General features: G+C 44.1%; 47 protein-coding genes and 3 tRNA genes (2 of these 50 running past the window's edge). 35 read left to right on the top strand and 15 right to left on the bottom strand.

Annotation, left to right across the window (positions count from 1 at the left end; all coding sequences use genetic code 11):
- From A3CY_RS0109140 to A3CY_RS0109125, 4 genes are all read right to left on the bottom strand, one after another.
- Positions 1–2,572, bottom strand: partial view of a zinc-dependent metalloprotease gene (locus tag A3CY_RS0109140; RefSeq protein ID WP_040371594.1) — the 5' portion only. 26 nt of this gene lie to the left of the window's left edge; 2,572 of the gene's 2,598 nt are visible here — the first part of the coding sequence; the start codon lies at positions 2,570–2,572; its stop codon lies off the left edge, out of view.
- Positions 2,573–2,603: 31 nt separating this feature from the next.
- Positions 2,604–5,210 carry a zinc-dependent metalloprotease gene (locus A3CY_RS0109135; protein WP_040371543.1) on the bottom strand — a complete coding sequence of 869 codons (2,607 nt, stop codon included), beginning with the start codon at positions 5,208–5,210 and terminating at the stop codon, positions 2,604–2,606.
- Between the two features lie 67 nt (positions 5,211–5,277).
- A complete protein-coding gene (locus tag A3CY_RS0109130) occupies positions 5,278–6,447 on the bottom strand; it encodes a FecR family protein (protein WP_018337605.1) in 1,170 nt (389 codons plus the stop codon).
- Positions 6,448–6,520: 73 nt separating this feature from the next.
- Positions 6,521–7,078 (bottom strand): RNA polymerase sigma factor, encoded by a 558-nt coding sequence (locus A3CY_RS0109125; RefSeq protein ID WP_018337604.1) that lies wholly within the window; start codon positions 7,076–7,078, stop codon positions 6,521–6,523.
- A gap of 198 nt (positions 7,079–7,276) precedes the next feature.
- Here A3CY_RS0109125 and A3CY_RS0109120 point away from each other — a divergent pair, with 198 nt between their 5' ends.
- The gene (locus tag A3CY_RS0109120) at positions 7,277–8,632 is read left to right on the top strand and encodes an MATE family efflux transporter (protein WP_018337603.1); all 1,356 of its coding nucleotides are present in this window, start codon (positions 7,277–7,279) and stop codon (positions 8,630–8,632) included.
- On the opposite strand, the gene A3CY_RS0109115 is transcribed toward A3CY_RS0109120, so the two are convergent.
- Both A3CY_RS0109115 and A3CY_RS0109110 read right to left on the bottom strand, forming a co-directional pair.
- Complete coding sequence (locus tag A3CY_RS0109115) at positions 8,629–9,243, bottom strand: HAD family hydrolase (RefSeq protein ID WP_018337602.1); 615 nt, start codon at positions 9,241–9,243, stop codon at positions 8,629–8,631. The genes A3CY_RS0109120 and A3CY_RS0109115 overlap by 4 nt on opposite strands.
- Positions 9,244–9,268: 25 nt before the next feature.
- A complete protein-coding gene (locus A3CY_RS0109110) occupies positions 9,269–11,677 on the bottom strand; it encodes a TonB-dependent receptor (RefSeq protein WP_018337601.1) in 2,409 nt (802 codons plus the stop codon).
- Positions 11,678–11,865: 188 nt separating this feature from the next.
- Here A3CY_RS0109110 and A3CY_RS0109105 point away from each other — a divergent pair.
- The 15 genes from A3CY_RS0109105 to A3CY_RS0109030 all read left to right on the top strand — a co-directional run bounded on the left by A3CY_RS0109105 (position 11,866) and on the right by A3CY_RS0109030 (position 27,002).
- A tRNA-Leu gene (locus A3CY_RS0109105) sits at positions 11,866–11,950 on the top strand.
- Between the two features lie 216 nt (positions 11,951–12,166).
- Entirely contained in the window at positions 12,167–12,700 is a 534-nt protein-coding gene (locus A3CY_RS0109100) for an RNA polymerase sigma-70 factor (RefSeq protein WP_018337600.1), read from the top strand.
- 93 nt (positions 12,701–12,793) lie between these two features.
- On the top strand, positions 12,794–13,963 hold the full coding sequence (locus A3CY_RS22005) for a FecR family protein (RefSeq protein WP_018337599.1): 1,170 nt from the start codon (positions 12,794–12,796) through the stop codon (positions 13,961–13,963).
- A gap of 94 nt (positions 13,964–14,057) precedes the next feature.
- A complete protein-coding gene (locus A3CY_RS0109090; protein ID WP_155828250.1) occupies positions 14,058–17,567 on the top strand; it encodes a SusC/RagA family TonB-linked outer membrane protein in 3,510 nt (1,169 codons plus the stop codon).
- A 5-nt stretch (positions 17,568–17,572) separates the two neighbouring features.
- Positions 17,573–19,291, top strand: coding sequence for a RagB/SusD family nutrient uptake outer membrane protein (locus A3CY_RS0109085; RefSeq protein ID WP_051082713.1), 1,719 nt, complete (start codon positions 17,573–17,575; stop codon positions 19,289–19,291).
- 2 nt (positions 19,292–19,293) lie between these two features.
- Positions 19,294–19,944, top strand: a complete 651-nt coding sequence (locus A3CY_RS0109080) for a transcriptional regulator (RefSeq protein ID WP_081619450.1) — start codon at positions 19,294–19,296, stop codon at positions 19,942–19,944.
- A gap of 22 nt (positions 19,945–19,966) precedes the next feature.
- Complete coding sequence (locus A3CY_RS0109075; RefSeq protein WP_040371542.1) at positions 19,967–20,404, top strand: hypothetical protein; 438 nt, start codon at positions 19,967–19,969, stop codon at positions 20,402–20,404.
- Positions 20,405–20,725: 321 nt separating this feature from the next.
- Positions 20,726–21,637: a helix-turn-helix domain-containing protein gene (locus A3CY_RS0109070; RefSeq protein WP_018337594.1), complete on the top strand. Its 912-nt coding sequence runs from the start codon at positions 20,726–20,728 to the stop codon at positions 21,635–21,637.
- Positions 21,638–21,710: 73 nt separating this feature from the next.
- Positions 21,711–21,836 carry a hypothetical protein gene (locus A3CY_RS23420; RefSeq protein WP_018337593.1) on the top strand — a complete coding sequence of 42 codons (126 nt, stop codon included), beginning with the start codon at positions 21,711–21,713 and terminating at the stop codon, positions 21,834–21,836.
- Complete coding sequence (locus A3CY_RS0109060; protein ID WP_018337592.1) at positions 21,833–22,864, top strand: glycoside hydrolase family 130 protein; 1,032 nt, start codon at positions 21,833–21,835, stop codon at positions 22,862–22,864. The genes A3CY_RS23420 and A3CY_RS0109060 overlap by 4 nt, the downstream gene beginning before the upstream one ends.
- On the top strand, positions 22,861–24,036 hold the full coding sequence (locus A3CY_RS20660) for a glycosyltransferase (protein ID WP_018337591.1): 1,176 nt from the start codon (positions 22,861–22,863) through the stop codon (positions 24,034–24,036). The genes A3CY_RS0109060 and A3CY_RS20660 overlap by 4 nt, the downstream gene beginning before the upstream one ends.
- Positions 24,037–24,280: 244 nt before the next feature.
- On the top strand, positions 24,281–25,021 hold the full coding sequence (locus A3CY_RS0109050; protein ID WP_205619916.1) for a hypothetical protein: 741 nt from the start codon (positions 24,281–24,283) through the stop codon (positions 25,019–25,021).
- A 412-nt stretch (positions 25,022–25,433) separates the two neighbouring features.
- Entirely contained in the window at positions 25,434–25,685 is a 252-nt protein-coding gene (locus A3CY_RS0109045; RefSeq protein WP_230585995.1) for an Imm32 family immunity protein, read from the top strand.
- Positions 25,686–25,866: 181 nt separating this feature from the next.
- Entirely contained in the window at positions 25,867–26,532 is a 666-nt protein-coding gene (locus A3CY_RS0109035) for a hypothetical protein (protein ID WP_005815578.1), read from the top strand.
- A gap of 101 nt (positions 26,533–26,633) precedes the next feature.
- The gene (locus tag A3CY_RS0109030) at positions 26,634–27,002 is read left to right on the top strand and encodes a hypothetical protein (protein ID WP_005815575.1); all 369 of its coding nucleotides are present in this window, start codon (positions 26,634–26,636) and stop codon (positions 27,000–27,002) included.
- Between the two features lie 45 nt (positions 27,003–27,047).
- On the opposite strand, the gene A3CY_RS0109025 is transcribed toward A3CY_RS0109030, so the two are convergent.
- The 6 genes from A3CY_RS0109025 to A3CY_RS0109000 form a co-directional block, all read right to left on the bottom strand.
- Complete coding sequence (locus A3CY_RS0109025; RefSeq protein WP_018337587.1) at positions 27,048–28,598, bottom strand: mobilization protein; 1,551 nt, start codon at positions 28,596–28,598, stop codon at positions 27,048–27,050.
- Between the two features lie 365 nt (positions 28,599–28,963).
- On the bottom strand, positions 28,964–29,662 hold the full coding sequence (locus tag A3CY_RS0109020) for a hypothetical protein (protein WP_018337586.1): 699 nt from the start codon (positions 29,660–29,662) through the stop codon (positions 28,964–28,966).
- Between the two features lie 32 nt (positions 29,663–29,694).
- Positions 29,695–30,042, bottom strand: coding sequence for a hypothetical protein (locus tag A3CY_RS0109015; RefSeq protein WP_018337585.1), 348 nt, complete (start codon positions 30,040–30,042; stop codon positions 29,695–29,697).
- Positions 30,043–30,056: 14 nt separating this feature from the next.
- Positions 30,057–30,443, bottom strand: a complete 387-nt coding sequence (locus A3CY_RS0109010; RefSeq protein ID WP_005815568.1) for a helix-turn-helix domain-containing protein — start codon at positions 30,441–30,443, stop codon at positions 30,057–30,059.
- Positions 30,444–30,462: 19 nt separating this feature from the next.
- Positions 30,463–31,569, bottom strand: coding sequence for a site-specific integrase (locus A3CY_RS0109005; protein WP_018337584.1), 1,107 nt, complete (start codon positions 31,567–31,569; stop codon positions 30,463–30,465).
- Between the two features lie 39 nt (positions 31,570–31,608).
- Positions 31,609–32,430: a helix-turn-helix domain-containing protein gene (locus tag A3CY_RS0109000; RefSeq protein ID WP_018337583.1), complete on the bottom strand. Its 822-nt coding sequence runs from the start codon at positions 32,428–32,430 to the stop codon at positions 31,609–31,611.
- A gap of 231 nt (positions 32,431–32,661) precedes the next feature.
- Between A3CY_RS0109000 and A3CY_RS20655 the strand changes: the two genes are divergently transcribed.
- From A3CY_RS20655 to clpB, 4 genes are all read left to right on the top strand, one after another.
- Entirely contained in the window at positions 32,662–33,714 is a 1,053-nt protein-coding gene (locus A3CY_RS20655) for an AGE family epimerase/isomerase (RefSeq protein WP_205619915.1), read from the top strand.
- A gap of 230 nt (positions 33,715–33,944) precedes the next feature.
- Positions 33,945–35,012, top strand: a complete 1,068-nt coding sequence (locus tag A3CY_RS0108990; RefSeq protein WP_026207475.1) for an NAD(P)H-dependent flavin oxidoreductase — start codon at positions 33,945–33,947, stop codon at positions 35,010–35,012.
- 73 nt (positions 35,013–35,085) lie between these two features.
- Positions 35,086–36,159: an S-methyl-5-thioribose-1-phosphate isomerase gene (mtnA, locus tag A3CY_RS0108985; RefSeq protein ID WP_026207474.1), complete on the top strand. Its 1,074-nt coding sequence runs from the start codon at positions 35,086–35,088 to the stop codon at positions 36,157–36,159.
- Positions 36,160–36,369: 210 nt separating this feature from the next.
- Positions 36,370–38,961, top strand: a complete 2,592-nt coding sequence (clpB, locus tag A3CY_RS0108980; protein WP_018337579.1) for an ATP-dependent chaperone ClpB — start codon at positions 36,370–36,372, stop codon at positions 38,959–38,961.
- A gap of 491 nt (positions 38,962–39,452) precedes the next feature.
- Here the strand turns inward: clpB and A3CY_RS0108975 are convergent.
- Positions 39,453–39,537 (bottom strand) — tRNA-Leu (locus A3CY_RS0108975).
- A gap of 4 nt (positions 39,538–39,541) precedes the next feature.
- Positions 39,542–39,617: transfer RNA gene (locus A3CY_RS0108970), tRNA-Gly, on the bottom strand.
- Between the two features lie 246 nt (positions 39,618–39,863).
- Between A3CY_RS0108970 and A3CY_RS0108965 the strand changes: the two genes are divergently transcribed.
- The 10 genes from A3CY_RS0108965 (at position 39,864) to A3CY_RS0108920 (ending at position 51,082) form a co-directional block, all read left to right on the top strand.
- Entirely contained in the window at positions 39,864–40,730 is an 867-nt protein-coding gene (locus tag A3CY_RS0108965) for a cell division protein FtsX (RefSeq protein ID WP_018337578.1), read from the top strand.
- Between the two features lie 10 nt (positions 40,731–40,740).
- On the top strand, positions 40,741–41,001 hold the full coding sequence (locus tag A3CY_RS0108960) for a DUF3098 domain-containing protein (protein ID WP_018337577.1): 261 nt from the start codon (positions 40,741–40,743) through the stop codon (positions 40,999–41,001).
- Positions 41,002–41,069: 68 nt separating this feature from the next.
- Positions 41,070–41,858: an undecaprenyl-diphosphate phosphatase gene (locus tag A3CY_RS0108955; RefSeq protein WP_018337576.1), complete on the top strand. Its 789-nt coding sequence runs from the start codon at positions 41,070–41,072 to the stop codon at positions 41,856–41,858.
- The gene (gene truB, locus A3CY_RS0108950) at positions 41,858–42,574 is read left to right on the top strand and encodes a tRNA pseudouridine(55) synthase TruB (RefSeq protein ID WP_018337575.1); all 717 of its coding nucleotides are present in this window, start codon (positions 41,858–41,860) and stop codon (positions 42,572–42,574) included. The genes A3CY_RS0108955 and truB overlap by 1 nt, the downstream gene beginning before the upstream one ends.
- 37 nt (positions 42,575–42,611) lie before the next feature.
- Positions 42,612–43,661 carry a tRNA preQ1(34) S-adenosylmethionine ribosyltransferase-isomerase QueA gene (queA, locus tag A3CY_RS0108945; protein ID WP_018337574.1) on the top strand — a complete coding sequence of 350 codons (1,050 nt, stop codon included), beginning with the start codon at positions 42,612–42,614 and terminating at the stop codon, positions 43,659–43,661.
- A 73-nt stretch (positions 43,662–43,734) separates the two neighbouring features.
- Positions 43,735–47,037: a transcription-repair coupling factor gene (mfd, locus tag A3CY_RS0108940; RefSeq protein WP_018337573.1), complete on the top strand. Its 3,303-nt coding sequence runs from the start codon at positions 43,735–43,737 to the stop codon at positions 47,035–47,037.
- Positions 47,038–47,066: 29 nt separating this feature from the next.
- Positions 47,067–47,804, top strand: a complete 738-nt coding sequence (locus A3CY_RS0108935; protein WP_018337572.1) for a type III pantothenate kinase — start codon at positions 47,067–47,069, stop codon at positions 47,802–47,804.
- A 119-nt stretch (positions 47,805–47,923) separates the two neighbouring features.
- The gene (locus A3CY_RS0108930) at positions 47,924–49,252 is read left to right on the top strand and encodes a tetratricopeptide repeat protein (protein ID WP_148375368.1); all 1,329 of its coding nucleotides are present in this window, start codon (positions 47,924–47,926) and stop codon (positions 49,250–49,252) included.
- Between the two features lie 3 nt (positions 49,253–49,255).
- A complete protein-coding gene (gene lptC, locus A3CY_RS0108925) occupies positions 49,256–49,834 on the top strand; it encodes an LPS export ABC transporter periplasmic protein LptC (protein WP_018337570.1) in 579 nt (192 codons plus the stop codon).
- Complete coding sequence (locus tag A3CY_RS0108920; protein ID WP_018337569.1) at positions 49,835–51,082, top strand: hemolysin family protein; 1,248 nt, start codon at positions 49,835–49,837, stop codon at positions 51,080–51,082.
- Positions 51,083–51,093: 11 nt separating this feature from the next.
- Here A3CY_RS0108920 and A3CY_RS0108915 read toward each other — a convergent pair whose 3' ends face one another.
- Complete coding sequence (locus A3CY_RS0108915) at positions 51,094–52,170, bottom strand: mannose-1-phosphate guanylyltransferase (protein WP_018337568.1); 1,077 nt, start codon at positions 52,168–52,170, stop codon at positions 51,094–51,096.
- A gap of 136 nt (positions 52,171–52,306) precedes the next feature.
- Between A3CY_RS0108915 and A3CY_RS0108910 the strand changes: the two genes are divergently transcribed.
- The 5 genes in view from A3CY_RS0108910 to A3CY_RS0108890 are tightly spaced (at most 23 nt apart) and all read left to right on the top strand, a layout consistent with a single transcriptional unit that may run on beyond the window.
- A complete protein-coding gene (locus A3CY_RS0108910) occupies positions 52,307–53,044 on the top strand; it encodes an MlaE family ABC transporter permease (RefSeq protein ID WP_026207472.1) in 738 nt (245 codons plus the stop codon).
- Positions 53,044–53,808 (top strand): ABC transporter ATP-binding protein, encoded by a 765-nt coding sequence (locus tag A3CY_RS0108905; RefSeq protein WP_018337566.1) that lies wholly within the window; start codon positions 53,044–53,046, stop codon positions 53,806–53,808. Before A3CY_RS0108910 ends, A3CY_RS0108905 begins: the two co-directional genes overlap by 1 nt.
- A gap of 20 nt (positions 53,809–53,828) precedes the next feature.
- Positions 53,829–54,743: a DUF4296 domain-containing protein gene (locus tag A3CY_RS0108900; RefSeq protein ID WP_169503602.1), complete on the top strand. Its 915-nt coding sequence runs from the start codon at positions 53,829–53,831 to the stop codon at positions 54,741–54,743.
- Positions 54,744–54,758: 15 nt separating this feature from the next.
- Positions 54,759–55,085: a hypothetical protein gene (locus A3CY_RS0108895; RefSeq protein ID WP_018337564.1), complete on the top strand. Its 327-nt coding sequence runs from the start codon at positions 54,759–54,761 to the stop codon at positions 55,083–55,085.
- A gap of 23 nt (positions 55,086–55,108) precedes the next feature.
- Positions 55,109–57,671 carry the 5' portion of a S41 family peptidase gene (locus A3CY_RS0108890; protein ID WP_018337563.1) on the top strand. It continues 680 nt past the right edge of the window, so 2,563 of the gene's 3,243 nt are visible here — the first part of the coding sequence; its start codon is at positions 55,109–55,111; its stop codon lies off the right edge, out of view.

The raw sequence follows: 57,671 nt of genomic DNA, 5'->3' as shown, positions 1-57,671 counted from the left end.
TCGTCTGTAACATTAAAGCATAGTGTGAGCGTGTGTTTTCGTCTCCCGTGTTCTTGGCTTGCTCGAGCAGTGTTTGGCATTTCTCGAGGAAGAAGTAGAATGTGGGAGCCATACTTGAAAAGTGACCGTCTACCATGCGTTGGAAGCCGACACTGGCAACGGGTTGTTGTCCTTCCGGTTGTCCGAAGGGTGATCTATAACCGAACTTTTGGTACATCTGTATAGCCAGCCATTCCTCGACGGACGGTTGATTTGCAATTCCCCATCCTGATACGCGGTCAGCCTGTTGCCCTGTTTCTACGTTGGATTTCGCGATCATGCTGTTCACGAATTCCCGTTGTGCCACGATTTCTGCCTCGGTCAAATTGCGTCTTTTGATCGTTGATTTCCAAACGTAATCATAGATGTCTTGCAGATACTCTTTTTCCGTGTAAGGATCGTCTGATTTGTCCGCGCAAAGTGCCAGCCGTTTGGTCCCGTTGATTAAGTTCGCCATGGTGTAGACTTGCATGTGGTTGGCAATTGAGCCTACGATGGAGATGTTTTTGAAATAGGTTTCATTGTCTAACCATGCCATGTCTTCTTGGGCTTTTAACAAGAATTGTACGGCTTCTTTCTGTTTCGCTTTAGGAACCGATTGGTAAGATGGGCGTGGGTCGCCTACATATCTTTCGTTCAGGTAAATTCCCCCGATTAGTACGTCTACATGGCGCAGGTAAAGTTGCAATTGATTTAATGTCGTGTAGTAGAAATAATCCCTGAACGAGTAGTCTTTGTCGTCTTTGTCCAGCCAATTGTCGATATTCGCAACGACGTATTTCAAGTTTTTAATACCATAAGTGGCTGATTTGATGGGGTCATCTCCTAAATCTTCCTCCATGGCGCTGGGGTCATAATGCATGTAAATTTGTTGCTTCCCGTAACGGTAGATAGGATCCCCTGCTTTTTCACTGATCCAACGGTCTAAGACGGGTATTTCTTCTTCGGCCGTTTTTGCCTCGAGGATAGGGGAGTAAATCCAGTTGATAGCGTAGTAGTCATATTGCCCAAGGATAGGAGGCGTGAGTTTTACTCCTTTTTCCAGGTCTCCAGGTTGTGCCACGTAGTTGAAGCGGGCATAGTCCATGATGGAGGGAGTCGTTCCGTATTTTTGAGTGAAAGATGCGGAGCGCAAAGAGTCCGTGGGGAAGGCGTTCGAGGCTGCCATGTTGTGCATTAACCCTAAGGTGTGTCCCACTTCATGGCGGCTTACATAGCGGATAGCATCGCTTAAGATGTCTTCCGGCAAGTTCAGGGTACGTACTCGCGGGTCAACGGCTGCCGTTTGTACCATCCGCCAATTGTATAGTAGGCTAACGAGGTTGTGGTTCATGTACACGGAAGCGTTCAGGATTTCCCCGCTTCTTGGGTCAACCCAAGAGGGACCCATGGCGTTCTCTACCATATTAGGCGCGTAAATGACGCAAGAGTATTTGATGTTATTCGGGTCAAATTCTGGGTCATCAGTCGGGAACGGACGTACTTGTACGGCATTCTTGAACCCGATTTTCTCGAAAGCTAAATTCCAGTCCTCGATACCTTGGGTGATGCTCTGTTTCCACATTTCCGGAAATTCGGGATCAATGTAGTAAACTATCGGTTTGATGGGTTCCACGAGTTTTCCGCTCTTGAATGCTGCCGTGTCTTTTGGCTCCAGTCTCCAACGGTTGGCATAATAAATGACTTTTACTCCATGGTCGTCATTCGCGTATTTCATTTTTCCCGTGTAGAAGACGCCTATGCGGGGATCGCTGAAACGGGGACGCATGGGTTTTTCCGGTAGCAATACTAGAGAACGGGTTACTTCCGCGGTGAAAGGTTTGTCTGTTTGGTATTCAAACATGCCTAAAGCTCGCATGGTGATGGTAAACGAAAGGTGGCTGTTGATGGAGATGTTGTCATCAAATGCTTTGATGTCCCCCACGAAGGAACGTTCCTTTTTGAATTTTGTGATACGCAACATCCAACCGTAATAGGTACTTGCGCTATACGGGTCGAAGGGGTCAATTTCGTATCGGTCGCTCACGAAGAAGTCCGTCACGTCAAATACAACGGCTGTTTTGTCGTTGTTCCAACACTTGATGTCGAAGTTTTCGATGATAGCTCCCACGTTTGATTCGTCTATCGCATTTTGAATGTTTTGGTCTTCCGCGTTTGTTATCGAGTAGTTGAATACATAGCGTAATTGTACAGTGGAATCCCCTTTGGTAAAGTAGATATGCAACGGGTCGTGAGGTTTTTGACCGACAAGTCCTTCGTCATTGCTCGCCGTTTCCTTGATTGTTGAACCGAGTAGCATTTCTCGTTCAAAGAGGGCGAGGGGAAATTCAAAATATATTTTCCCATCTTTTTTGTGCAGGGTGATCATCCCTTTCTCGGTCTGGCAATCCGGGGTAGCGAATAGTTTATCGTATTCCGTTTTTGCTTTTGTTTCGGTCTTTTCCTTTTGGTCCTTCTTTTTCTTTGTGCCTGCTTGTAAACCTATGGCAGGAATTAGAAAACAAAGAAAGAAAAGTATGGTTATTTTATTCATTTTCATTTTTGATTTAATGTTCCACATCTGTTTATTTCAGAGCCTTTTCTATTTGACGGAGCAGTAATCTGTAATGGTTGCGGGTCTCGATATTTGGATGATTATAATTCTTTTGAAGTAAATCTTTCGTTTTCATCAATATCCCGTAATAAACATGATATTGCTCAGGTGCATTGTTGAAATTGACGTTAAACAAGAAGCCGAAGCCGCTTACTTCTTCCGGTGATTGCAGGCGTTCAAAAGCATATTGAGTGTTATATCCGAAGTCCTCGATGCTTTTTTGTTGCACGTAATCGGGCATTTGAATGGAGTTGTCAGTAATACCTATCATGATGGAATTTTTTGATTGGGTACTTGTCCCCTTGTTTACAACGGCGTCCACGAATGCGATTTGTAATTTCCTGTCAGAAACCGACAATGATTTATTCTTGAGCGTGTTCTCCCAAACGTAATTATACACGTCATTCAAATATTCCTTGGTCGTGTAAGCTTCTTCCGGGGTAGATTTGGTGACGCATAATGGAATTCTGCCACTTCCCGAGTTAATGATCTGGCTTACGAGAGAGGATTGAATGTCGTATGCCGGGCTTCCGATAAGCGGGAAGTTCTTGAGCAATTCTTTGTTTTCGACCCATTCTATTTCTTTGGCTTGTGTCATCAAGAATTTTAGTGCTTGTTTTTGTTTTTCTTTCGGCACAGACTGGTAACTCGGGCGAGGGTCTCCCACGTATTTTTCATTCAGGTAAATACCCCCGATATTGAAGAACACGTGGTTCAAATAACGACCGTATTGCTGCAAAATTTCATTGTATAGCATCCCGCGGTGCGTGTAGTCCTTGTCGTTGGCATCAAACCATGTGTTCAGGTTTGAAAGAATGTATTTCAAGTTTTTGATACCGTATTCAGATGCTTTTACGGCGTCGTCACCCAGGGCTTCGGATAGGGATGTCGGATCCAGAATAAGTGAAAGTTGTTGTTTCCCGTAACGGTAGATGGGATCTCCTGCCTTTTCACTGATCCAGCGGGTTAAAATTTCAGACTCTTCTTCGGCCGTTTTTGTTTCCGGTAAATAGGAATAGTTCCATTTTACCAGATAGTAGTCGTATGCTCCTAAAATAGGAGGAGTTAATTTTACACCTTTTTCTTTGTCACCGGGTTGTGCTACATAGTTAAAACGAGCGTAGTCCATGATGGAAGGCGTGGTCCCGTTAGCTTGAGTGAATTCAGGATCTCTCAATTTTTCAACGGGATAGGCGTCTGAGGCTGCCATATTGTGCATGAATCCCAAACAGTGTCCCACTTCATGACGGGCTACATAACGGATAGCGTCACCCATGATGCTTTCCGGTAAAATTTTTACGCGCACATCCGGGTCTGCGGCTGCCGTGTGAATGAATCTCCAGCTGTAAAGTAGGTTGATCAAATTATGGTAAATATATACTGAAGCATTGATAATTTCTCCCGAACGCGGATCTGTCCAAGAGGGACCCATGGCATTTGCCATGGGGGTAGGTGCGTAACGGACGCAGGAATATTTGATATTGTCAGGATCAAATTCCGGGTCGTCTGTTGGGAAAGGACGGGTTTGAACTGCATTTTTGAACCCGATTTTTTCGAAAGCTAAATTCCAATCCTCGATACCCATGCTGATGTATTTTTTCCACATTTCGGGGAAATTGTTGTCAATATAGAACACGATGGGTTTTTTAGGCTCCACGAGTTTGCCAGCCTTGAAGGTCGCTTCATCTGATGGTTCCAGTTTCCATCTGTTAGAGAAATAAACCACTTTTGCCCGATTGTCTTTGTTCGTGTATTTGATTTTTCCTGTCGGGAAAATACCGATACGCGGGTCTGCGATACGGGGACGTGCCGGAGTTCCCGGCAACAAGATAATACTGCGTGTTGCTAAGATGGTTAGTGGTTTTTCGTATTCTATGTAAGATCTGCCGTATATGATGGTACATTTGTAAGAAAGTACGCTCCGTATGGCGACATTATCTTTAAAAGCTTTGATACCTTCCAAGAAAGATTTATCAGATTGGAAGGTACTTTGACGGTTCAAGTATCCCCCGTAGGTATTAGCCCCGTAAGGGTCGATTACGTCTAATTGCTTATTGTCTCCTGCAAAGAATTCAGTTGTTTCGAATACAACAGCGCTACTGTCCGCGTTGTAAGCCAAAACCTTGTAATTCCCTAGTATCGAACCGATGTTTGATTTAGCTAACGCGCGTTCAATGTTGTCGTTGCCTTCTTTTGTCGTGATGGAGAGCCCGTCAATTAGACGCAATTGGATCGTGCTGTCTGTTTTGGTAAATTGCACGTGAATGGGATTCATCGGTTTTTGACCAACTAAACCGTCTCCATTGTCACTTGTTTCCGTGATTGTGGAAGCGATAAGCATATCCTTGTTTAGTAGATTGAGGGGAAATTCAAAATATAATTTTCCGTCTACTTTGTGAAGGGTAATAAGTCCTTCTGCTTTTATATGGCTTTTTTTGTCGAAGAGTTTGTCATAGGCATTTTCCTTTTTAGCGGAAGTTTTTTCTTCGTCTTTTTTCTTTTTTCTTTCAGCTGCGGTAATATCCGAGAAAAGAGTAACGGATAAAATACAAATGAGTACATACAATTTGTGTTTCATAGTAAATGTTATTTGTTTTACATACATGCGTCTGGTACGCACACCTTTTATTGATTTGTTTATATTGTTACATCCTCATGATGACCACTGTCCGGTCTTGCACCTTGAATTTAATATCTGCGGTTAATTCCAAAATATTGAATGCTTTCGTGATATCGGTGTATTTAGGTATAAAACCGGTAAAGTGGTAATCTTTAATAGATTGGTTCGTGTAAAATAGATTCACGTCATACCATCGGGCGAGTTTCGTCATGACGACTTCCAGTTGTTCGTTGGAAAAATAAAAATTATCATTTTTCCATGAAATGGCATTGTTGGCGTTTATCTTCTTGATACGGATATTATCCCCATCTATTTCAAGCGACTCGTCCGGTTCCAGTTTGTAATTCTTGTTTGCTTTTTTCACTTCCACGCTGCCTTCCAGCAACACGACCCGCGAAACGTCGTCATCCTTGTAGTTGGACACGTTGAAACTTGTACCGAGCACCTGCACCGCGAAATCTTTTCCTTCCACGATAAACGGGTGTTGCTCGTCACGGCTTACTTCGAAATAAGCCTCTCCTTCCAGGTATACCCGGCGTTCGGCCTGGCGGAAGGTCACGGGATACCTGAGTTTGGATTCGGAATTTAGGTGTACTTTTGTCCCGTCTGCCAGTTTCACGCTATATTCTCCCCCTCTGCCGATAACGAGCGTGTGGATACTTTCTGCTTGTGCGATCGTGTCCGCTTGTGTTGCGGCTTGGTAATATAGAGTGGACGAGTCGTTTCGGTATTTTGTCCCGGAATTGTCTTTTAATTCAAGCTGGCAATTCTTGTGTAGTTGTATTTCCTGCCGGTTGGACACGATGAGAGTTGCTCTGCCTTCCCCCGGTTGAATCGTGTTCATGGCGACAACTGTATTCTTTTTTTCGGATTCTCTTGTTATTTCATACTTGTAAATAAAGAATGCCCCGAGCAAAAGAAGGATGGCGGCGGCATATTTGAAATAACGGATTATAAAGTGTCTTCGGGAAGAGGTAACGACCTGTTTCCATGCCTTGTTCGTGTCGATGGTTTGCTTCAGTCGATATTGCTCGAGAATGTATTTTTCATCGTACATACGATGGTATAATTCTTGGTTTTTATCCGATTGCTTCAACCAATTGTCGAGAAAGAGTTTTTCTTCTTCTGTGATTTCCTGCCTTATATCTTTTAAGATGAGGTCAGAAATTTTCTGTATGTCAGATTCTTTTCTCATGGTGATATTGTCTTTTATCTTTAAGACAAAAGAATCAATACCGCGGGTGACAAAGGGGATTATTTTTTATATTTCAAATAATGTGGAAAATGAAAGCTGCCACGGGGAATAAATCCTTTAGATTTTCTTTCAGGAACTTGCGCGCTCTCAGGCGTTGAGTTTTAACCGTGTTTTCGGATATGTGCAGGGTTTCGGCAACTTTGCAAACCTCCATGCCGTCAATATAACTTAATTTGAATACTTTCCGGCATTCCTCCGGGAGCTGGTCGATTGCCCGGAAGATTTCATCCATAATCTCGCTTTCGATGCGTTGGAGTAGGTAACTATTTTCTTCATAGACCTCTTGTTCGAAGTCTTTCATTTTTTCGGTAATGTATGCCTGGTGTTTCAGGTGATTGATACAGGCGTTATGTACCGAACTGTAAAGATAGGCTTTGAGCGATGTCACCCGGTTTATTTTTGCGTTTTTTTGCAATAACGTGATAAACACATTCTGAACGATGTCCTCCGCTTCGTCAATATTATTCAAAATGCGGTTGGCAAAAAGACATAAGGGAGGATAAAATGTGGTAAACAATTGTTTGCCGTATTCATCCGTTGAGAATAAGTGTATGTTAATCTCTTCTTCCATATTTTTGTCTTTTAGTCAAATTATTAACGTATTACCCCTAAATGTAAGACAAATAATATAACACTGCGGGTGACATAGGTTACGATTTTTTTCAAAATTACTTGCTAGAGCCTCAAATGGCGCCCGTGAACAATCATTCAAGGCAAAGTTAGAATATTTTGGGATATATCTCTATTTTTGTGCTCTCAAACGGACAGTATGAACAATTGGATTTCGAGATATAAACAGCATTACACCGATACGATCAGGATCGGGGTCCCCATCGTGTTGGGGCAATTGGGTGTGGTGGTTGTCGGTTTGGTGGATAATATCATGGTGGGGCATTTCAATACGTCCGATTTGGCGGCTTCTTCATTCGTGAACAGCGTGTTTAATATCCCGATTCTTTTCGGGTTGGGGTTTTCTTACGGGTTAACCCCGTTGATCGGGCAGTTTTTCGGGCGGGGGGACAAATTCCGGGTGGGAGGTTTGCTAAGGAATAGTTTGTTGGCGAACCTGTTGATCGGTATCGTGTTGTCCGTGGCTATGGGTATTCTATATTTGAACGTGCATAAAATGGGGCAACCGGAAGAATTGTTGCCGCTGATACGTCCCTATTTCCTGTTGCAATTGAGTTCGCTGGTGTTCGTGATGATGTTCAATAGTTTCAAGCAATTTGCCGACGGTATCACGGACACGAAAACTTCCATGTGGATAATGCTTTCCGCCAACGTGTTGAATATTATCGGGAATGCGGTTCTGATATACGGGGCTTTCGGGCTTCCGGCACTCGGGGTGACGGGTGCGGGAATTTCCACGTTGGTTTCCCGGATATTTATGTTCGTTGCTTTCGCCTTTCTTTTTTTTCGGCGCTTGTCGTACCGTCGTTATCGGGTCGGGTACCGTCGGACGGCTTATAATTCCGTCGATTTGAAAGTGTTGAACCGGATGGGCGTCATGGTAGGGTTGCAAATGGGTATGGAAACCGCTTTGTTCAGCATCAGCGGGGTAATGATCGGGTGGTTGGGAACCATTCCCCTTGCTGCACACCAAGTAGTGGCTTCTATTTCTACGTTGGGATATATGGTGTATTATGGCGTGGGGGCTGCCGTTTCTATACGGGTGAGCAATTTTTACGGGCGGGGAGATATCGTGGGTGTCAGGCAAGCGACCACGGCAGGCGTTCACCTGTTGGCATTGCTGGCGATAAGTGTTTCCATTTTCTTTTTACTGGTAAGGGAACGTATTGGCTTGGTTTATACTTCTTCCGGGGAAGTCGTGGACTTGGTTGCCGTGCTGATGGTGATTCTTGTCTTCTACCAATTCGGCGATAGTTTGCAGATCATTTTTGCCAATGCCCTGCGAGGCGTGTCGGACGTAACTTCCATGGCGGTCATTTCCTTTATCGGGTATTTCGTGATTGCCTTGCCCGTTTCCTATATCTGTGGTTTTGTCTTAAATTGGGGCATTGAAGGCGTTTGGGTAGGTTACCCTCTCGGGCTGACCCTGACCGGAGCCATGCTATGCTGGCGTTTCTATTACTTCCTGCGAAAACAAAAAAAGTTTGGGGTTTAAAGTTGGAATGAAACTTTAATCCCCAATCTTTCCTTTACCTCCTTATTCCCTTTTTGCTTATCCGAGAAGTGTACCGTATTAATCCCGAGTGCTTGTGCCGCCTTGATATTCGCCTCAAGATCGTCAATAAACAACGATTCTTTCGGCTTCAGCTGATAGCGTTGAAGTATTAGATCGTAAATTTCCCGATCCGGTTTCACCATATGCTCGATTGCCGAAATAACCTGTCCGTCGAAATACTTGAAAACTTCCCGCGTTTTAAGATAATCGTAAAAATCGAGAGACATATTGGATAAACAGTATAATTTATACCCTTTGGCCGACAGTTCCTTAATCAACGCTTCCGTTTCGGGAATGGGCTTCAGGGAGAGTTTCACGTGTTCCACGAATGCGTCACATTCTTCGGCGGGTATTCCCGTGAGGAGAGCCACTTTGTTCACGAGTTCTTCCCGCTCGAGCATCCCTTTGTCGAAAGCCGTCCAGTAATCTTTGAAAAATCCATTGCTTTTGATATACATGATTAGCGTGGGATCTCCTTCAAATGAGTTGATTACTCGTTCCCCGTTCCACTCGACAACAACTCCTCCCAGGTCAAAAATAATATTTTTCATAATCGGCGTCTATTTATGTTTTGCTTTAAAAATCAATTATTATACCGACAGAGGGAAGTAGCGTCCCCGTGTCGTTTTTAATATACCGCATTAGGTAATGCCCCGGACGATCGGGGTCTACCCGGTAATTTCCGTTCGCATCCTCTTCCGGGACAAGGCGATCGGGGCTTTTTGTTTTATGGTTGTATATATTTTGTATGTCGGCATACAGGATCAGCGACCATTTCTTGAAATAAAAACTCCGGTCAACCCGAATATCCAGTTGGTGGAACGAGGATGCCCGTTCACTGTTGAAACGGGAATAGTCGAGATAAGGTTGCTTTTTAGCTTCCCAAGCGACAATCAGGGAACTCGTTTCCCGGTCGTAGGGGGTAAAGGGAGCCCCGTTCGTGTACCGCCATTTCATGCCGATATCCCAAAGTCCCAGTTTGCGGGTTGCCGTGAGAGAAAAGATATGTCGGTTATCCCAGCTGCTAGGGATATACTCGGATGTCGGGCGTAAATTATGATCCATTTGCTTGAACTCGGAATAGAAATACGTGTAGGCGGCGGATGCCACGATGCCGAAGAACTCTTGCGTGCGAACCATCAATTCCATCCCGTATGCCCGTCCCTCGCCAAGCGACTTGACGGGTTCATCCCCGACAGCGACATAATCCGTGCCCTTGTTGGCAAGCACGATGCTGTCTTGTAACGATACGGGGTATTTATCGTAGGTCTTGTAGAACCCTTCCAGCGTGATCTGGGTCCGGCTGCCGGGGCGGTATTCTATCCCGGCGGCATACTGGTTCGTGGCGATGTATTTTATTCCGTTGCGTTTGTTGACGAGTGCACCGTTGGCATCAGCATATCCCATGGTCGTGTAGGATGGTAACTGGTAATAACGCCCCGTGCTGGCATTGATAAACCATTCCGGCGTGAGCGAGTAGGATAGGGAAAGACGGGGTGAGAATTGTTTCAGCGGATTGTTCATCCCCGACGTGTAGCTATTCCCGTCTACCCGGGCGCCGAATGACAAGGAGAGGCGTTCCAGGAAAAAACTTTTACTGACCTGTCCGAATACTGACCATTGGAAGAAATCAAAATGCCGGTTATAGCGGATGTCGTTCAGCGTTCCTCCCGTGTACAGTTCCCGTTGTGTCTTGTTCTTGTACGTGGCATACTCTATGCCCGCTCCGAGATTTAGCTTTATGTTTTTCCGGGTCAGGCGGTTGTGCTCGAAACGGAACTTGTTTTCCGTTTCCCCCGAGGTATAGTCTACCAGTTTAGGTTGGCTCTTGTCGTTCCGACTGTATTTTTCTATCTCGTTATGCAGGGTACTCCGGCTAATCACGAAAAGGTGGTTCCATCGTTTCCCGTAATACTTGTATGTTGCCCCTAGGGTATAACTCCATTGCACGCTCTCGGGCAGGTAATTCAGCATATATTTTTGGTCATCGTCGGGGTCTTCCATGTTTTTATTGAGGTTATTCACGTCGTATGCCCCGATACCCAGTATCGTCAATTCGCTCTTGGACGAAAAATTGGTTACCGTCTTGAATTGCAAGTCGTTGTACACCGGAAGAAAAGGCAATCCGATCATATCGAACAGAAACTTGAGATAACTCCTTCGGGCGGACATGATAAACGTCGTTTTCGGGGCAAGCGGACCGTCCAGCGAGAGCCCGAAATCGGTAGCCCCGAAAGTTCCCCTTACTTTTATTTTGTCCGGGTTTCCCGATATTTGCCGGAAGTCGAGCAGGGAACTCATCAGGTTGCCCCGGTTCGCGGGAAAGGCTCCGGAATAAAAGTTTACTTCTTTCACGAAATCGACATTCACGATGCTCACCACGCCTCCAGAAGACCCTTGCGTGGCAAAATGATTGAGATTCGGCAATTCCACGTCGTCTAGGTAAAAGCGGTTTTCGCTGGGACCGCCGCCCCGCACGATAAAATCGTTCCGGAATGCCGGGGAAGAAAGTACGCCCGGCATGGATTGCAGCACTTTCGATATATCGCGGTTCCCTCCGGGGTTTTTCTCGATCTCGGCAATGCCTATGCGTTGTAAGGACATCGGACTGACTGCCGTTTTACGAAACGGGTCGGCTTTCACGGTCACCTGTTCCAGGGCAACGGTGTTTTCCTCTAACCCCACGTCCACTGTGCGTTCGGATGCCGTGTTGACCATAAACTCTTCCGATAACTTCGTGTTGTACCCGACACTGCTTACTTCCAGACGGTTGAATCCCAACGGCACGTTCTCTATCCGGAAGTACCCGTTCTCGTCAGTTGCCGTCCCAATCGTGGTTTTCCAGATCACCACATTGGCAAACGGCACCGGTTCATTGTTTTTACTGTCAAATACACGCCCTTTCACGACTCCCTTTTGTTGCGCAAGTGCCACAATCGGGACAAGGAATAATAGGGCAAGAGCGGATAGAATTATTGCTTTCATCTGTTTAAGTATCGGTATCGCAAATGTAATTAAAATACATCTACTTATGCTATGTCTTGCCCTGTTTTCAATGAAAAGTGATCCATTCCTTCTCGTTGTGTTGAAAAATAATATGACTTTTTTCGTAAAAAAAATGTCATATTATTTGCAGATTGCAAGAAAAGCACTACTTTTGTCCCCGTCTTCAAGCCCAGGTGGCGGAATTGGTAGACGCGCTGGACTCAAAATCCAGTGTCCTTTAAAGACGTGCGGGTTCGATTCCCGCCCTGGGTACAAGAATTCCCTCTTAATCAGTTGATTTTGAGGGGATTTTGATTTTGTGGCTACCCGAAGGGGGGCAATTGAACCGTGTTTTTATCGTTATGTTTCTAATATTCAGGCAAATATTTGAGTTTCTATATTTAACTTGTGTTAAATATTTTCAAGGGTAATTGTATAATACGACAAATAGCCTATTTTTGCAGATAAGATGTCGTGAATAAAGATACTATGTCGAAGGATTTTTTGGAGCACAAGGTTTTTGAGGAATTGTTTGATTTGCATTACGGGAATCTGGTGGGTTGCGTGTATGGCTACGTGAGGGATGAAGAGGTGGCTAAAGATATTGTTCATGATACCTTTCTTACTTTTTGGAATAACCGGAAACGTTTGGATTTATCTTATTCTGCGAAATCTTATTTGTTCACGTTGGCCCAGAATTACGCTTTGAATTATTTGAGGCATTTGCGGGTAGTGGAAGTGAATGAACGGGAGGTAACCGAGCTGCTGGAATCAGCTTCTGACGAGCTGGTAGAGTATGATGAACGTATTGCCCGGGTGGAGAAAAAGTTAGTCCAGTTGCCGGATAAGCAACGGGAGGTTTTTTTGAAATGTGTGGTGGAGGAGAAAAAATATCAGGAAGTAGCTGATGAATTGAAGGTGAGTATTAACACGGTCAAGAAGCATATGGCTCGGGCGTTGAAGTTTTTACGGGATGAGTTGCAGGATGAGACTATCCTGCTTTTCCTATTGTGTGATAAGTGATTGGCTTTCCCCTTTTATTTTTTTCGTAAAAAAATATCTTTTTTGTCACCCTTTTTTGAACGGTGCGTGTGATAGATGTAAAAAAATAAATCTATGAGATACACGGATGAAGATATTGAATTTGCAAATTTGATACTGACGGATCGGAAAAATCTGGATGATGCGAAGGTAGGGGCGTGGATGGAAGATCCGGAACACGTGATGTTGTTGAAGGAATTTGCCGCATTTTATCAAAGACGGGTGAATATGGATTTTAATCGATATAAGAAGGAAGAATTTGCCCGGTTGGAGAATACGATTCAAGAAAGGAAGAGTCGACGGATGACATTGCGTTGGTCGGTAGCAGCTTCTATTATTTTGTTGATCGGTTTGTTTGTGGGACGCATGGTTAATGAATGGAGTGATTCGGATGAATTGCGATTGTTGGCTGAGACAGAACGAATTGTGCCGGGAGTGAAGGTCGAGTTGATTTTGAGTACGGGGGAACGAGTGATTTTGGATCAGCAAAGTGCATTGATCGAAGGAATGAATGAAACGGGAATTCAAAATGATTCGGTGAGCGGATTGGATTATACAGCTGCAAAGGTACAGGGAGAAGAGATCATTTATAATACGATGCGTGTACCGGTGGGAGAATTTTATCAGTTGGCTTTGTCGGATGGAAGTAAGGTTTGGTTGAATTCGATGACGGAGCTTCGTTTCCCGGTTACTTTTACGGGAGAGGAGAGGAGGGTCTACTTGACAGGAGAGGCTTATTTCGAAGTGGCTCATGATTCGAAATATCCGTTTATCGTGGAGACGGAGAAAGGGATGGAAGTAAAGGTCTACGGGACGGAGTTCAACATGAATACGTACCGGGAAAATATGGTACAAACCGTGTTAGTGAAAGGCAAGGTGGGGATTCGGGTAGATGACACGGGAAAAGAAGTAATGTTGGCTCCCGGACAGATAGCAGAGTATGAGGAAAAGACAGGAACGGTTCGGGTGGAAGAGGTGGATCCGTATAGGTATATTGCGTGGAGAGACGGAGAATTCGTTTTCGAACGGGAAACAATAGAGGAGATTATGGAACGATTAAGTAGATGGTTTGACGTGAAAGTTTCCTATGAGAACGAGTCGTTGAAGCGAAAGCGGTTTACCGGGGTGATCAGTCGATATGAGGATATAGAGCAAGTGTTGCGTCTGATCGAGGGACCGGCAACTCTGCGTTTCGAGGTGGAGGACAACGTGGTGACAATCAGAGATGCTAGTGATAGTTATTAAGCAAAATAAAAAACCGTAAGGTGCGTCAACACGCTTACGGTTTAATTTAGGATGTTAGAGCATCCGTTAGTTTAAATTGTTAATTTACAAAATTATGAAAAAAAACAAGATGAGTTTTGTTTTTCTCCAATTTTTTAGACGGAGAAAAGCAAATTTCCGGATTCTCCGTTGGGTATTTGCGGTGATGATGTGTTTGGGATTCTCTTTTGGGGCTTTTGCGCAACAACAGAAAGTGTCGATTAAGGTGGAAAATGTGGACGTGTCGGTGGTTTTCCGGCAGATCAAGGAACAGACGCGATTGAATTTCGTGTATGATCCGGATCAATTGGCTTCAATGGCAAATGTTACATTGGATGTGCAGAATGTAAGTGTTGATTCTGTCTTATGCCGCCTGTTTAGGGGTACTTCTTTTGAATATCGTTTTGAGGCGCAATCAATTTTAATTCGGAAGGTTCAAAAGAAGCTGGAGCGAAATTTAGTACGAGGTGTTGTAACTGATGTTTCGGGGAATGTTATGCCCGGGGTAACTGTCGTGTTGGTCGGTACTTCCGTGGGGACTGTGACGGATTCCAAAGGTTTCTTTCGTTTGCAGTTGCCTCTTGTGAAAGGAAAACTGGAATTTTCTTTTATTGGATTTAAAAAGCGTATCGTGGATTTTTCAGAAAAAACGGCAAACGATACATTACATATTACCTTAGAGGAAGAGGTTTCTTCTTTAGACGAGGTGATTGTCCGGGCTTACGGAACGCAGAATAAACGGGAAGTAGTTTCTGCAATATCTCGCATAACATCAGAGGAGATAAAAGAGATTCCAGCTGCTAGTATTGCCACGTTATTACAGGGGCGAATGGCAGGTTTAGGAGTGGTAAATCAATCGGGTGCTCCGGGGAGTGCATCTGTTGTGGCAGTTCGAGGATTTAATTCGTTACTATCTGGAACTGGTGGTGATACGGGAATAAAAGATGCCGCAGGAAATACAGGTTCTCCGCTTTATGTCGTGGATGGAATACCGATGCATTCTTTCGTGTCGCCTGTTACTGGAACGAATACGTTGGCAGATTTGGATCCTTCGACAATAGAGTCTGTGGAAGTTTTAAAAGATGCGGCGGCTGCTTCTATTTATGGTTCTCGGGCGGCTAATGGAGTAATTTTGATCACGACGAAAAAAGGGCGTGCGGGTGTTTCTTCGTTTGCGGCTAACGTGTCTTATTCTATCTCTCGATTAATGGAATATCCGGAGCAAACAGGTGGACGTGTTGAACGTTGGAGAAGTATTTTGTGGATGCGAAATACGATAGAGCCTCATAGGAGTACCTCTAATACTTATTATCCGTTATCTTGTAATGAAGCTTACGGAACTTATGGAAAATATGATTTATTCTGGGGTAGTGGGTCGCCTAATGTCAACGTGAATAGAAAATTACAGGATAGTTTGAATCCATTCTACAACAATGCCACGAACTGGTGGAAGTATATGTTCCGTGCGGGAAAAGTGCTTAATGCTAATATTCAAACGACGGGTGGAACGGATAAATTCCAGTATATGCTTGGAGTCGGTTATTATGATGAAAAGGGTATAATGATTAACAGTCAGTATTCTAGAGTGAATTTGATCGCAAATTTAACTTCCCAGCCCGTGAAGCAATTTAAGATTGATACCCGTATTTATGGGGCTTATATGGACCGTAGTGTGAATTCGGGAATGAATAATGGTAGATTTGAAGGTCTTACGGTGGATCCCAGGAATACGTCGACTTTGGAAATGGCTAACGGGGTTGTGTCTGACGAGTGGTTAAAGTTGATCAATGGAACAGTGGTGAGAAGTGATGATTATAGGGCAATGGCAAATCTTGTGCTTACATATAATATTATTGATGGCTTGTCGTTGTCTGCTTCTGCTAATTTGGATTTTTCACAAGCCAATTTGAATAAGTTTGAGCCGAGTTATTTGAATAAATCAACGAAAGAGAATAGATCGTCAGGGACAGTGGCTCGAAATGTGTCATTAAATACGGAAGAGTTATTGAATTATAAGAAATCTTTTAAAGAGGAGCATAACATTGATTTCCTGTTGGGGTACACGGCAAATAAATCGCAGGTATTTTCAATAGGAGGGTATGGGAAACGCAGTCCAAGCGACCAGATCTATTATTATGATCCTTCTAAGGCTCCAGCTATTTATGATTATGGAACAGGTTCTTACTCAAGAATTCAATCAACCACGAGTTATGCTTCTTCTTTCACGGAGAAATCATTGGTTAGTTTCTTTGGTCGTTTAGGATACAATTACAAAAAGCGTTATTTGATGGAATTTTCTTTCCGTAGAGATGGTTCATCTACCTTTGGTGAAAACAATAAATGGGCAAATTTTCCGTCCATTGCTCTCGGTTGGGCATTCTCTGAAGAAAAATTAATCAAGGATTATTTGGGACACTGGTTAGATTGGGGAAAATTTCGTGTTAGTTATGGAACTTCTGGACAGATATTCGGTAACGAATATTTAGCGTATGGAGTGTTGAGCGCAACCAAAAGAATGTTTATTGGACAGACCGGTATGATGGTAGAGACGCCTGTTAGTCCTAATCTGACTTGGGAGAAATCTGAACAATGGGATTTGGGATTGGATTTGGATATGTTGGATTATCGTTTGAATATGAAATTGGATTATTACTATAAACTTTCAAAATCTTTGATATATCCGATACCAATGCCTGGGGATGTATATGGTTATGATGTGCATATTGATAATGCGATGGAAGTTACGAATGAAGGTCTAGAATTGGAATTGAATTACGATGTGTTGAGAACGACGGCAGTGAAGTGGCGGACAAAATTTAATATTTCCAAGAATTGGAATCGTTTTAAGAAATCGTATGATGGACAAGATAAGGGATCGTATGTAATTGGACGTCCCATGTATCAAATATACGTGTATGAGGATCATGGGTATTATACTTCTGAAGATGAAGTTCCCGTGTATAACAAGTTGGACGGATCTGAGGTCTATTTGCAAGGAGTATCTAAAAATAATAATTATAGCGGTTTGATTGGTACTCAAAAAATTCGTGATTTAAATGGGGATGGACAAATTACCGTAAATGGTGACAGCTACCCGGCTGCTTCTCCTCTTCCGGTGGCTCATGGCGGTTGGGTGAACGAGGTGACTTGGAAAGGATTTAGTTTGAATATGTTATTTAATTACACGATTGGGCGTCATATGATTAATACTGCTAAAGGAAGTATTGCTTCTACCGGTCTTTTGCTTGGCGATTTGAGGGATTATAAATTTTGGGATGGAATTCGAAACGATTATAATTTTGTTCGCATGGGCTCTAAGTATGAAGTGATGGTACGTTCCAATATTGAAAATGTTAGTTCCGTGAGTTTAAAACAATTAACCTTGGGATATGATCTGCCGAAGAATTTGTTGCAGAAGACTTTTTTCAAAGAGGTGCGACTGTTTGCCACGGGAGAGGATTTGTTTTATTTGAGTAATTATTCTGGGTTGAATCCGGAAGTCGTGAATGTGTACACGGGTTTGGATAGTGGAAATGCTTACCCGTTACCGCGGAAATGGACCTTAGGTTTAACCGTTAAATTTTAATTGATATGAAAAGATTTGTAAGAGAAATCGTAACCGTGTTCATGTTGGGAAGTGTGGGATGCACGGATTTGATAGATATGACACCTGAAAGTGATGTGACATTTTATAGCTATTTCAATACAGAGCAGGATGCTGAAGCTTTGTTGTCAACCATGGAAGAATGTTTGAGATCGAGTGCTGCCAACCAGGGACATCATGGTTATTACGGTTGGATCGCTGATCATGTTAATGAAACTTATGCTCCTTACCGGGAATTGGAACAGACTATGGCAATGAATTGGCAATCGTATTACACGACGTTGAACAAGGCTGATGTGATTATCGATAATGCTCGTCGTTTCCCGAATAGCGTGGATATAAAGCCCTACGTGTTGCAAGCTTATTTCGCGAAAGGTGTTACATATTTTGAATTGGCTCGGAAGTGGGGTGAAGCTCCTATTCGGGGAGAAGATCATTCGGATTATAGTCCCCTGCCTAAAAGTTCCGTGCACGATGTATTGGAAGAGGCAACCAAGTATGCTTTGTTAGCTCTTGATCTCCCAAATTTCGAAGAGTTGAAAGATGGCAACGGTTCGTCCCGTACCGTGAAACAATTTGCGGGGAAGGGTGCTGTTTGCGCTTTATTGGGGCATTTGTACGCTTGGCGTGCCACAATTGAAAACAAGCCTGAATATTGGGCTGAGGCCGAGAAATATTGCTCGATGATTATCGATGGGAAAGCCGGCAATTATGTTTTAGCGAATACTCCTGAAGATCTTTGTCTGAATGAGATGCATCGGAACGGACAAGAGACGATCTGGGAATTGTATTACGAACCGAATGAAGTATATGGAACCGGTAATATTTGGGGTGATGCAGACTATATCGGATTCCCCGTGCGGACGGAAAGTAATTTTTTGCCCAATACAAATTATTATTGGGCTTATTCTGTCGAGATTTATCGTAGTACGGTGAATAAGTTATTTCATAAAGAAGACCGTCGTCGAAATGCCTATTTTTGGGGGACGGATGCTGATTCTCTATTTGTCGTGTATAATAAAGTTTCTGGCAAGGCCAACGCTATTGCTGTTGAGTATGATGAAAATGGTGACAGGAAAGTATTCACGAAATATGATAATGGGAATAATTGTCCTGTAGAGTTAGAATATTTTTTGTCCGAGGGGGATTCGATTATTGAGGGGGGAGGCTATGCGACAAAAGATCATGAAAGGGCTTATGTAATAAAGCATCGTTACCCTTATTATGTGAAAAGGTATGATTGGGAAAGCGAACCATCCTTTGATTGTTATGATGTAAATAAAGTGATTTGGCGTTTGGCAGACATTATTCTTCTGCGTGCGGAATGTCGTGTACATCAAAATGACAGGGATGGAGCTATTGCTGATTTGAATAGAATCAGAGAGAGAGCGTACGGTAATAGAAAATTTGATTATCCCTGTGAGGATGATATCGAAAAGAATTTGACCGCTGATTTGCAATTAGCCATTTTTAGGGAACGGGAGAAGGAGTTGATGTTTGAAGATTGCCGTTTTTATGATGCCGTACGTAATGGATGGGGACAATATGGTTACGATTACGTGCGTAATGAACTCTCGCCGGGGATAGCTAGGTTAACGGACCAGGATATCGAAGATGGTGCATTGTACCATGAAGTTGGTCGCTTGGCATTCACGAATAATGAATTAATGAAACAAAATGCTTATTGGAAAAAGAAAAGACAATAGTTATGAGAATGAGAATATTTAAATTGTTAATGCTGTTATGTGCTATTTCTTGTACTAAGGATAATTTTATCAATACAGGTGTGAGTAATGGTCGACATGATTGTAGCTTGTTAGAATATATGAAAAGGCATCCTTATGATTGGGATTCCACGGTAATTATGGTTCGTCATGCCGGGTTGGAAGCTCTTTTCGAGAAAAGTGAATGGAACGGAAAACATTATGATGGAATTACTTTTTTTGGTGTGACAAACCATTCCATTCGTCGTTACTTGTTGCAAAATTCCTTGAATCGGGTAACGGACATGAAACCAGAGGTTTGCCGCGAGGTTTTGTTACGTTGTATCGTGGAGGGTAAAATCTATCGGGATGATGTCCCGAGAGGAAAGAAAGGCGGTTCTTATAATGTCATCGGTGAAGGAGGGGAAAGTTTTACTACACTTGGAGGAACAACCCTTTGGGTGTACTCTTTTGCTGAGGATTACCAGGGAGTTCCTAATCTGGGTTCTGTGACCCTTTACGGTGCAATTTTGGATTCTAGGAAAGCATTCGAGGTGGCGTCCGCTGATATTGAACCGAATAATTGCGTGGTACACGCTTTAGAGTATAAAATTACCATTAGCGATTTTTTGAAATCGGGAGAGAGTTTGAAGTGATAATGTGTAAATAATTTGTTTTATGAAAATATATATTTTTGTCATTGCAAGTATATTATTTCTAGGTACATGTTGGGGATGCCATGACATTACCGAGGGCTTTTTGGAAATAAGTAAAGCTGCCTATACTCCAGAAGATTCATTAATAGTGCGAAAGACCTTGGATCCGGAAAAAGATGCTATTCGTATTGAAAACGGGGCTCCGTGGGTATCTCTTAAGATGGAGGGGTATCTTGGTACAGAACCGATTATTTTTTCAATTGAATCTGTGACTTCTGTCGATAATGAGAAGGGGGCTGCAGAATTTATAAAACATTTGACAATTCGTGGAGCCGGAGCGTTGGTTTATCCGCAGGGAACAAGTGTTCCGGCCGGTCGCTACACGGTGTCTGTACGATTAACTAACCCTGGCTATAGTAAGGTCGTGGAAGATTGTTTTACGTTTATCGTGGTGGAATAGGGGTTAAAAACAAGAATTATTTTGGTGCGTTTTAGAGACTGGCTAGCTGTTAAATCTCAAAAAGTTAGACAGTAGATTATTGACTAATTGGATAAAGAGGGTGTGTCTCACGGCACATCCTCTTTTGCTCTTCTTATTCTCGTGTGTTTTGTTTGAAATGACCTGTTGGTGGAGAGTGGTGAGGAATGTGTAAATAGGGAGAGGATTCGGTGAAGGAACACTGATAATTTGGGGTAATAATACCCTTCCTTTGTTTGTACAGTTAAGCCGCTATAATCTTTGATATAGGAAGGATATAGCGGGAACAGGCACAAAATGTCCATGGAAGAGGTTTACTTTGGGTCTTCAGTGTGTTTACAGTGGATCTTGGGTGGGTGTGGTTTTTATGCCGGGGGATTGCTTGTTTCTCGAATTTATTCGTATCTTACAAGCATGTTGCATGAATACTCTATCCCGGATATATTTCCGATGCTTTCCCTGGAGGCTTCATACTATATTTATTCATTCCGGAAAATAGATATATCATGCTTGGTATGGCCTCATAAATGTGATTTTTATTCTATTATTTGGTTCACGGAGGGGTATGGTTTTAACGTGATTGATTTCACCGAATACGCAATTATTCCCAATAGATTGTTTCTGATCTCGCCGGAACAAATACATAATTGGTTTTACGAGAGTGATGCCGGCGGCTATATGCTGGTGTTTGATAAAGTGGTGGCTGCCCAGTTGGGGATTGATTTTATATCGCCTTACGCGGATATTGCGGCAGACCGTGTCCCGTTGTTAAAGTCGGTTGTCGAGAATGCGATGAATAAAAAAACGGAGGCGAATATCGAGATCGATTTGTTGTATTTTTATTCCCTCGTTGCAGATGAGATGGTTGACGAGAATTTTGATCTCGGGGGAATGAACACGCTTTTCAGGGAGTTTAAGGAGTTGATTCTTACCAATGACCAGAAAATCCAGTCGATGGACCAGTATGCCGATTCCCTGCACGTGTCGCTTGCTTCCCTGAATGGCATATGCCAGAGCTTTGCCGGGAGTTCTGCCAAGCAGTTCCTGCTTGATATCAAGATCGTGGAGGCGAAACGCTTGTTGATTTATAGCCGGCTGAATGTCAGTGCTATCGCTTACCGGTTAGGTTTCGAGGACGCATCTTATTTCGCACGAATATTTAAGAAGAAAACTACCTTGTCCCCTTCTGTTTTTTTAGGAAAGTACCGGAAATAAGCGGGAAAGTCCTACATGAAACGATCTTTCTGGCTCTACCTTTGTTTGTACATAATCATGAAATATAGAGAATATGAAGGGAAAAGAGAAGAAAAAGGAAAAGAAAAAAGAAAAGGCGACGGACGGAAAAGCGAAAGTTTTGACGGAATACCAGAAAGCCAAGTTGAGTAAACAGGATATAAACCCGGTCGCGAAATGATAGATGTAAAGCGGGAGGGTATTATTCTTGAAAAGACGGATGCGTGTTTTGAAAATGAGGGCGTGATGAACCCGGCTGTCATTGCCGAGGGGCAGACCGTCCATCTTTTTTATCGCGCCGTGCGTGAAGGAAATCATTCCACGATAGGCTATTGCCGTCTGGAAGGACCGTTGAAGATGGTTTATCGCGGTAAGGAATCTTTTTTGCATCCGGAGTTTGAATACGAGAGCCAAGGCGTTGAAGATCCCCGGATCGTGAAAATAGATGGTCTGTATTATATGACTTATACCGCCTATAACGGGATAAATGCTATCGGGGCATTAGCCGTGTCATCCGATTTGAAGCATTTCACGAGAAAGGGGATTATTGTTTCTCGATTTACCTATGCCCAATTCGAAGATTTGATTCCATCGGATGGCAGGCATACCGGTAAGTATTTCAGGAGTTACAACAAGCGAGAGTCCCAGACGGGGTCAGGCAAGCCGGTTTATTTGACGGACAAGAATCTGGTGTTCTTCCCGCGCAGGATAAACGGGAAGTTGTGTTTTATGCATCGGATTAAGCCGGATATCCAGTTGGTGAGTGTCGATAGCCTCGAAGAGTTGACGTATGACTTTTGGATAAATTATTTCCTGGATTTTTCCAACCATATCATGTTTGAACCCCGGTACGACCACGAGTCCAGTTATATCGGTGCCGGATGCCCGCCGATAGAGGTGCCGGAAGGTTGGTTGATGATTTACCACAGCGTGTGCGATACGCCGGAAGGGTATGTTTACACGGCGTCGGCGGCATTGCTGGATTTGGAAAATCCCCAAGTCGAGATCGCGAGGTTGCCGTACCCGCTATTCCGTCCCGAAACGGATTATGAATTGAACGGGGTCGTGAATAAAGTGTGTTTTCCTACCGGAGCGGCTGTATTTGACGGCAGGCTGTATATTTATTACGGGGCGGCAGACAAGTGTATCGCTTGCGTGTCGGTTGGGTTGGACGAGTTGGTAAATGAATTAATGTCTTATAAAAAATGAAAGAAATAATATGCGTGACGACTTATCCGCCCCGGGAATGTGGCATAGCCACTTTCTCGGACGATCTGATTCGCGCAATCGAGATGAAGTTCGGGTATTCTTTTACCGTGAAGGTGTGTGCTTTGGAAGCGCGAAGCGAGCAGTATGTTTATGACGATAAGGTTAAGTATGTGTTGAATACGTCGGAGGCTGATGAGTTCCCGGGGATAGCGCGGGAGATGAATGAAGACCCGAAAATAAAACTGGTGCTTATCCAGCATGAGTTCGGCTTGTTCGGCGAACACGAGAATGAGTTCCTGGCGTTTACGCGTTTGCTGTCGAAAGCTGTTATTATTGTTTTTCACACGGTGTTGCCCCATCCGTCGTTGAAACAAAAAGAGTATCTCGGGCAATTGAGCCAATACTGTTCCGCGGTGGTCGTTATGACCCGGACGTCGGCAGAGATTCTTGAAAAGGAATACGGTATCGAGCGGGAAAAATTGAATGTCATTCCGCATGGAACTCATTTGGTGGCACATAAAGACAAAAAAAAGTTGAAAGAAAAGTACGGGGTTGCCGGACGTCGTATACTTTCTACCTTTGGCTTGTTGAGCCCGGGCAAGAGTATCGAGACTACCCTGGAGGCATTGCCGGCTATTGTAAAAGACAACCCGGCGGTTTTGTTCCTGATTATCGGCAAGACGCACCCGACGGTGCTCAAGACCGAGGGCGAAACGTATCGTGAGATGCTGAAAGCCAAAATCGTTGAATTGGGGTTGGCGGACTCGGTGAGGTTTGTAAATTTGTATTTGGATCTTCCTGTCATCCTGGAGTATTTGCAACTTACGGATGTTTATTTGTTCACTTCGGCAGATCCCAACCAGGCTGTAAGCGGAACTTTCGTGTACGCGTTAAGCTGCGGGTGTCCTATCATCGCCACGCCTATACCGCACGCGGTGGAACTTTTGAGGGATAATTCGGGAGTGATTTTTGATTTCAGGGATTCCGGTCAATTAGCGAAAGCCACCAACAAGTTGCTCGGGAGTGAGAAGTTGCGTTCGAGAATGAGGATCGCCGGGTTGCAAAAAATGGCTGCCACGGCATGGGAAAACACGGCAATCGCCTACGTGCATTTGTTTAACAAGCAATTGGGGTACGCGGAAAAATTGATTTTTAATGACTTTTATCGCTGAAAATCAACCATATAAGATAATAACGGTACAACTATCCGTTAAGGGAAAGAGGGAATGAAAAAGTTGCTTTCAGGGAGTGAAAGGATTAGAAAAGTCATGTGTTTTAAGTGGAAGATTTAACTAAATCTTAACGATTGATAGATATTTTTATGATTTAGGATTGTACGTAAAGAGACACTAAAGTTCAATGGAATACGCTGTATGTCAGCGAAAATGTGTATCTTTGCAGATAAAGACCAATGCCATGCACAAATATATTAGCACAATATTCGTACTGTTACTAACCGCGCTTTTTTGTAGCGGTCAGTCTTTTCTTGGCAAATATCCGAAGTTGACGAAGAAGAATTTGCCTGAATTTTTCGAGGATTGGCAAGCCTATTCTGATTCAGTAGCAGGTACAGTAAATTGTCATTCAGATATATGCAATGCTGTAAATGCTGAATTTGATTCGTGTTTTCATGTTACCAGAGAATTGCAGAGCTGCGTTTCTCACTATGTAAAGAGGTCGAAAAGTAAAGAATTTGGAATTATTCCTCAAAATATTCCGGTTGAATACTATCCTATTTCACCGACACCCAACGACACGCTATTCTTCTCTTGGGGATATTATCAAATGCATCTTGATAAAATGGTTGAATACACCATAACACCTCGGTTGCGACCTAACGAGTTATACCTTACATCGAATATAGATGACCGCCTAATGGAATTTTTAGCAGGTAAGAGTGTAGCACATGAAAGACCGGCTAAATATCTTAAAAAGAATATTAAGGAATTAAAGAAATACCTTTGGCGTTACAATGGAGATTTCAACGGAGGTGTGATTTTTAACAATTTTCCTTATGTCTATTATGTACGAGCGACAAATGATTTTATAGTATTGTCTGTAAGAGATGGGTATTATACCGGCTATGAAATATGGTATATTAAGAAAGATGGTAAGTTTGAACGTGTTTCAGGCAAACATAATACTTGGATAGCATAATTACGCCTTGTTGTTTATGCCTGTGAAGAACACGAGGTTGTAACCGAGTGGAAGAAGGAGCTCGCGCATCGAGATCATCGTGGCTCCGGACGTAACATAATTGTCAAGGAATTGCTCACCACTGCTGAAAATCAACGCTATATCCGATTCAAGAAACAAGCGAGGTACAACCTACGTTAATTAGTAGCCAAAACAGAAGGGAAAGACAGGGAAATGAGGTCGAAACAGCAGAATCACGCCCAATAAGGATAATATTTCAGTTTTTCCGTTCAGTTCAAACACTTTACGCAGGCTAACATAATGGTTTTAGCGAGAATTGTATTAATTTTGTAGCATGGACAATAATCTCGTTTGAACTTTCATGCTCTAATGGGACATTTGTCACATCGAATGTCGATTATTTGTTATGGATATGGAAATAGTTGTACCTGAATATAACGTAAACACGGGACTTCGGCTTTGCTGGAGCGATGGTTATTCCATCAAAATTTCTACGAATGATAATGAGGTCATTATCTCAGCTAATCGAGAGGGGTTGCTTTCGTTGGCCAATCATTTGCTAAATTTGGCACAGACAGAAGTGTCTTGTGGCACACATATACATTTGGACGAATACAATTCATTGGAAGATGGCTCATTAGATTTAATCATTGAGAAAATATGAAATTGACTGATAAACGATTTTGGATATTTAAGAAAATAATGTTGTTTTTCGGTTTCATGCTGATATTCGGGATTGATAAGATTTCAGTTTTTCCATTCAGCTCAAGCACTTTACGCATAGTGATGTTATGGTTTTAGCGAGAATTGTATTAACTTTGTTTTGGTATAATAAGTATAGACATATGAAATACTATCAATTGTCATTTACTTTAGAAAAGAGTATAAGAGGTAATTATGAAATGCCTCATACTATTAGTATAGACACACCTAATTTTCTAAAATACATCTTAGATAATAATAAAACTATCTCAATGTATTTTGAAAATAGAAAGAACTTGTACGAAGAAATGCCGGATAATCTTCGAGGTAAACTAATTAAACGAAATGGCGTGATAGACTTTATGGATTTTACGCCTTCTTGCTTAAGTTTGGTTGCAGTAGTTAGCTATAAAATAAAACAAATTTTTGAGCATTTGAATGTTTCAAAAGACGAGTATGTATTCAAGAAAATATCTATCAAAGATTATGCAGAGGAGTTCTATCTTTTATTTATCCCTATAATACCAGATACTGAGTTTGTCTATCCCAAATGTATATTTAAGGATATGTTTGATAATGGAAACATTAAGACATTCAATAATCGCACAGAATATTATAATGACCCTAATGATTATTGTTTGAAAAAAGTGGTATTAAAGGACACCTATAGAGATTATGATTTATTGTATCCTCAAGGAGGCGGCTTCTTTTTCTCAGAACGAATAGTTAATGCTATGCAACGCGAAAACATTGTTGGATATAACCTTGTTAAAGGTGGATATTTTTATGAAGAAATAGATTTTGTCTAAAACTGCGAAATGCAAATCCAAAACGACCTTTAAACAAAATACAAGAGACCACGAATAGCAACGGAAAATAATGAAACTGACAGATAAACGATTTTTTGGGTATGGAAAGTGAGATATACCATCAGATAAATGTAATTGATTGCGAATGTTCAATCAATTCAATAGATTATGACGCTACCGACCTTAAAATTATGCTTGATCGTTTCGACAACAGAGGAACGATTGCCATTCGATTTAGGAATGTATTTGCTTATCGTGTAACTCTTGAACACTTTAGAATGACTGAGGTTATGGTGGGATTGACTTCCAGCCCCTTATACGAAGTGGAAAATTCCTCTTATCTGGGAGAAATCATGGCAACTGGGATGAGAGCGTTGTATGGAACTTCTCTAAACGTAAAGCACTATGCAATAAAGACAACCGAACACATCGTAGATATTTTAACATCCGAAGCCTACATCATAGATTGAAGTTGACGGATAACCGATTTTGGCTATGTGAGAGTTATAAAGGGATTACAGACTGATTCCACCTCGCCCTCTCTCAATCTTCCAGTCATACCGACCTTCCGCGACATCGCCAACCTCATTGAGTGTATGGCGATGTTTGATTTCATCAAAGGGCTGTCGGTGTTCCGCATAATCACAGAGCCATGCGCCGACCGCTTTCTGCTGTTCGGTGGTCTCGCCGTAGCTCTGCATAACGCTCTTGATGTCGGCGGCTTCGGAGGGAGAGAAGATTGACTTGTGCCGTTCCGTGGCGAAATGGATAATCGCTTCAACGGCTCGCCTGAACACCTCGCTTGCCTTGTAGAGAATATCGGCGATGATATTCAGGATATCCCGGCTCGATTTCAGCGCACCCTGCAACCGCTCTATGGTCTTGTCCTTCTCCGCCGTTGCCCGGCTCACCGCCATGCTGATGCGGTGCTGCTCCCCGCTCTTCTGCTCCCGAAGCTGCCGCAGAGCCGTGTCCCTCTCGGATTCATAAGTGTCAGCGATTGCCATAGCACTGTCGCGCTCCAGTTCGACCGTCCGCTTCGCCTCGGTCAGCTCCTTAGTCCGTTTCTCCACCTCTTTCCTGACGGCATCGGGGAAAGACTCTTTGATATGCTCGTTCTCGGCTTTCAGCTTCTCGTTCTCCTGCTCGATGGCTGCGTACTTGCCCTTACCGAAAAGGTTGGCGATGCCGGACTTTATGCTGTCCGTGTTCTCCCTGTCAACCTCTCGCGCACGTTCTTCCTTTTCGGCGATTTCGCTGTCAAGTTCCTCGCTGCGACGCTGCTTCTCCTCGTTCCCGATTTGTAGCTTTTCATGTTCGGATTTGGCATTGTCCGTTTCACGGATCGCGGCATCCCTGTCGGCTTCGGCTGCTTCCTTTTCCGCCTTTACCTGTTCGGCTTCCTGCTTCTGCTTGGCGATGATGAAATCAGCGCGTTCAAGATGCTCCTGTCCCGTCTGCTCCTTTGAGCTGCCCCTTTCCATGTCAAGACACTCAGCCAAGAGGGTCTGCATGTCGCTCATGGCTTTCTCGTCCAGCTTGCAGGATTTCCCGGTGTCGTGGTTCATCCAGTCCCATACGATATGGGCATGAAGGTTGGGCTTCCATGTGTCGGTATCTCCGGGGATGCCGTAATGCCCCTCGTCACGGTGGATGAAGATTTGCAGTGCCGTGATTCCCCAACGCTCCTTGCACACCTCGCAGAAATGCTGCAACTGCTCCAGCGTGGTATCATCCTTGATTACCACGACACCCTCTTTGAGCGGAGTGCTGCCGCGCACGACGGTCACCTTCCCGGTCTTCTTGTTCACGCGTTCTCGGTCTTTGGTCTGCATGGCGCGACCTGTCTTTTCCTTTACCATCGCGGCTATCTGATTGTAGCGTTCCGACAGCGAAGTGCCGCCGAAATCAGGTGCTACCCATGTCTCGTTTGCCGCCATGAGGTCGGTGCGGACATAGAACTTTTCCTTGCCGATATGAGCGAGGTATTCCGCTGTCCGCCTGTTGTGCGCCTCGCTGCTTCCGATGTTGCAGGGCTTGATGTTGATTGATGTCTTCTGTGCCATAGGCATGATGATGTTTACAGATTTACAATAGGGAAAGGGTCATTAGGGCGGAGCCTTAATCGGAGGGTGCAGGGAGAGGGTCACTTCCTGCTCGGGGTTCTCAGGGGTCGAGACCTCTGAGCGGAGATTCCAAAGAGAGGGTCACTCTTTGGTCAGGGGTGTTGGGGGCTGACAGCCTCCGACCGGGTTCTTAGGGCAGAGCCATAAGTGGGACGGGGCAAAGCCCAGCCCCTCGGGAGAGCCCACAACTACGGAAGCGAAGCGTGTAGTTATAGTGGGCTATATCTGGACAAGTCCAGTCAGTCACTCCACGACAACGGAGTACCGCTTGAAATTCCGCTTTTTGCGCCCGTCTTCACTTGCATCTATGTCGGGATAGCCTCGCCGTCATTCGTGCCGTCCTGCGCCTTTTTATGGCTCTCCGTGGGGATGCTGTCTAACGGTCTATCCCCATAGTCAATGATATGGGGATTGTCCGTTTCTTCCTCATCAAAAAAGTTCGGAGGTGGCAGGTCGGGAGTTTCAGACGAACAAAGGGAAGAAGAAAGAGGGAATGTATCGCACTTTGTGCTGTCCGCTTCCTGTTCATGCCGTTGGTCATTACATTGCCCACCAAAAGAAAAAGATGTGTCGGTGGCAGGTGTCCGTATATCGCCTGTCTGTCCTTTGGCGGTAGCCGAAGGTCTGACATAATGGGGATTGGTCAGAAGAACGCCATCGACATACCAGCCTGTGAGGAAATGCAAGGTATGAACGGAAGTTCGATTGTTGGTTCGGGTGGTCAGCATACCGAGCCTGTTAAAACTGTCTATGAGTTTGCCGATGGTCTTGCGGTTACAGCCCAAGTATTCGGCTAACTCCACATCGGAGGTTGCGACCTGTCCCACCTCCAAAGCAATCTTTATTCCTTTGATGCTATAAACGGTCTTTGTCCGCACGGCTTCGGACATCAGCCTGTACAGGCACTTGTATCGGTTCACGGATGATTTGCTTTCCAAAAGAAAAATCCATTGTTCGGATGACAGGATGGTGCAGTAATGTATGTTCTGTTTCTTGGTGTCCATAATCAATGATATGATGGTGTTACAATGGTCTGCTATCTGCCCATGCCGTATCTCCTTTCGGGCATATAATACTCCCTGTCCTCTGCTATGTGGTTCAGTACGTCTTGCAGACGGTCGAGCTGGTCATGGTCAAGCAAACGGATGGCATTGATGGTTATTTTTTGTGATGCTATCTTGCGGTGGGCGATGTCGGTTTCATTCAATGCACCGCCTTTGTCCGCATGGACAGAACGGAGGTAGTCATTGACCGCTTCCGTCTGTTCCTTGCTGGGATATGGTGCTGCCCATCTGTCTTGGATATAATCAACCATTTTGCTGACCGCCTGTGCCAGTTTGGGGTCTTGATTTGTGATGATGGCTATTAAAGTGTCCTTGTTCATATTTCCTCCTGCATTTAATTGTTCGTTTCAGTTTTCAGAGAACTCGGCTTGCGCTTCTTGCCACTCCGCAAGGATTCAAGCCGTTTGTTGAAATCCTCCTCGCAACCTGTTCCCGATGTTCCGCCCTGCTCAATCCAATGGATGATTTCATCTTCAAAGAAATAGAGTTTGTTTCCTTGTTTATGGTATGGTATGCGCTTCTCTGAAGTCATTGTATAAATGGTGGATGCGGATTTGTTGAGCAATACAGCCACCTCATCCAATGTCAGCAACTTGTGTTTTCTGCTCTGTGGATTGTCATTCTTGCCCAATGCTTCCTCCACTTTGCTTGTAAGCTGTCCGACACGTTCAATCAAAAGAGATACCGCCTGCGGTAACTGTTCAAATGTGATGTTGTCCATATATCTATGTTTTGTGTTACTATTTGAGTGTTATCTGTTCGGAAGCCTTGCGCTTCAAGTCGTTCACCACATCGGCATAAACCTGTGTCGTTCCGACATTGCTATGAGTAAGCATCTTTGATATGGTGTACAAGTCGGTACCGGCAGCCAGTTGCAAGGTGGCATAGGTGTGTCTAAACCCGTGAAAAGTAATGTGTTTCGTAATCCCAGCCGACTTAATCCAATCTTTGAGATATAAAGGGAGAATGGTTTGTGTCAGTCCCTTGAATACTTGTCCCTCTGTGCGTTCACCACACAGGGCAAGGGCTTCTTCAGACAATGGCAGCACGGCTTCCGTCCTCGTTTTCTTGGTTACAATGTGCATACACCAGCCACCATCAGCACCCTTGATGATGTTCTCCCACTGCAAACGGATGATGTCACTTATGCGCAACCCAGTAAGGCAAGAAAAGAGAGCAGCCGACCTTATAACAGGTTTCTCACAAGGAGTGTTCGCAAGCATTTTCACCTCGTCAAGGGTCAGGAACTCACGCTTTGTATTGGCTTCTTTGGCGTGTTTCAGCCGTGGGGCGATATTTTCCTTGATACATCTTTCCTCGTATGCCTGGCGCAACACGCATTTCAACTTGTTCAGATTGTTGTTGGCGGTGGAAGCCATCATCTTGCTCTTGTTCTGTGTGGTGAGTGAGAGCATATAAGTGAGGTAGCCTTGACAGAAGTCCACTGATAGGTCATTGAACGTGCAACTGCCACCGCAATACTTCTCAAAGTGCTTGTAGGCGGTATTCCAATTTCTGAAATTATCATCGTCCGCCATCTTTGAGCGGAAGTATTCCAAGAAACTCTCCTTGCCCCTGTTGTGGTCAAGAAAGCCAAACTCCTCATTGATGATGGCTTCGGTTCTCTTGCACTTGATTAGTTCCGCATTGCGGAGCATGGTCTTGTTGAACTCCACCTCAAATTTCTCTGACGGGTTGGCATAGATGTAGATGCCGAGATATTCACGTCTTGTCGGTTTGCCTGTCTTAGGGTGTCTGATAGGTGGGTAGAAATCCAAATAAAGCGACACCTGCCCATTCTTGATAGGTCGTTTTCTGACCGTTACCTTTGTACAAATGTTTGTCATATCTTTGATGTTTTGATTATTGCTCTTGTTAAGGGGATGCTATACTTCACGTTTGGCTTTCGTGCTTGCGCTTTTCCGCTCTGATACCTTTCGGGCGGCATCCCAATCCGCTTTGAGATAGTACAGGCGGTTGCCGTGTATGCGCTTGGTTCTGACCCCATGAGTGAGGGCGAACCTGCGGACTTGGGTCTTTCCCAAACCGAACAGACGCATAATGTCGAAACAGGAATACCAATGCTCGGTCAGATTAGTGCCCAGCCGTTCACTTTCTTCTGCCATAGCCTTGTCCACTTCCGCTTTGGGGAAGCACTTGGTTGAATTGGCTTTGACACAAGGGATAGAGTAACGCATACGGAGGTTGTAAAACCGCCCATAGGTATAATTGAACTTTTGGCAAATCTCAGCCATTGTATAAAGGTCTCCACCGACATTTTTATCTTCCGTGAATGTGTCACGCACGGATTGTTTGTAGTTGGTCGATGGTATGAGCTGCCGTTTTGTGGGGTTGCTCTTTGTTTTCTTCTTTCCCTCTTGTTGAAAAGAAGAAACCTTGTCTGTATTCTGTATGTCTGCTTTCATCTTCTCTTTATTCTTTTTTATCTGCTTGGCGAATATCGAAGTATTGCGCTTGCAGTAGGTTGTTTCCTTAATCATCAAGAAGAAATCCTCTTTGGTGATTAGCGTAATGTGATACGTTATCTTGCAAGCTCTGAGTGTACCCTTGTATATCAAGTTGTACACGGTTCTGTTGCTCACTTGCAGAAGGTTCGCCACCTCTCCAATGGTGAGGAACGGCTTGCTTGGCATATCCCATTCTGAATGGGACTGACCCGTTAAATTCTGTTTAATATGACGGTCCATAATCGAAGAAATTTATTTGCACACTGTTGAACATTGTTGCACGCTGTTGAAAGGATGTCGTGCCGTGCGACCCCTCTCACGTGGTACAATGGCGGTACAAAATTACTCCAAAAAGGACGATTCGCCAATAGCCAAAATTTCGGTTTGTTAAAAATTATATCCTGTAAATCAGTATTTTATAACGCTAACTTTTGCTTCCGTTTGCCGTCGTTTTGACCTCCGAATCTTCATGTGGAATTGATTTATTCTTTGCCTCCGGTCAAGACGGATCATGTAAAAAGAATGACTCGTTCTTTCGCGATGATTCAATTTTCGAGGGGAAACCGCCCGGATATTCGTTCGGGCTATACCTTGGATGATAACGCCCGCGCGTTGATAGCCTTGTGCCGGGTATATGTTGAAATGAAGGATATGTCGTGTGAAACATATATAAAGAAATATCTTGATTTTATCAGGTATTGCCAACAACCGGACGGTTCTTTTCTGAATTACACGGATAAAGACCTCGCGTTTACTTCCCAGAATGATGAGGTCGGACTGGAAGACAGTAATGCCCGGGCTATATATGCGTTGGGATATTTTGTTTCGCACGGGGGTAAGTTTCCGGTCGTGTGGACGGAAGACGCGATCGAGATTTTCGAGCAGACATTTGATATGATCCTGAAGATGCGATCGCCGAGAAGTATGGCATTCGCCATCAAGGGGTTGTCTTGTTTCCAACAGACGTTTCCCTCGAAAGAAGTGGTCGGGCTTATCACGGTTCTGGCTGATAGGTTGATCCGTTGTTACCGGCAAAGTCGTGAGGAGGATTGGAGATGGTTCGAAGCTTACCTGACGTATGATAATAACGTGCTTCCGGAAAGCCTGTTGTACGCGTATCGGGTCATTAAGAGCGAAACGTACAAGGATGTTGCCGAAGAGTCGTTCCATTTTTTACTTGATATTTTATTTGAGGGGGAACAGATAAAAGTTGTTTCTAACCAGGGATGGCTTCAAAAATCGGTTCGCGGGAAAACCTATGGTGAACAACCCGTGGATATTGCCGGTACCGTGATCGCACTGTCTACTTTTTATTCCGTGTTCGGGGATAAGGAGTTTTTGATGAAACGGAGAATCGCTTTCAACTGGTTCTTGGGGAATAACCATCTTCACCAGATTGTCTATAATCCTTCCACCGGGGGATGTTATGATGGCTTGGAAGAATGCAATATAAATTTAAACCAGGGGGCGGAATCAACGGTTTCTTACCTGATGGCAAGGCTTTGTATGCCCGAAAATTTGTAATTGCGATAAATGCTGTTTTCAGGTATTATAATATTCTTTGAAGAATAATTATAAGAATTTGATAAACGGTCAATTTTATTCTGTATATTTACAACTTGAGCAATCAAGTTTATATTGTATCTTTCTTCTCAATGCTTTGTTCCGCCGTGGCTTAACGGATATCTCCATTGTCAAAATCGACTTCAAGACCGGCTTATTTGTTTAAAGTATTAACTTGTTTTACAAATATGATGAAATCTTTATTTATCGGAGGCATGGAGATAAAACTGCCTATTATTCAAGGTGGCATGGGTGTCGGGATATCCCTTTCGGGGCTGGCTTCAGCCGTTGCAAATGAAGGCGGGATCGGTGTAATATCATGTGCGGGCTTAGGGCTTATTTACACGGGACACGGTAATTTTTTCCAAAATTGTATTTGGGGGTTAAAGGAGGAATTCCGTTTAGCCAGAGAGAGGACGAAGGGTGTTGTGGGTGTTAATATTATGGTGGCTTTAACCAACTTTGCGGATATGGTTCGCACGGCGATGGAGGAAGAAGTGGATATTATTTTTTCAGGGGCGGGGCTCCCGTTGGACTTGCCCTCGTATCTGATTCCCGGTAGTAAAACGAAGTTGGTGCCGATTGTTTCGTCGGCACGTGCGGCAAAGATTATTTGTGACAAGTGGCACAATAATTATAATTACCTGCCGGATGCTATCGTCGTGGAAGGACCGAAAGCCGGAGGGCATCTGGGATTCAAGAGGGAGCAGATATTTGATGAAGCGTATTCTTTGGAAAAAATAATTCCGGAAGTCGTAAAAACTGTAGCCTCATACCGGAAAATGAAAGTGATACCGGTTATTGCGGCAGGAGGAATTTCTTCCGGAAGGGATATATATCATTTTTTCGAGTTGGGGGCGTCCGGCGTGCAGATGGGAACTCTCTTTGTTACTACGGAGGAATGTGATGCGTCGGATGCCTTTAAGCAGGTTTATCTGGCTGCACAAGAGGGTGATCTTCAGATAATCAATAGTCCGGTGGGAATGCCGGGGCGGGCGATTAAAAGTGAATTTCTCGATCGGGTTGCAGCCGGGTTGGAGGTGCCGAAGAATTGTCCTGAACATTGTATTAAGACCTGTGATTATTCTAAAAGTCCTTACTGTATAATGAAAGCATTGTTCAACGCGGCTAAAGGAAATATGAAAAGGGGATATGCTTTTGCGGGAATAAATGCTCATTTGGCTCAAAAAATAAGTAATGTCAGAGAGGTTATCGCCGTGCTGAAGATGCAGTATGCCATGGCTGAAAATGAGGGATGATGAGATTATTTCAAGTCGGTTAGAACGGGATGCCGGGCATTTTTTATTAATATCGCGGAAAACTATTTTTAGCATGGGAAATTTGTTTACGATGGTGACCGTTCGTGCCGATTATGAGCAGGGGGCGTTGGTAATTTTGGATCAGACGCAATTGCCGAATCAGGAGGTGTATTTGGCGTTGAAGACGGCAGAGGAGATTTGGGAAGCGATTTATTCGTTGAAAGTGCGAGGAGCCCCGGCTATCGGGGTTGCTGCCGCTTACGGAATTTCGGTGTGTATGCAGAAGGTGGTAGTGGCTGGTTTCGAGGAATTTTACCGGAAGTTTGTAAAAATAAAAGCGTATTTGGCGTCTTCTCGTCCGACGGCGGTGAATTTGTTCATGGCGCTGGATCGCATGGAGGTTCGGCTATTGCGGCATCAGAAGGAGGATGTGAAGGCTTGGAAACAGGCGTTACGGGAGGAAGCTGAGGCTATTCGTGCGGAAGATGCTGGGGCTTGCCGTCGTATTGGTGAATGGGGGTTGTCGTTATTGAAACCGGGAATGGGATTGCTCACGCATTGCAATGCGGGACATTTGGCGGTGTCCGAGTACGGGACGGCGTTAGCGCCGATTTATCTCGGGCAGGAGAGGGGGTATGGTTTCTCGGTGTTTGCTGACGAGACTCGTCCTTTGTTACAGGGGGCGCGTCTGACAGCTTTCGAACTGCAAAAGGCGGGTGTGGATGTTACTTTGATTTGTGATAATATGGCATCGTCGGTCATGAAACAAGGACGGGTGCAAGCCGTGCTGGTGGGGTGTGACCGGGTGGCGGCTAACGGGGATACGGCAAACAAGATCGGGACGTCAGGTGTCGCGGTGTTGGCGAAATATTACGGAATCCCGTTTTACGTGCTGGGACCTATTTCCACGATTGATTTGGGATGTCCTGCCGGGGAACAGATTCAGATTGAGGAGCGGGCGCATGAGGAGGTGACGGAAAAATGGTATACCCGGCGAATGGCACCGGAAAGAGTGAACGTTTATAACCCGGCTTTCGACGTGACTTCTGCCGATTTGATCACGGCTATTATCACGGAAAAGGGGATAGCTTATCCCCCGTTTGAGGAAACGTTGCGGGAATGGAAAATGAAAGACATTTTGACATAAATAATTGTATATTTAAAGACAAAATGACAGATGATTAGATGTGCCGGGAATTTTTTCTTTTTGAGGAATGGGTTCTCGACGGGTCTTTTCCTGCTTGTTTAACAGGAAGATCGTGTGATTGTTTATTTCGTTTTTCAATCGTGAAACTTTTGGGTGGAACTTTCGGTATATACTTTGTAATTTCCAAGGCAGAAAGGAGTGATTGAGACTATGAATATGAATAATTATACAATTAAGTCGCAAGAGGCGGTGCAGGCAGCAGTGCAGCTGGCGCAGGAAAAAGGTCAACAAGCGATCGAGACGGGTCATTTGTTGAAGGGAATAATGGAGAAAGGTGAGAATATCACCACTTTTATTTTTAACAAGTTGGGTATTAATAGCCGGAATGTTGTCGCGGCATTGGATCGTATCGTGGATGCTTACCCGAAGGTGTCGGGAGGTTCTCCCTATTTGTCCGATGAGGCGAACAAGGTGTTGGAGAAAGCCACGAAACTGGCGGGAGAGATGGGAGACCAGTATGTTTCATTAGAACATATTCTTTTGGGATTGTTGTCGGTGAAAGATCCGGTATCCGCGATGTTGAAAGACGCGGGAATGACCGAGAAAGAAACCCGTGAAGCAATTAATGAATTGCGGAAGGGGTCGAAGGTAAATTCCCCATCAGCGGAGGATAATTATGACGCCTTGGGAAGGTATGCGATCAATTTGAATGAACGTGCCCGTAACGGGAAACTCGACCCGGTGATCGGGCGGGATGATGAAATCCGTAGGGTGTTGCAGATATTGTCACGGAGGACGAAGAATAACCCGATACTGATAGGAGAGCCGGGTGTGGGTAAGACGGCGATTGCAGAGGGATTGGCTCAACGTATCGTGAATGGGGACGTGCCCTCGAATTTAGCATCCAAGAATATTTATTCCTTGGATATGGGAGCCCTGATTGCGGGAGCGAAATACAAGGGCGAGTTCGAGGAACGTTTGAAAGCCGTGGTGAACGAGGTGTTGTCTTCGGAAGGGGAGATCATTTTGTTTATCGATGAGATCCACACGTTGGTTGGAGCCGGGAAGTCTGACGGAGCCATGGATGCGGCGAATATCTTGAAACCCGCATTGGCAAGAGGTGATTTGCGTGCTATTGGTGCGACGACCTTGAACGAGTACCAAAAGTATTTCGAGCAGGACAAGGCATTGGAACGCCGGTTCCAGAAGGTGATGATTAACGAGCCGGACGTGATGAGTGCGATCAGTATCATGCGTGGTTTGAAGGAACGTTACGAGAATCACCATAAAGTGAGAATCACGGATGATGCGATTATTGCTTCCGTGGAGTTGTCACACAGGTATATTTCCGATCGTTTCTTGCCGGATAAAGCGATTGACCTGGTGGACGAGGCTGCTGCCCGTCTGCGGTTGGAAATGAATTCCGTGCCGGAAGAGATTGACGAGTTGGATCGTAAGATCAAGCAGTTGGAGATCGAGAAAGAGGCAATCAAGCGGGAAGGGAAAAGTAAGAAACTGGATGAGATACAAAAAGAATTGGCTGATTTGAACCAGGAGCGCACGAAGTTGCGTGCCCAATGGGAATCCGAGCGTTCTTTGATAGACGAGATTCAGAAGAACAAAGATGCGATCGAGCAATACCGGTTCGAGGCAGACCGGGCTGAACGCGAGGGAGATTACGGTAAGGTCGCCGAGTTGCGATACGGTAAAATTAAGCAAGCGGAGCAACGGATTGAAGAGGTGAAGGCGAAACTTGCCGATATGAAGCACGGGGAGTCGTTGATCCGGGAAGAGGTGACGGAGGATGATATTGCCGCCGTGGTTTCCCGGTGGACGGGGATTCCTGTTAGCCGGATGATGCAGAGCGAGCGGCAGAAGTTGTTGCATTTGGAGGACGAGTTGCACAAGCGGGTGGTCGGTCAGGAAATGGCGATCACGGCTTTGGCTGACGCCGTGCGGCGGAATCGTGCCGGGTTGCAGGATGCCAAGCGACCGATCGGTTCATTTATCTTCTTGGGAACGACGGGAGTCGGTAAGACCGAGTTGGCGAAGGCGTTGGCGGAATTTCTGTTTGATGACGAATCGCTGATGACTCGTATCGATATGTCCGAATACCAGGAGCGGCATTCCGTGTCCCGATTGATCGGGGCGCCTCCGGGATACGTGGGATACGACGAGGGCGGTCAGTTGACGGAAGCCGTCCGGCGGAAACCGTATTCCGTGGTGTTGTTGGACGAGATCGAGAAGGCGCATCCGGACGTGTTCAATATCTTGTTGCAAGTCTTGGATGACGGGCGTTTGACTGATAATAAAGGTCGGGTGGTCGATTTCAAAAACACGATTATCATTATGACCTCGAATATCGGTGCGCATATTATTCAGGATAAACTGAAAGGTATCGACGAGAATAACCGGGATGAGGTGTTGGAGAAGACGAATCTGGAAGTTTACGAGATGTTGAAACAGACGATTCGTCCCGAGTTTCTGAACCGTATCGACGAGATCATCATGTTTGCACCGTTGAAGAAGTCCGAGATCGTGGACATCGTGCGCTTGCAATTCAATGGTGTCAAGAAGATGTTGGGGAACAACGGTATCGCAATTGAGATTACTGATAAAGCGGTGGAATGGCTTGCCGAAGCCGGGTATGACCCGCAATTTGGTGCACGTCCCGTGAAACGAGTGATCCAGCGTACTTTACTGAATGATTTGTCTAAGCAGATATTGGCGGAGGAAGTATCCCGGGATAGCCGTATCGTGGTGGACGTGAAGGATGATAAGATTGTTTTCGAGAACAAGTAAATTATTATACATGTAATGTAGAAGCCTGTAGCCTGATGGCTGCAGGCTTTTGTTTGCTCGAATCGTTGGCGAAGAAAATGGTGTTAATCATTTGTTTTTCTGATATTCTAGGTAGTTTTGCTAATATCTATTCATGTAGATTGAGCGTAATAACCGTAATAGTTAATCATATCTGAAATATTTACAATATAGAAGAGCTATATGAAGATGCAACTTATGTGAAAAATGCACAAGTTCAAGAAGAAGGTTGGAGAATAGTTAAGAGAATCATATCTTATCACATATTATAATTTGGATATGGTTATTTCTGTTGGTTATAGGGTTAATTCGTCGGTTGTAACCGACGAATTAGAAAATGTTTCCACTGATTTGCGAGAATTTGATTAAGCTATTTTTGGGGGTAGAAATTGCTTTTGTTCGAATAAGAAATTAGGATAGAGAATACTAATAAAAAAGAGTTAGCAATTAATGCTAACTCTCTAAAATGTCTGTACTCGAGGCGGGACTTGAACCCGCACAGCCGCAATGGCCACGGGATTTTAAGTCCCGCGTGTCTACCGATTCCACCACTCGAGCAACTTGGAGCGAAAAACGGGACTCGAACCCGCGACCCTAACCTTGGCAAGGTTATGCTCTACCAACTGAGCTATTTTCGCATGATTGCTTGCAAAACTTGAACAGGAACGCTTTCCATTTTTTGCGATTGCAAATATAGAGCAATTTTTAATACGTGCAAAGGGTTTGGGAAGAAAAAACGGTAGATTTTTTCGTTCTATTTCTTAAAATCTGTTATTCATGTAGTTATTTGAGGGGCTGATGAAGAGTTTTTAGGATTTTTTTCCTGAATTGATTGTTCTCGGGAGCAGAATGATTATATTTGTCAAGTTTTTTAAGACAAGAAAATGTCGAGTACAGGAAGCAAAAGAGGAAAAAGTTCATATTTTGTTTCCACGATCAGTATTTCTCTGGTGTTGATCGTGGTGGGTATGCTTGTGTTTATTTTATTGAATGCCCGGGTGGTATCGGATCACGTGAGAAGGAATATCGGTTTTGCGGTGATCGTGAAGGATAACACGAATGAGGCGGAAATCAAGCGGGTGCAGAAGATTCTGGATACCCGTCCTTTTGTTTATTCTTCGACTTATATCACGAAAGAACAAGCGGCTCGCTCTTTTAAAAAGGAGATGGGAGAAGATTTCGAGGCGATACTGGGTGGAAATCCATTGTTGCCGTCGATCGAGATTCGTTTGAATCCGGAGTATGCGAATAACGATTCCCTGGCGGTTATCGAGAAAGGGTTAGCCCGGTTTGATATTATTCAGGAGGTGTATTACCAGAAATCCATGATAGAGAGTATAAACGAGAATATTCATCGTATTACTTTATTGTTCCTGATCGTGGGGGCAGTGTTGGTATTGATCTCGTTCACGTTGATTCGTAACACGATTCATTTGGCGGTGTATTCCCAGCGTCTATTAATTAAGACGATGCAATTGGTTGGGGCAACACCGTTTTTTATTTGTAAACCTTTCGTGTATGGAAGTATGTGGCGGGGATTTTTTGGTGCGTTGATCGCTAATCTGATTCTGTTGGGTGCGATATTCTTTGCACAGGAGAATATTGGTAAGGTGATTAATATCATGCATATGGATGTTATTGTGATGATGGTCGGGTTCGTGATGCTTTCCGGGGTGCTGTTGTCGTTTTTCTCGGCGTGGTTCTCTGTACGGATGTATTTGAACAAGGATTTGAATGAAATATACGCGTAAATAGAAATATATGGCAAGAATTTTAAACGAAAAAAAAGACGGATTTCCTATACCGAAAGATAATTACAAGATGATTCTTATCGGTTTCGGGATTGTTGTAATCGGATTCCTGTTAATGATGGGTGGTGGGGCAGATTCCCCCGAAACGTTTAATTATGATATTTTCAGTTTCAGAAGAATCACGTTAGCCCCGATCGTCGTGTTGTTTGGCTTCGGTTTCGTGTTCTGGGGCATCATGAGAAAGCCTAAAGAGAAAGAAGAAGAAAAATAAATATTAATGTAATTGAATATTGGTGTGCGTGCATTTTCAATTTTCAATTTTCAATTTTCAATTAATAGATGGAGTGGTTTCAAGCATTGGTTCTTGGCATAATCCAAGGATTGACTGAGTTTTTACCGGTAAGTAGTTCCGGTCATTTGCAGATATTTAGTGCTTTATTCGGTATACAGGGGGAAGAAAATCTGACGTTTGCCGTGGCAGTGCATGCGGCGACGGTTTGTAGCACGATCGTGATATTGTGGAAAGAGGTTTCGGTACTTTTCAAGGGATTCTTTACGTTCAAGTACAATGACGAGATGGCTTACGTGTTGAAGATATTCCTTTCTATGATTCCGGTAGCTATCGTGGGATTCTGTTTTAAGGATTACGTGGAAGAGTTATTTGGTTCTGGGTTGCTGGTCGTGGGGTGTATGTTGTTGGTGACGGCTCTGTTGCTTGCGTTTGCTTATTATGCCAAGCCACGGGTGAAAGAGAAAATATCCTATTGGGATGCTTTGGTGATTGGTTTGGCGCAGGCTTGTGCGGTCTTGCCGGGGTTGTCCCGTTCCGGATCGACGATAGCGACAGGTATTTTATTGGGAAATAAAAAAGAAGCGGTGGCTAAATTCTCGTTCCTGATGGTATTGATCCCGATATTGGGAGAAGCATTTCTCGATTTGATGAAAGGTGGTTTTAGTCCTGCCGAGAGCGGAATCTCTGCGGTTTCTTTGCTTGTAGGGTTTGTTGCGGCTTTCGTGTCGGGATGTATAGCTTGCCGTTGGATGATTAATATCGTGAAGAAGGGAAAATTGATTTGGTTCGCACTTTATTGTGCGATAGCCGGTATATTGACGATTGTGTTGGGATAATGAAAGACTGGGGGAATATACGTTTTCGGGAAGGAGATGATTTTCGTGCGGGGGCTGTTCTCGTGGTGGATAAACCATTGCGTTGGACGTCTTTCGATGTGGTAAACAAGATTCGTATTTGCCTAAGGAAGGGATACGGGAAAATCAAGGTGGGGCACGCGGGAACGTTAGACCCGTTAGCGACAGGAGTCGTGATTGTTTGCGTGGGGAAAGAAACGAAAAATATAGAGGAGTACATGGGACAGGAGAAGGAATACGTGGCAGAGATTACTTTCGGGCATACGACACCTTCTTTTGATTTGGAAACATCTTTTGATGCCGAATTCCCGTATACACATGTTGATCGGGAGCGATTGGAACAAGCTGTTCGGCAGTTTGTCGGGGAGATAGAGCAATTCCCGCCTACTTATTCGGCGGTTCGGGTGGATGGCGTTCGTGCTTACGAGATGGCACGCCGGGGAGATGAGGTTGAAATGAAGAGCCGGAAAGTGATGGTGAAGGAGATTGAAATATTGAAAGCAGAGTTTCCGGTAGTGGAACTTCGAATTGTTTGCAGCAAGGGAACGTATATTCGTTCTTTGGCGCATGATTTGGGAAAAGCTTGCGGGAGCGGTTCGCATCTTTCTGCGTTGAGAAGGACTCGAGTAGGGGACTTTCGAGTGGAGTATGGATTTAAAATAGATGAAATTATTGGGATTTTAGGAGAAAATTTGTAATTTAGCAAGATTTGGTTAATATATAAAATTGTTCAACATGAAACTATCAAAGTTTAAATATAAGTTGCCGCCGGAGTTAATCGCTTTGCACCCGACGCCGAATCGGGATGAAGCTCGTTTAATGGTATTGGATCGGAAGACCGGAAAGATTGAACACAAGGTATTCAAGGATGTAATTGATTATTTTGGAGAAAAGGATGTGTTCGTATTTAATGACTCCAAGGTATTTCCGGCTCGGCTATATGGAAACAAAGAAAAGACCGGAGCGGAGATTGAGGTATTCTTGTTGAGAGAGTTAAATCCGGAATTGCGTATTTGGGACGTGTTGGTTGATCCGGCTCGGAAGATTCGTATCGGTAACAAGTTGTACTTCGGGGAAGACGACAGTATGGTGGCTGAGGTGATCGATAATACGACTTCCCGGGGAAGAACCTTACGTTTCTTGTATGACGGGGAATACGAAGAATTTAAAAAAGAATTGTACGCCTTGGGAGAAACTCCGCTACCGCGCTTTATTAACCGGAAGGTAGAGCCGGAGGATGCCGAAAATTACCAGACTATTTTTGCCAAAAACGAGGGAGCTGTTGCAGCCCCGACTGCCGGAATGCATTTTAGCCGGGAGCTAATGAAACGTATGGAAATCAAGGGTATTGATTTTGCGTTTGTCACGTTGCACGTCGGTTTGGGTAATTTCCGGGAAGTGGATGTTGAGGATTTGACCAAGCATAAGATGGATTCGGAACAGATTATCGTGGGGTCGGAAACTGTGAAAATCGTGAATGATGCGAAAGATGAAAAGCGTAAGATATGTGCCGTGGGGACAACTGTTGTACGTACGCTGGAAAGTTGTGTAACAACAAAAGGACGTTTGACGGAATTTGATGGATGGACGAATAAATTCATATTCCCTCCTTATGATTTCAGTGTGCCGGATGCATTTATTTCCAATTTCCATTTGCCTTATTCTACTTTATTGATGATGGTTGCCGCTTTCGGGGGATATGATTACGTGATGGAGGCTTATGATGTTGCTGTCAAAGAAAAGTATAGATTCGGAACTTATGGGGATGCTATGCTAATCATATGATTGGGCTTATTTAAAAATATAGATAGACGGTATGCTGAAAGGTGTGCCGTTTTTTTGATAAAGAGGATATAATTTGGAAGCAAAGGAATTATTGAAATTATTTCAGGCTCATCCTGTTGTCCAGAAAATCACTCGGCGTTTGAGAGAACGTCCGGGAATAAAGGTAAAGCTGGAAAATGGGATCGGGTCGATAGTTTCGTTTGTCGGTGCTAATGTCGGGCAGGAGATGGGGAGTCTTCAATTGTTCGTGATGAACGATAAGGAGGAAGCTGCTTATTTCTATAATGATCTGTTGACTTTTTTTGACGAAGAAAATGTGCGGTTCTTGCCTTCTTCTTATCGCCGGGCTGGTAATTTCGAGGATAAGGATAACGATTCGATACTGGTGCGCACGGAGGTGTTGAATGCTTTGACCGCGAAACAAGTGGGAATGGTGGTGACTTACACGGAGGCTTTAGCCGAGAAAGTAGTCAGTAAAGCCGTGCTTGCAGATATGTCGATGCCCGTGGCTAAAGGCGAAAAGTTATCTATCTCTTTTCTGGAATCTTTGCTTTCCGAGTACGGGTTCGAGCGTAGTGATTTCGTGTATGAACCCGGGCAATTCTCTATTCGGGGTAGTATCGTTGATGTTTATTCGTTTGCAGAAGAGCGCCCCGTGCGAATAGACTTTTTCGGGGATGAAGTAGAAAGCATTCGTTATTTTGACGTGGAAACGCAATTGTCCGAGCAGTTAATTGAACGAGTGGTTATTGTCCCCGATTTGAGCGAAGCAACGAGAAAAGAGTCAAACGTGGGATTGACAGAGTTTTTGGGGAAAGAAACGACGTGGTGGTTGAAGAATTCGTTGTTGATTCATGATCGAATCAAGACGTTGAAAGAGGAAGATGCCGGAGAATTGTTGATAGGGGCGGAGGAACTATTTCTATCGATTGAGAAAAATAGCGTGATCGAGTGGGGACCGGAACTTTATTTCCGGGGGGATGTGCTTCGTCTGGAGGCTGAAGTGCAGTCCGCTGTCAACAAGCAATTCGATTTGTTGGCGGAACATTTGTTGGATAAACAGCAAGATGGTTATACGATATATCTTTGTTCGACAAATGATATGCAATTGCAGCGTTTGAGGGATATATTTTCGGACAAAGGGCACTCGGTTAATTTTGTCCCGGTGGAAGGGACGGTGCATGAGGGATTTAGTGATGCGGATGTTAAAATATGCGTGTACACGGAACACCAGATTTTTGACCGTTACCAGAAGTACCGTTTGAAGACGACTCAAATACGCAAGGGGCGAGAGTCTATCACGATTAGTGAATTGCAGAACTTGCATCCCGGCGATTACGTGGTGCATATCGATCACGGTATCGGGCGTTTCGGGGGATTGACAAAGATAAGTAATGACGGTCGGGTGCAAGAGGCGATACGTTTGGTCTATAAAAATAATGCCGAATTGTACGTGAGTTTGCATTCCTTGCATAAGATATCCAAATACAAGGGAAAGGAAGGGGAGCCTCCAGCCGTGAGCAAGTTAGGAGGCGAGGCATGGAATAAGTTGAAGCAGCGAACGAAATCCCGGGTGAAGGATATTGCCAGAGAGTTAATTGCCTTGTATGCCAAACGCCGTCGTGAGGAGGCTTATGCATTTTCGAAAGACAGTTTCTTGCAGGATGAGTTGGAGGCTTCTTTCATGTATGAGGAGACGCCCGACCAGATGAAGGCTATTCAGGCGGTGAAAGAGGATATGGAGAAACCTCACGTGATGGATCGTTTGGTGTGTGGAGATGTCGGCTTCGGGAAGACGGAGGTTGCTATTCGGGCAGCGTTTAAAGCCGTGGCGGATAGTAAGCAGGTGGCTGTACTTGTTCCGACAACTGTATTGGCTTATCAGCATTACAATACTTTCAAAAAGCGTTTGGAGGGGATGCCTTGCCGGGTAGAATATATCAGCCGGATGAAGAAAAGTGCGGATATCAAACGAGTTCTAAAAGATCTGGAAGAGGGGAAAGTAGATATTATTATAGGTACACATCGCCTGACAAGCAGTGACGTGAAGTTTAAAGACCTCGGGTTGCTGGTCGTGGATGAGGAACAGAAATTCGGGGTGGCTGTAAAGGAAAAATTGAAGCGTTTGAAGCTGAACGTGGATACGATCACCATGACGGCAACACCGATTCCGCGTACATTGCAGTTCTCGTTGATGGGGGCACGTGATATGTCGATTATCCGGACGCCGCCGCCTAACCGGTATCCGATTGTGACAGAGTTACACCGGTTTGACGAGAAAATCATTAAAGATGCGATTACATATGAAGTGAGTCGTGGTGGACAAATCTTCTTTATTCACAACCGGGTAGATAATATCCGGGATATCCAGTACATGATACATCGTTTGGTGCCGGGAATAAAAAGTTGCGTGGGGCACGGGCAAATGAGCGGGGAGGAATTGGAAACCGTTATGCATGATTTCATCCGGGGGGATTATGATGTGTTGATTGCCACGACTATTGTGGAGTCCGGGTTGGATATTCCGAATGCCAATACCATTATTATAAATCAAGCACAAAACTACGGGCTGAGTGATTTGCATCAGTTGCGAGGACGAGTGGGACGCTCCAACCGAAAGGCTTTCTGTTATTTGTTGGCTCCTCCCTTGGAGTTAGTAAATTCGGATGCCCGGCGGCGGTTGAAGGCAATCGAAGATTTTAGCGGACTGGGTAGTGGTTTCAACATCGCTATGCAGGATTTGGATATTCGCGGAGCCGGGAATATCCTGGGGGGAGAGCAATCGGGCTTTATTGCGGAAATTGGGTACGAGGCTTATCAACGTATTTTGAATGAGGCATTGCTCGAGTTGCGGGATGAGGAGTTCCCGGAATTGCAAAAAGAGCAAACGGATGGGCCTACCGCTTTCACAACGGATTGCGTGATCGATACCGATTTTGCTTTGTTGATACCGGACACTTACGTGGAAAACGTGAGCGAGCGAATTCGTTTGTACCGGGAATTGGATAATATCACGGACGAAAGTGCTTTGCAGCGTTTCGAGGTCGAGATGCGAGATCGGTTTGGGGAGATTCCGGAGCAGGTAAGTGGCTTGATGGAGGTTGTACGGATACGGCAAAGATGTATTGACTTGGGAATAGAGCGATTGATGGTGAAAAACAATAGAATGGTGATTTATTTTATTAGTGACCAAGACTCCCCGTTCTATGCTTCTCCGATTTTCGGGGAATTGCTTAAATTTGTACAGAAACAAATCATACCTTGCAAGATGAGTGAGAAAAATGATAAGTTGAGTCTTATTTTCTCGGATGTGAAGGATATTCATAAGGTATCGAAGATTATTGGGGAGATGAGGGAATATGCTTATGAAAGCTAATAGTTAGTATAAACGAAAAACTGGAAGCCGTGAATCTGATTGTTGATATAGGAAATACGCGTACTAAATATACTGTTTATGATGGAGGGGATTGGGTCGTTTGCGGAATGGGAATTCCGGAGGCGTACGAGTTGGCTTCCGGTTATTTGCACCGGGGACAAGAGGTGAATATGATTTTGTCGAGTACGGGATTTATATCCGAAGAAGTACGGGAGCATTTGAAGAGTGTTTCTACTTTTTTTTGCGAGATGTCGTCGGAAATGCCATTACCGATCAAATTGGGATATGATACCCCGAAGACTTTGGGTGTGGATCGGATTGCCGGCTGCGTGGGAGGGGTTACGTTATTCCCTGGAAAAGAACTGTTGATTATCGATTCGGGGACGGCTATCACGTATGATTTCGTGAGTGAGGCAGGGGAATTCCTCGGGGGGAATATTTCCCCGGGTTTGGGGATACGTTTTCGTGCGTTGAACGAGTTTACGGTAAGTTTACCACTCGTAAAATGTGATATAAATCATGGCTATATAGGCAAAAATACACATGATGCTATTCTGAATGGGGTGATGAATGGTATATTTTTTGAAATAAGAGGTTATATAGATGAAACTTACCATAATAATCCCGATGCGGTGGTGATTATTACGGGAGGAGGAAGCGAATATTTGAAAAAGACACTGGATCGACAGGTCTTTTTTGTGGATAAATTGGTAAACTTAGGTCTAAATAGAGTTTTAGAATTTCAAAAAACGGTTAATAGACAGTGAAAAATAGGAGATAGATTTCCGTATTTGAAAAATAGTGGTAATTTTGCAAAGGTGTTCACGTGGACACGGTTGCTATGATGAAAATACTAATTCGAACTATAACTAAATAAGGGATGACCATGAAAAAGATTGCTGTTTTGGCATTGGGAATATGTTTATTCACTATCGGGACGAAGGCGCAAACGTTGGAGTCTAAGTATGGGCTTGATAGTGCAAAAACAATCTTGAATGCTTCTCTTTACACAGAATATTTTAAACAAGGAAATTTCGAGGAGGCTTTAGCCCCTTGGCGGTATTTGTTTTTGAATGCCCCGGCATTTCAATTGACGGTGTACGCTCGCGGGGAAAAAATCCTCGAGCATATGATTGAGAAGACAAAGAAAAAAGAGTACGTGGATACTCTATTGATGCTTTTTGATCGCCGTAACCAGTACATGAGAAATAATCCCAATAATAGAGAGGGAGTTGTATTGGGGAAAAAAGGTATGGCGCAATTCCGTTATTCCAATGGCGATATCAACATGGTGAAGGATGCTTTTAACAATTTGTTGAAATCCTACGAGATGGATAAGGACATTGTTCCTGCCGTACAGGTTCATATGACTTTCCATGCGGCGTGTCAGTTGGCGAGAGAAAATCAATTGTCGAAAGATGATTTCGTTAATTTGTACATTGACTTTGCTGATTTCGCCGACCAACAAGCCGGTACGGGAGAGAAAGGTTGCGAGGCTTTCTTGGTATGTAAGGATAATCTGGAAGCCATGTTTATTGAAACCGGATTGGCTGATTGTATGACGTTGAATGAGTTGTTAGTCAAGAAGTACGAGGCAAACAAGGATAATTTGGATGTGTTGAAAGATATTTACAAGTTGTTGAAAAAGCAGGAGTGTACAGATTTACCTTTGTATGCCACGATAGCTGAAAGTATTTATCATCAAGATCCGAGTGCAGAGGCTGCTTACGGATTGGCAATTATGTTCTATCGTAAGAACGATATTCCCAAGTTCGAGCAGTATTTGAAAGAGGCTATTGACAAGACTGACAACGAGACGGATCGGGGTGATTACAATCTGAATCTGGCTCAAGTATATTTGTCCACGAAGCGGGATTACCAGCAAGCCAAGAAATATGCTTTGGCTGCTTTAAAAAGTAATCCGAATCTGGGACAGGCTTATTTGACCATCGGATTGGCTTATGCTTCAGCTAGTAACAGTTACGAGGGTGACGAATTTGAGAAACGTACCGTATTCTGGGCTGCCGTGGATAAATTTATCAAGGCAAAACAAGTTGATCCGGGGGTTGCGGATAAAGCAAACGAGTTTATCGCGAAGTATTCCGTTTATTTCCCGTCAAAAGATGATGCTTTTTTCCGTTCCATTACGGCAGGAGCATCTGTAAAAGTTGGCGGATGGATAAACGAAACAACGACTGCAAGATTTAAAGAATAATATATGATATTTCGATATCGTGCTTTAAGAATGATAAGAAGCATTACCGTCCTCGTTTTCGGGACGGTAATGCTTTTCTCGTGCAAAACGGATATAAAAGAGGTGAATGCTATTGAGGCGGCACGGGCTGGGTTACCTAATATGTCCGGCGAAAACATGGAATTGTTTTATTCCGATTCGGCACGATTGAAATATCGAGTGACGACTCCGCTTTACAACAAGTATGACGAGGAAAATAAAAAATACGATGAATTTCCGAAAGGGATTCACGCCGAGTTGTACGAGAAAGACGGAACGATGGTAGGTGCTATTACTTCGAAATACGCTAAAAAACTGGAAGATGAAATGCTATGGGAATTGCGTGACGAAGTTGTGGTTATCAATTCCGAGGGTAAGAAGTTGGAAACAGAACTTCTTTACTGGGATATGAAGAAGGAGATTGTCTATTCAGACCGTTATACGCGTTTAACCTCGGAAGAGAATATTATCGAGGGGAACAATGGATTCAAGTCCGATCAATCTTTACGAAAACCGGTCTTTAATAAAGTTACCGGAGTCATTGTAGAAAAACAACAACCTTAAATGTCAGTATTAGTAGCTATATTAATTTGTTTGGTGTTGTCTGCTTTCTTTTCGGGAATGGAGATCGCATTCATGGCATCCAATAAATTGCGTATAGAGATCGACAAATCGAATAAAGGTATCACGCAGCGGGTGATCGACCTTTTTATCTCTAATTCGGGGATGTATATTACCACGATATTGGTGGGTAACAACGTGGTTATGGTTGTCTATGGTATTTTCATGTCCGATTATCTCGATCCTCGTTTGGAAAGTTATGGGATTTCGTTAGGATTAAGGTTGATACTAGTGACTCTAATCTCTACTCTCATCATGTTGGTGTCGGGTGAATTCTTGCCGAAAGCGGTTTTCCGGTTGCGCCCGAATTTGTTCCTTCGTATTTTTGCGGTACCCGTGTTTATCTTTTATATTCTGTTTTTCCCGATCTCTTATTTTTCTGTTTGGTTCGGGGGATTGCTGCTTCGGATATTCACGGGGCGGAAGTTGGCAAAAGAAGAAAACCGGGCATTCGGGAAAGTCGATCTAAATAATTTGATTGAGGAAGGGGAAACGGCAGGAGTTGAAAATGAGGACGAACATGATATAAAACTATTCCGCAATGCTTTGGATTTCTCGGAGATCAAATTGCGGGAATGTATCGTGCCTCGCCCGGATATTGTGGCATTGCCGATAGACAGTAGTTTGGATGAATTGCGGAATCTGTTTGTGAAGACCGGACTATCACGGATATTGATCTACCGTGACTCTATCGACAACGTGATCGGTTATGTGCATTCGTCAGCTTTATTCCATCACCCGGAAACGGTAAAGAAAGCTGTAAGTAAGATATTGATTGTTCCCGAAACGATGTCCGCATTGAGGTTATTGAATCTTTTTACGAAGGAACAGAAAAGTGTTGCTGTCGTGGTAGATGAATTTGGGATTACAGCCGGAATGGCAACGATAGAGGATATTATGGAGGAAATCTTTGGGGAGATTGAGGACGAACATGACCGTCTGAACTTGAAAGAGGAGCAGTTGAGCCCGAATGAATTTATCTTCTCCGGTCGGCTGGAAGTGGATTACCTGAACGAGAAATATGATTTGAATTTGCCCGAGGATGAAGAGTATGAAACGTTAGCGGGGTTGATATTGTATTACAATGAAGATATACCCGAGGAGGGGGAACAGATCGAAATCGAGAATATTGTTTTCGAGGTATTAAGCGTCAAGAGCGCCCGGATAGAAGAGGTGAAAATAAAGATATAAAAAGGAGCTTTTTAAAGCTCCTTTTTTGTATGTTTCAGCATATCGTCAAAATGCCGGATGTTGTCTTCGTGATCCCTGTGGCAGATCATAAGTACGTCATTATTCTCGGCGATAATCACATTTTCAATACCTTCGATGATGACTTTCTTGTCCTGGGGAACATTGATGATACAACCTTTGGTATCTGTCAGTAACACGTGTTCACTGTTGGATACGTTGTCGTTCTCGTCCTTCGGGCTAATCTCGTGGAATGAATGCCACGTGCCCACGTCAGACCAACCGAACTCTCCTTTCATAACATATACCTTGGAAGATTTTTCCATGATACCAAAGTCGATGGAAATATTCCGGCATTGGCTATAAATATGTGTGATGTTTTCTTGTGAATCGGGGTCTTTAGCGTTCTTGTATTCTTGTTCGAATAGCAGGTAAATATCTTCCAGATAAGTTTTGAATTCCCCGATAATATCTTTCACTTTCCACACGAATATTCCGGCGTTCCACAAGAAATCTCCGGATGATAGAAACACTTTTGCCAATTCGATATCCGGTTTTTCTGTGAAAGTCTTTACTTTAGAAATGAATTCAGAGAATTTGTTTTTCTTAATTTGAATATACCCGTATCCGGTTTCCGGTCTGGTCGGTTTAATCCCGATCGTGAGCAATCCGCCGAATTGTTCCACGAAGGCAAGACCTTTTTGTATGTTGTCGACATAAACGGCATCGTTACTGATAAAATGATCGGAAGGGACAACGACCATATTAGCGTCCGGGTTGATCCGGGCAATCCGGTATGCCGCATATGCGATACAAGGGGCAGTGTTCTTCCCGAATGGTTCTTTTAAAATATTCTCGCTTGGGATTTCCGGAATTTGTTCTTTGGTTAGTTCTTCATAAGCAGCACCCGTGACAATAAAGATGTTTTGGGTTTCAAAGATTTGGTTTGCTCGTTCGAAGGTTTGGCGAAGAAAACTTTTCCCGACGTTCAGTATGTCACAAAATTGTTTCGGACAGGCTTTAGTGCTTACGGGCCAAAAGCGTTTCCCCAATCCTCCGGCCATAATAACGCAATACGAGTTCTTATTCATTTCTAGTTATAAGTTTAAAATTAAATTTCATCTTATTGTTGTCGAAATTAGTAATAAATCCGTGAATAATTTCTATTTTTACGATAAAATTTGAAGAAGGAGGACAAGGAGGGTCTTATATAAGGAGTTAATGCAGATGAAAGCTTTAAATAGGATAGGGGAGTACATATTGTTTATGGGGCGGATGTTCACCAAGCCCGAGAAGAAGAGAGTATACTTGAGAGAATTAGTCAACGAGTTGGAGAAACTGGGGCTGAATTCTATCGTGTTGGTGGTGATAATCTCTTTTTTCATTGGAGTCGTGTTGACTTTGCAAACGGCTTACAATATGTCCAGTCCTCTGTTGCCCCGTTATTTGATTGGTTATCTTACCCGGGAAACCTTGTTGTTGGAATTTTCTTCCACCATCGTGAGTTTGATTCTTGCCGGAAAGATCGGGAGTAACATTGCTTCCGAGATCGGGAGCATGAAAATCACGGAACAGATAGAGGCTTTGGAAGTGATGGGAATAAATTCTGTATCTTATCTCGTGGGACCTAAAATTGCGGCAGCATTAATTGTTAATCCTATTCTTTACATATTCAGTGTTTTTATCGGGATTATCGGGGGTATCCTCTCGGGTATCGCTACCGGGGTGGTCAATTATGACGATTACATCCACGGGCTTCATTTTTCATTTAATCCTTATTACGTGACTTACTCGATCATCAAGACCTTGTTCTTTGCCGTGATATTTACATCGATTCCTGCGTTTTACGGGTATTCCGTACAGGGTGGAGCTCTGGAAGTCGGTAAGGCGAGTACGAAAGCGGTTGTCGATAGCAGTATCGCGATCTTGCTTATTAACGTGATATTAACCAAAATATTATTGTAATGATACGGGCGGAAGGAGTATGTAAATCATTTGATAAAAAGCAGGTATTGTTTGATATAGATGCCGTGTTCGAGCCGGGTAAGGTGAATATGATTATCGGAAAAAGTGGTTCGGGAAAAACTGTTTTGTTGAAATCTTTGATTGGTTTACACACGATCGATGCGGGAAAGATATTTTATGACGACCGGGATATTACAGTGATGGATTCCAAGCAATTGAAGGAAATCCGGAAAGAATTGGGCGTGGTCTTTCAAGGTGGCGCTTTGTTCGATTCTCTTTCCGTCATGGAAAACGTGAAATTTCCCTTGAATTTGTTCTCTATGATGACCGAGAAAGAAAAGGTCGAACGTGTCCTTTTCTGTTTGAACCGCGTGAATCTTGAAAACGTCGAGAACCTCTATCCTGCCGAACTTAGTGGAGGTATGAAGAAACGGGTTGCCATAGCGAGGGCTATCGTGTTGCAGCCGAAATACCTGTTCTGTGATGAGCCGAACTCCGGGTTGGATCCCTTGACCTCTATCGTTATTGATAATTTGTTGTCGGAGATCACGCACGAGTATAACATGACCACGGTGATTAACACGCACGACATGAACTCCGTGTTCGAGATCGGGGAAAAAGTGTTGTTTATCCACGAGGGGCATAAGGAGTGGGAAGGTTCCAACGAGAATATCATGTACTCTGACAACCAGGCTCTCAACGAGTTTCTTTTCTCATCTAAACTGAATAAATTGGTACGGGAAAAATTAAGAAGAAAATGCTAGAAACAAAAAGACAAAAGGGAATGAAACATATTATATGGGTATTCGTGATTGCCGTTTCTGTCGTTGCCTGCACGAAGAAAGTGGCGTTGAATAAAGACCAGTTTACGGCTTTGCTGATCGATATGCATATGGCGGATGGCGTGTTGAAAATTGCTAATCCGGAGCATCGTGACGAAAAAGACAATTATTTATATTATAACGACCTGTTTAAAAAGTATGGAATCACTCGGTCGGATTTCGACTCCTGTCTGAACTATTACTCCAAGAACTTCACGGCGTTCAACCGGATGTATGATGCGGTAATCGATACGCTTAATCGTCGGCAGACTCAGAAAATGCGGATATTGAGTCAATTTACGAAAGACGATACGATTAATTTATTCTCGGGCTACACGATGACTGTGGCGGATACGATACGTCCGGATTCCACGAACCCGAAAGCACCGAAGAAAGATTCGGTCGTTTATGCCGAGCGTGTCGTGAAGGCGGACACGGTACATTTTGATAAACGGAATCAATTCGTGCTCGTTGAGGTGGATAGCATTGTGCCGGGTATGTATAATTTCTATACCGCCTTGAAGTGGAACCGGCGGATCCAGGGAAGGAGGTCTTATATACGGTCTTATTTCTTGTCTGCCGAAAACGACACGTTGAAAGTTCGGGATATACCTGTCAGCACGTATGATTCTATCCGTATGCGGGACTATAATTGGAGTCATTACGTGAAGGATTCTATATATACGAAATTAGTCGTGAAGATAGTGGATAGCGAAATCGATAAAAGGGCAAAAGTAAAGACAAAAGAGATAGACGGTTGGGTAACGAATACCCGTTTGAACCGGGTGTACGTGGGTGACAATAGAAAAAAACAATTGGAGAAAGAGTATGATATCCCTACCTCGGTTCAGAGAAGACCGGATGCAAGGAAAAAATAGAGTTTAGGATTTAAGATGCGAAAGATAGCAGCTAATTATATACTGTTACCCGGGTTTGAATTGATACACAACGGCTACGTGGTGTTGGAGAATGAGCGTGTTGTGGAGGTCGTGGATACCGGTGGAGTGATAAGGGAGATCCCCTGTCTTGAGTTTTACGGAGGAATGATTGTTGCCGATTTTATACGGGAAGAAATCGTGTGGCAGGAAGGAGATCATATCCTGGAAAAAGTAAGGGATTGTTATTCCGGTCGGGGCGGGAAAGGTTTGGCGATTATTCAAGGTGCGGACTTTTCTCGTTTTTCTTGGATGAAAGATACCCGTATTTCCAAGCTAAGATAAATTAAAACCAAAATAAATAAAGGATGAATAAAATCGTATTGACTATTACTTTTTTGTTAGTAGGCTTCATGTTGCAGGCAGGACCGCTGTGGATGCGTTACCCGAAAATTTCACCTGACGGGAAGCAAATTGTATTTAGTTATAAAGGAGATATTTATATCGTTTCCTCGGAAGGGGGAGTGGCTCGCCAGTTGACGACTCACCCGGCATACGAATCTCACCCGGTTTGGTCGCCGGATGGGAAGCAGATTGCTTTCACGAGCGATCGTTTCGGAAATTTCGATATATTCGTGATGCCAGCCCGGGGAGGTGAAGCTCGTCGGGTAACCACCAATTCGGCGAGAGAGATCCCCTACACGTTTACGCCCGACGGGAAAGAGATCGTTTATAGTGCTCAAATCCAAGATCCCGCCCAAAGTGCGTTGTTCCCGAAGGGGGCTTTGACAGAATTGTACGCCGTATCGGTAAACGGCGGGCGTTCCCGGCAAGTGTTGGCTACTCCGGCGGAAGAGATTTGTTTTTCCAAATCCGGGGATATGTTCTTGTATCAGGATTGCAAAGGAGGAGAGAACGAGTGGCGGAAGCATCATACTTCTTCCATCACCCGGGATATTTATCGTTATGACATGAAAAGCGGTAAGCATACCCCTCTGATTAGCCGGGCGGGAGAAGATCGTTCGCCTGTTTTATTTCCCGATCAGCAAACCGTTTATTTCCTAAGCGAAAGGGGTGGTTCTTTCAACGTGTATTCTTTTCCTTTGAATAAGCCGTCTGAGGTGAAAGCGGTAACTTCTTTTAAAACACACCCGGTGCGTTTCCTGAGTATTGCCGACAACGGTCGTCTTTGCTTTGGGTACGACGGGGAGATTTACGTGAAGGATGCGCAAGGAAAACCCGTAAAAGTGAAAGTCGATATTATCGGCGACGAGGGGAAAAATAATGTAGCCTCTTTGCGCTTCACTTCCGGTGCGACGAGTGCGGCGGTATCTCCGGACGGGAAACAGGTAGCAATGATTATCCGGGGGAATGTGTTCGTGACTTCTTCAGATTACACGACAACGAAACAGATCACCACCACGCCGGAACAAGAGAAATGGTTGAGTTTTGCCCCGGATAACCGGACGATAGCTTATGCCAGCGAACGGGGTGGAAACTGGAATATCTATACGGCAAGGATAGCCCGGGATGAAGAAGCTAATTTTCCCAATGCCACGTTAATCGAGGAAGAAGCCGTGTTGCCCGCTTCCACGAAAGAACGTTTTGCCCCGCAATTCTCCCCGGACGGGAAGGAATTGGCGTTCATTGAAGACCGCACGAAATTGATGGTTGTGGACTTGAAAACCAAAAAAGTCCGGCAGGTGGCGGACGATAAATATCAATACCGCACTGGGGACGGCTTCACGTACACGTGGTCGCCCGATGGGAAATGGTTTGCCGTGGAAATCATCGGAAACCGCCATGACCCGTATAGCGACATCGCTATCGTGAAGGCTGACGGGAGCGGGGAAATGGTAAATTTGACGAACAGCGGTTATTTTGACAGCAATCCCCGCTGGGTGCTCGATGGAAATGCCATTCTTTTTGCCAGCGAACGTTATGGAATGCGTAACCACGCCTCTTGGGGGTCCTTGCAGGACGTGATGATAGTCTTTATGAATCAAGATGCGTATGATAAATTCCGTTTGAATAAAGAACGCTATGAGTTGTTGAAAGAGGAAGAAAAACGAATAACGGCAGCCGAGGCAAAAGGCAAAAAAGAGGATAAAAAGGAAGATGCCAAAGCGGATAAGAAAGAGAAGAAAGACATTGAGGTCGAATTGAAAGATATTGAAGACCGGGTGATGCGCCTGACTCCCAATTCTTCTTCTTTGGGTGATGCCATCTTGAGTAAATCCGGGGATAAGCTGTATTATATGTCTTCCTTCGAGGGCGGATATGATCTGTGGGTAAGCGACCTGCGGGCGAGAAGTACCCGGGTAATGCATAAGTTGAACAGCGGATGGGCTTCCCTTGAGATGGATAAGGACTGCAAAGAGTTATTCTTGCTAGGTAGCCGTGGAATGCAAAAAATCAACCTGGCTTCCGAGAAAAGATCACCAGTCGCTTATTCCGCCGAGATGGAAATGGATTTGGCAGCAGAGCGGGCGTATATGTTCGACCGGGTGCGCCGCCAAGAGGCGAAGCGTTTCTACACGAAAGATATGCACGGAGTGGATTGGGCAAAATTGACAAAGGAGTACGAGAAATATTTACCTTATATCAATAATAACTACGACTTCTCCGAGATGTTGAGCGAGTTGCTGGGCGAGTTGAACGTGTCGCACACGGGTTCCGGTTATCGTTCCGGCGGGAATGGAGATGCTACCGCGGAGTTAGGGTTGTTTTTGAATCCGGATTACAAGAAAGACGGTTTGTTGATTGATGAAGTGATCGAGAAAGGACCTTTCGATCATGCCCGTTCCAAGGTAAAAGCCGGGATGATCATCGAGAAGATCGACGGTCAGGAGGTGAAAGCGGGAATGGATTACTATCCTTTGCTGAATAACAAGTCGGGCAAACGGGTGTTGGTGTCTGTTTACGACCCTT

This window comes from Butyricimonas synergistica DSM 23225, from assembly GCF_000379665.1.
Taxonomy (GTDB): domain Bacteria; phylum Bacteroidota; class Bacteroidia; order Bacteroidales; family Marinifilaceae; genus Butyricimonas; species Butyricimonas synergistica.
This window is presented reverse-complemented; position numbering and strand designations above follow the sequence as displayed.

Bases quoted from the DNA above. Each gene is read 5' to 3' on its own strand.
- A3CY_RS0109135 (WP_040371543.1), bottom strand. From the start codon at position 5,210: ATGAAACACAAATTGTATGTACTCATTTGTATTTTATCCGTTACTCTT.
- A3CY_RS0109130 (WP_018337605.1), bottom strand. From the start codon at position 6,447: ATGAGAAAAGAATCTGACATACAGAAAATTTCTGACCTCATCTTAAAA.
- A3CY_RS0109125 (WP_018337604.1), bottom strand. From the start codon at position 7,078: ATGGAAGAAGAGATTAACATACACTTATTCTCAACGGATGAATACGGC.
- A3CY_RS0109120 (WP_018337603.1), top strand. From the start codon at position 7,277: ATGAACAATTGGATTTCGAGATATAAACAGCATTACACCGATACGATC.
- A3CY_RS0109115 (WP_018337602.1), bottom strand. From the start codon at position 9,243: ATGAAAAATATTATTTTTGACCTGGGAGGAGTTGTTGTCGAGTGGAAC.
- A3CY_RS0109110 (WP_018337601.1), bottom strand. From the start codon at position 11,677: ATGAAAGCAATAATTCTATCCGCTCTTGCCCTATTATTCCTTGTCCCG.
- A3CY_RS0109100 (WP_018337600.1), top strand. From the start codon at position 12,167: ATGTCGAAGGATTTTTTGGAGCACAAGGTTTTTGAGGAATTGTTTGAT.
- A3CY_RS22005 (WP_018337599.1), top strand. From the start codon at position 12,794: ATGAGATACACGGATGAAGATATTGAATTTGCAAATTTGATACTGACG.
- A3CY_RS0109090 (WP_155828250.1), top strand. From the start codon at position 14,058: ATGAAAAAAAACAAGATGAGTTTTGTTTTTCTCCAATTTTTTAGACGG.
- A3CY_RS0109085 (WP_051082713.1), top strand. From the start codon at position 17,573: ATGAAAAGATTTGTAAGAGAAATCGTAACCGTGTTCATGTTGGGAAGT.
- A3CY_RS0109080 (WP_081619450.1), top strand. From the start codon at position 19,294: ATGAGAATGAGAATATTTAAATTGTTAATGCTGTTATGTGCTATTTCT.
- A3CY_RS0109075 (WP_040371542.1), top strand. From the start codon at position 19,967: ATGAAAATATATATTTTTGTCATTGCAAGTATATTATTTCTAGGTACA.
- A3CY_RS0109070 (WP_018337594.1), top strand. From the start codon at position 20,726: ATGGAAGAGGTTTACTTTGGGTCTTCAGTGTGTTTACAGTGGATCTTG.
- A3CY_RS23420 (WP_018337593.1), top strand. From the start codon at position 21,711: ATGAAGGGAAAAGAGAAGAAAAAGGAAAAGAAAAAAGAAAAGGCGACG.
- A3CY_RS0109060 (WP_018337592.1), top strand. From the start codon at position 21,833: ATGATAGATGTAAAGCGGGAGGGTATTATTCTTGAAAAGACGGATGCG.
- A3CY_RS20660 (WP_018337591.1), top strand. From the start codon at position 22,861: ATGAAAGAAATAATATGCGTGACGACTTATCCGCCCCGGGAATGTGGC.
- A3CY_RS0109050 (WP_205619916.1), top strand. From the start codon at position 24,281: ATGCACAAATATATTAGCACAATATTCGTACTGTTACTAACCGCGCTT.
- A3CY_RS0109045 (WP_230585995.1), top strand. From the start codon at position 25,434: ATGGAAATAGTTGTACCTGAATATAACGTAAACACGGGACTTCGGCTT.
- A3CY_RS0109035 (WP_005815578.1), top strand. From the start codon at position 25,867: ATGAAATACTATCAATTGTCATTTACTTTAGAAAAGAGTATAAGAGGT.
- A3CY_RS0109030 (WP_005815575.1), top strand. From the start codon at position 26,634: ATGGAAAGTGAGATATACCATCAGATAAATGTAATTGATTGCGAATGT.
- A3CY_RS0109025 (WP_018337587.1), bottom strand. From the start codon at position 28,598: ATGGCACAGAAGACATCAATCAACATCAAGCCCTGCAACATCGGAAGC.
- A3CY_RS0109020 (WP_018337586.1), bottom strand. From the start codon at position 29,662: ATGGACACCAAGAAACAGAACATACATTACTGCACCATCCTGTCATCC.
- A3CY_RS0109015 (WP_018337585.1), bottom strand. From the start codon at position 30,042: ATGAACAAGGACACTTTAATAGCCATCATCACAAATCAAGACCCCAAA.
- A3CY_RS0109010 (WP_005815568.1), bottom strand. From the start codon at position 30,443: ATGGACAACATCACATTTGAACAGTTACCGCAGGCGGTATCTCTTTTG.
- A3CY_RS0109005 (WP_018337584.1), bottom strand. From the start codon at position 31,569: ATGACAAACATTTGTACAAAGGTAACGGTCAGAAAACGACCTATCAAG.
- A3CY_RS0109000 (WP_018337583.1), bottom strand. From the start codon at position 32,430: ATGGACCGTCATATTAAACAGAATTTAACGGGTCAGTCCCATTCAGAA.
- A3CY_RS0108990 (WP_026207475.1), top strand. From the start codon at position 33,945: ATGAAATCTTTATTTATCGGAGGCATGGAGATAAAACTGCCTATTATT.
- mtnA (WP_026207474.1), top strand. From the start codon at position 35,086: ATGGGAAATTTGTTTACGATGGTGACCGTTCGTGCCGATTATGAGCAG.
- clpB (WP_018337579.1), top strand. From the start codon at position 36,370: ATGAATATGAATAATTATACAATTAAGTCGCAAGAGGCGGTGCAGGCA.
- A3CY_RS0108965 (WP_018337578.1), top strand. From the start codon at position 39,864: ATGTCGAGTACAGGAAGCAAAAGAGGAAAAAGTTCATATTTTGTTTCC.
- A3CY_RS0108960 (WP_018337577.1), top strand. From the start codon at position 40,741: ATGGCAAGAATTTTAAACGAAAAAAAAGACGGATTTCCTATACCGAAA.
- A3CY_RS0108955 (WP_018337576.1), top strand. From the start codon at position 41,070: ATGGAGTGGTTTCAAGCATTGGTTCTTGGCATAATCCAAGGATTGACT.
- truB (WP_018337575.1), top strand. From the start codon at position 41,858: ATGAAAGACTGGGGGAATATACGTTTTCGGGAAGGAGATGATTTTCGT.
- queA (WP_018337574.1), top strand. From the start codon at position 42,612: ATGAAACTATCAAAGTTTAAATATAAGTTGCCGCCGGAGTTAATCGCT.
- A3CY_RS0108930 (WP_148375368.1), top strand. From the start codon at position 47,924: ATGAAAAAGATTGCTGTTTTGGCATTGGGAATATGTTTATTCACTATC.
- lptC (WP_018337570.1), top strand. From the start codon at position 49,256: ATGATATTTCGATATCGTGCTTTAAGAATGATAAGAAGCATTACCGTC.
- A3CY_RS0108920 (WP_018337569.1), top strand. From the start codon at position 49,835: ATGTCAGTATTAGTAGCTATATTAATTTGTTTGGTGTTGTCTGCTTTC.
- A3CY_RS0108915 (WP_018337568.1), bottom strand. From the start codon at position 52,170: ATGAATAAGAACTCGTATTGCGTTATTATGGCCGGAGGATTGGGGAAA.
- A3CY_RS0108910 (WP_026207472.1), top strand. From the start codon at position 52,307: ATGAAAGCTTTAAATAGGATAGGGGAGTACATATTGTTTATGGGGCGG.
- A3CY_RS0108905 (WP_018337566.1), top strand. From the start codon at position 53,044: ATGATACGGGCGGAAGGAGTATGTAAATCATTTGATAAAAAGCAGGTA.
- A3CY_RS0108900 (WP_169503602.1), top strand. From the start codon at position 53,829: ATGAAACATATTATATGGGTATTCGTGATTGCCGTTTCTGTCGTTGCC.
- A3CY_RS0108895 (WP_018337564.1), top strand. From the start codon at position 54,759: ATGCGAAAGATAGCAGCTAATTATATACTGTTACCCGGGTTTGAATTG.